At 61.9% G+C, this 57,149-nt stretch carries 48 protein-coding genes and 3 pseudogenes (1 of these 51 only partly in view); 18 read left to right on the top strand and 33 right to left on the bottom strand.

Translation table 11 applies throughout. From position 1 onward, the window contains the following. Positions 1–403, bottom strand: the 5' portion of a protein-coding gene (locus PSH87_RS16940) for a monovalent cation/H+ antiporter subunit A (protein ID WP_124528987.1). It extends 2,519 nt beyond the left edge of the window; the window shows 403 of its 2,922 coding nt (coding positions 1–403); it begins with the start codon at positions 401–403; the stop codon falls past the left edge of the window. Between the two features lie 145 nt (positions 404–548). Beyond that, positions 549–1,480, bottom strand: a pseudogene (locus tag PSH87_RS16935) (DMT family transporter). A 92-nt stretch (positions 1,481–1,572) separates the two neighbouring features. Here PSH87_RS16935 and PSH87_RS16930 point away from each other — a divergent pair. The 11 genes from PSH87_RS16930 (at position 1,573) to PSH87_RS16880 (ending at position 12,529) form a co-directional block, all read left to right on the top strand. Continuing rightward, positions 1,573–2,136 (top strand): helix-turn-helix domain-containing protein, encoded by a 564-nt coding sequence (locus PSH87_RS16930; protein ID WP_017734180.1) that lies wholly within the window; start codon positions 1,573–1,575, stop codon positions 2,134–2,136. Between the two features lie 154 nt (positions 2,137–2,290). Continuing rightward, positions 2,291–3,487 carry an SfnB family sulfur acquisition oxidoreductase gene (locus tag PSH87_RS16925; protein WP_305430324.1) on the top strand — a complete coding sequence of 399 codons (1,197 nt, stop codon included), beginning with the start codon at positions 2,291–2,293 and terminating at the stop codon, positions 3,485–3,487. Between the two features lie 12 nt (positions 3,488–3,499). Beyond that, complete coding sequence (locus PSH87_RS16920) at positions 3,500–3,826, top strand: acyl-CoA dehydrogenase (RefSeq protein WP_305430322.1); 327 nt, start codon at positions 3,500–3,502, stop codon at positions 3,824–3,826. After that, positions 3,826–5,205: an LLM class flavin-dependent oxidoreductase gene (locus PSH87_RS16915; protein WP_017734176.1), complete on the top strand. Its 1,380-nt coding sequence runs from the start codon at positions 3,826–3,828 to the stop codon at positions 5,203–5,205. Before PSH87_RS16920 ends, PSH87_RS16915 begins: the two co-directional genes overlap by 1 nt. Before the next feature lie 184 nt (positions 5,206–5,389). Further along, a complete protein-coding gene (locus PSH87_RS16910; protein WP_305430320.1) occupies positions 5,390–6,289 on the top strand; it encodes an acyl-CoA synthetase in 900 nt (299 codons plus the stop codon). Continuing rightward, entirely contained in the window at positions 6,286–7,056 is a 771-nt protein-coding gene (locus PSH87_RS16905) for an ABC transporter ATP-binding protein (protein WP_305430318.1), read from the top strand. The genes PSH87_RS16910 and PSH87_RS16905 overlap by 4 nt, the downstream gene beginning before the upstream one ends. Next, positions 7,056–7,937 carry a branched-chain amino acid ABC transporter permease gene (locus PSH87_RS16900; protein ID WP_305430316.1) on the top strand — a complete coding sequence of 294 codons (882 nt, stop codon included), beginning with the start codon at positions 7,056–7,058 and terminating at the stop codon, positions 7,935–7,937. Before PSH87_RS16905 ends, PSH87_RS16900 begins: the two co-directional genes overlap by 1 nt. 4 nt (positions 7,938–7,941) lie before the next feature. Beyond that, entirely contained in the window at positions 7,942–8,991 is a 1,050-nt protein-coding gene (locus tag PSH87_RS16895; protein WP_305430314.1) for a branched-chain amino acid ABC transporter permease, read from the top strand. Between the two features lie 19 nt (positions 8,992–9,010). Beyond that, entirely contained in the window at positions 9,011–10,351 is a 1,341-nt protein-coding gene (locus tag PSH87_RS16890; RefSeq protein ID WP_207043547.1) for an ABC transporter substrate-binding protein, read from the top strand. A 3-nt stretch (positions 10,352–10,354) separates the two neighbouring features. Next, positions 10,355–11,122 carry an ABC transporter ATP-binding protein gene (locus PSH87_RS16885; protein WP_305430311.1) on the top strand — a complete coding sequence of 256 codons (768 nt, stop codon included), beginning with the start codon at positions 10,355–10,357 and terminating at the stop codon, positions 11,120–11,122. 12 nt (positions 11,123–11,134) lie between these two features. Beyond that, positions 11,135–12,529, top strand: coding sequence for an FAD/NAD(P)-binding protein (locus tag PSH87_RS16880; protein ID WP_305430310.1), 1,395 nt, complete (start codon positions 11,135–11,137; stop codon positions 12,527–12,529). Positions 12,530–12,632: 103 nt separating this feature from the next. Here PSH87_RS16880 and PSH87_RS16875 read toward each other — a convergent pair whose 3' ends face one another. The 4 genes from PSH87_RS16875 to PSH87_RS16860 are packed head-to-tail and all read right to left on the bottom strand — an operon-like array spanning position 12,633 to position 17,217. Then, the gene (locus PSH87_RS16875; RefSeq protein WP_305430309.1) at positions 12,633–13,868 is read right to left on the bottom strand and encodes an efflux RND transporter periplasmic adaptor subunit; all 1,236 of its coding nucleotides are present in this window, start codon (positions 13,866–13,868) and stop codon (positions 12,633–12,635) included. Beyond that, complete coding sequence (locus PSH87_RS16870) at positions 13,858–15,321, bottom strand: TolC family protein (protein WP_305430307.1); 1,464 nt, start codon at positions 15,319–15,321, stop codon at positions 13,858–13,860. The genes PSH87_RS16875 and PSH87_RS16870 overlap by 11 nt, the downstream gene beginning before the upstream one ends. Beyond that, positions 15,314–16,513: an ABC transporter permease gene (locus PSH87_RS16865; RefSeq protein ID WP_305430306.1), complete on the bottom strand. Its 1,200-nt coding sequence runs from the start codon at positions 16,511–16,513 to the stop codon at positions 15,314–15,316. Before PSH87_RS16865 ends, PSH87_RS16870 begins: the two co-directional genes overlap by 8 nt. Beyond that, positions 16,510–17,217: an ABC transporter ATP-binding protein gene (locus PSH87_RS16860; RefSeq protein ID WP_305430304.1), complete on the bottom strand. Its 708-nt coding sequence runs from the start codon at positions 17,215–17,217 to the stop codon at positions 16,510–16,512. The genes PSH87_RS16865 and PSH87_RS16860 overlap by 4 nt, the downstream gene beginning before the upstream one ends. Before the next feature lie 357 nt (positions 17,218–17,574). On the opposite strand from PSH87_RS16860, the gene PSH87_RS16855 reads away from it, so the two are divergent. Beyond that, positions 17,575–18,333: a TetR/AcrR family transcriptional regulator gene (locus tag PSH87_RS16855; protein WP_305430303.1), complete on the top strand. Its 759-nt coding sequence runs from the start codon at positions 17,575–17,577 to the stop codon at positions 18,331–18,333. A 269-nt stretch (positions 18,334–18,602) separates the two neighbouring features. Further along, positions 18,603–22,352 (top strand): YncE family protein, encoded by a 3,750-nt coding sequence (locus PSH87_RS16850; RefSeq protein ID WP_305430301.1) that lies wholly within the window; start codon positions 18,603–18,605, stop codon positions 22,350–22,352. 104 nt (positions 22,353–22,456) lie between these two features. Here PSH87_RS16850 and PSH87_RS16845 read toward each other — a convergent pair whose 3' ends face one another. Together PSH87_RS16845 and PSH87_RS16840 are read right to left on the bottom strand one after the other, a co-directional pair. After that, positions 22,457–23,518 (bottom strand): FUSC family protein, encoded by a 1,062-nt coding sequence (locus tag PSH87_RS16845; protein WP_305430300.1) that lies wholly within the window; start codon positions 23,516–23,518, stop codon positions 22,457–22,459. A 199-nt stretch (positions 23,519–23,717) separates the two neighbouring features. Next, a complete protein-coding gene (locus PSH87_RS16840; RefSeq protein ID WP_305430299.1) occupies positions 23,718–25,334 on the bottom strand; it encodes an NADP-dependent glyceraldehyde-3-phosphate dehydrogenase in 1,617 nt (538 codons plus the stop codon). Positions 25,335–25,461: 127 nt separating this feature from the next. Between PSH87_RS16840 and PSH87_RS16835 the strand changes: the two are divergent. After that, positions 25,462–26,326: pseudogene (locus PSH87_RS16835) on the top strand (Dyp-type peroxidase). 1 nt (position 26,327) lies between these two features. Here PSH87_RS16835 and PSH87_RS16830 read toward each other — a convergent pair. Further along, the gene (locus PSH87_RS16830; RefSeq protein ID WP_305430298.1) at positions 26,328–27,062 is read right to left on the bottom strand and encodes a carbonic anhydrase; all 735 of its coding nucleotides are present in this window, start codon (positions 27,060–27,062) and stop codon (positions 26,328–26,330) included. A 197-nt stretch (positions 27,063–27,259) separates the two neighbouring features. Between PSH87_RS16830 and PSH87_RS16825 the strand changes: the two genes are divergently transcribed. Both PSH87_RS16825 and PSH87_RS16820 read left to right on the top strand, forming a co-directional pair. Beyond that, complete coding sequence (locus PSH87_RS16825) at positions 27,260–28,636, top strand: MFS transporter (RefSeq protein WP_305430297.1); 1,377 nt, start codon at positions 27,260–27,262, stop codon at positions 28,634–28,636. 57 nt (positions 28,637–28,693) lie between these two features. Beyond that, the gene (locus PSH87_RS16820) at positions 28,694–29,821 is read left to right on the top strand and encodes an MFS transporter (RefSeq protein WP_305430295.1); all 1,128 of its coding nucleotides are present in this window, start codon (positions 28,694–28,696) and stop codon (positions 29,819–29,821) included. On the opposite strand, the gene PSH87_RS16815 is transcribed toward PSH87_RS16820, so the two are convergent. Beyond that, positions 29,818–30,336 (bottom strand): DUF3087 family protein, encoded by a 519-nt coding sequence (locus PSH87_RS16815; RefSeq protein WP_017737139.1) that lies wholly within the window; start codon positions 30,334–30,336, stop codon positions 29,818–29,820. The genes PSH87_RS16820 and PSH87_RS16815 overlap by 4 nt on opposite strands. Before the next feature lie 78 nt (positions 30,337–30,414). After that, positions 30,415–30,651 carry a DUF6555 family protein gene (locus PSH87_RS16810; protein WP_017737140.1) on the bottom strand — a complete coding sequence of 79 codons (237 nt, stop codon included), beginning with the start codon at positions 30,649–30,651 and terminating at the stop codon, positions 30,415–30,417. 133 nt (positions 30,652–30,784) lie between these two features. Between PSH87_RS16810 and PSH87_RS16805 the strand changes: the two genes are divergently transcribed. Together PSH87_RS16805 and PSH87_RS16800 are read left to right on the top strand one after the other, a co-directional pair. Beyond that, the gene (locus PSH87_RS16805; RefSeq protein ID WP_305430292.1) at positions 30,785–31,612 is read left to right on the top strand and encodes an arylamine N-acetyltransferase; all 828 of its coding nucleotides are present in this window, start codon (positions 30,785–30,787) and stop codon (positions 31,610–31,612) included. A gap of 133 nt (positions 31,613–31,745) precedes the next feature. Further along, positions 31,746–32,498, top strand: a complete 753-nt coding sequence (locus PSH87_RS16800; protein WP_305430291.1) for an outer membrane beta-barrel protein — start codon at positions 31,746–31,748, stop codon at positions 32,496–32,498. Positions 32,499–32,674: 176 nt separating this feature from the next. On the opposite strand, the gene PSH87_RS16795 is transcribed toward PSH87_RS16800, so the two are convergent. The 22 genes and pseudogenes from PSH87_RS16795 to PSH87_RS16690 all read right to left on the bottom strand — a co-directional run bounded on the left by PSH87_RS16795 (position 32,675) and on the right by PSH87_RS16690 (position 57,041). Continuing rightward, positions 32,675–32,989, bottom strand: coding sequence for a DNA-binding transcriptional regulator (locus PSH87_RS16795; RefSeq protein ID WP_305430290.1), 315 nt, complete (start codon positions 32,987–32,989; stop codon positions 32,675–32,677). 248 nt (positions 32,990–33,237) lie between these two features. Beyond that, positions 33,238–34,701, bottom strand: coding sequence for an NADH-quinone oxidoreductase subunit NuoN (gene nuoN, locus PSH87_RS16790; RefSeq protein WP_017737144.1), 1,464 nt, complete (start codon positions 34,699–34,701; stop codon positions 33,238–33,240). Positions 34,702–34,708: 7 nt separating this feature from the next. Beyond that, complete coding sequence (gene nuoM / locus PSH87_RS16785; RefSeq protein WP_017737145.1) at positions 34,709–36,241, bottom strand: NADH-quinone oxidoreductase subunit M; 1,533 nt, start codon at positions 36,239–36,241, stop codon at positions 34,709–34,711. Between the two features lie 49 nt (positions 36,242–36,290). Further along, entirely contained in the window at positions 36,291–38,144 is a 1,854-nt protein-coding gene (gene nuoL, locus PSH87_RS16780) for an NADH-quinone oxidoreductase subunit L (RefSeq protein ID WP_017737146.1), read from the bottom strand. Next, positions 38,141–38,449 (bottom strand): NADH-quinone oxidoreductase subunit NuoK, encoded by a 309-nt coding sequence (gene nuoK, locus PSH87_RS16775; protein WP_003174727.1) that lies wholly within the window; start codon positions 38,447–38,449, stop codon positions 38,141–38,143. The genes nuoL and nuoK overlap by 4 nt, the downstream gene beginning before the upstream one ends. 2 nt (positions 38,450–38,451) lie before the next feature. After that, positions 38,452–38,955 carry an NADH-quinone oxidoreductase subunit J gene (nuoJ, locus tag PSH87_RS16770; protein ID WP_003219561.1) on the bottom strand — a complete coding sequence of 168 codons (504 nt, stop codon included), beginning with the start codon at positions 38,953–38,955 and terminating at the stop codon, positions 38,452–38,454. Positions 38,956–38,964: 9 nt separating this feature from the next. Next, positions 38,965–39,513, bottom strand: a complete 549-nt coding sequence (gene nuoI, locus PSH87_RS16765; RefSeq protein ID WP_003174725.1) for an NADH-quinone oxidoreductase subunit NuoI — start codon at positions 39,511–39,513, stop codon at positions 38,965–38,967. A gap of 11 nt (positions 39,514–39,524) precedes the next feature. Next, positions 39,525–40,532, bottom strand: coding sequence for an NADH-quinone oxidoreductase subunit NuoH (nuoH, locus tag PSH87_RS16760; protein WP_017137518.1), 1,008 nt, complete (start codon positions 40,530–40,532; stop codon positions 39,525–39,527). Next, positions 40,529–43,245 (bottom strand): annotated as a pseudogene (gene nuoG, locus PSH87_RS16755) (NADH-quinone oxidoreductase subunit NuoG). The gene nuoH and the pseudogene nuoG overlap by 4 nt, the downstream one beginning before the upstream one ends. A 135-nt stretch (positions 43,246–43,380) precedes the next feature. Next, positions 43,381–44,736 carry an NADH-quinone oxidoreductase subunit NuoF gene (nuoF, locus tag PSH87_RS16750; RefSeq protein WP_003174722.1) on the bottom strand — a complete coding sequence of 452 codons (1,356 nt, stop codon included), beginning with the start codon at positions 44,734–44,736 and terminating at the stop codon, positions 43,381–43,383. Next, entirely contained in the window at positions 44,733–45,230 is a 498-nt protein-coding gene (nuoE, locus tag PSH87_RS16745) for an NADH-quinone oxidoreductase subunit NuoE (protein ID WP_017737149.1), read from the bottom strand. The genes nuoF and nuoE overlap by 4 nt, the downstream gene beginning before the upstream one ends. Before the next feature lie 2 nt (positions 45,231–45,232). Continuing rightward, positions 45,233–47,017 carry an NADH-quinone oxidoreductase subunit C/D gene (nuoC, locus tag PSH87_RS16740; RefSeq protein WP_026136827.1) on the bottom strand — a complete coding sequence of 595 codons (1,785 nt, stop codon included), beginning with the start codon at positions 47,015–47,017 and terminating at the stop codon, positions 45,233–45,235. 73 nt (positions 47,018–47,090) lie between these two features. Beyond that, positions 47,091–47,765 carry an NADH-quinone oxidoreductase subunit B family protein gene (locus PSH87_RS16735; RefSeq protein ID WP_012724951.1) on the bottom strand — a complete coding sequence of 225 codons (675 nt, stop codon included), beginning with the start codon at positions 47,763–47,765 and terminating at the stop codon, positions 47,091–47,093. A 10-nt stretch (positions 47,766–47,775) separates the two neighbouring features. Then, complete coding sequence (locus tag PSH87_RS16730; protein WP_003219575.1) at positions 47,776–48,189, bottom strand: NADH-quinone oxidoreductase subunit A; 414 nt, start codon at positions 48,187–48,189, stop codon at positions 47,776–47,778. Between the two features lie 657 nt (positions 48,190–48,846). After that, positions 48,847–50,172 carry an isocitrate lyase gene (gene aceA, locus PSH87_RS16725; RefSeq protein WP_017737152.1) on the bottom strand — a complete coding sequence of 442 codons (1,326 nt, stop codon included), beginning with the start codon at positions 50,170–50,172 and terminating at the stop codon, positions 48,847–48,849. Between the two features lie 489 nt (positions 50,173–50,661). Beyond that, positions 50,662–51,399 (bottom strand): secretin N-terminal domain-containing protein, encoded by a 738-nt coding sequence (locus PSH87_RS16720; protein WP_305430288.1) that lies wholly within the window; start codon positions 51,397–51,399, stop codon positions 50,662–50,664. Between the two features lie 230 nt (positions 51,400–51,629). Further along, positions 51,630–52,052 carry a GNAT family N-acetyltransferase gene (locus PSH87_RS16715; protein ID WP_305430287.1) on the bottom strand — a complete coding sequence of 141 codons (423 nt, stop codon included), beginning with the start codon at positions 52,050–52,052 and terminating at the stop codon, positions 51,630–51,632. Next, positions 52,045–53,211 (bottom strand): cupin domain-containing protein, encoded by a 1,167-nt coding sequence (locus PSH87_RS16710; protein ID WP_207043784.1) that lies wholly within the window; start codon positions 53,209–53,211, stop codon positions 52,045–52,047. Before PSH87_RS16710 ends, PSH87_RS16715 begins: the two co-directional genes overlap by 8 nt. Positions 53,212–53,295: 84 nt before the next feature. Beyond that, the gene (gene purB / locus PSH87_RS16705) at positions 53,296–54,666 is read right to left on the bottom strand and encodes an adenylosuccinate lyase (protein WP_017737156.1); all 1,371 of its coding nucleotides are present in this window, start codon (positions 54,664–54,666) and stop codon (positions 53,296–53,298) included. Positions 54,667–54,790: 124 nt separating this feature from the next. Then, complete coding sequence (hflD, locus tag PSH87_RS16700) at positions 54,791–55,414, bottom strand: high frequency lysogenization protein HflD (protein WP_305430284.1); 624 nt, start codon at positions 55,412–55,414, stop codon at positions 54,791–54,793. After that, positions 55,411–56,535, bottom strand: a complete 1,125-nt coding sequence (gene mnmA, locus PSH87_RS16695) for a tRNA 2-thiouridine(34) synthase MnmA (protein ID WP_305430283.1) — start codon at positions 56,533–56,535, stop codon at positions 55,411–55,413. The genes hflD and mnmA overlap by 4 nt, the downstream gene beginning before the upstream one ends. Before the next feature lie 59 nt (positions 56,536–56,594). Beyond that, positions 56,595–57,041 (bottom strand): NUDIX hydrolase, encoded by a 447-nt coding sequence (locus tag PSH87_RS16690; protein ID WP_017737159.1) that lies wholly within the window; start codon positions 57,039–57,041, stop codon positions 56,595–56,597. Positions 57,042–57,149: the final 108 nt, after the last annotated feature.

The raw sequence follows: 57,149 nt of genomic DNA, 5'->3' as shown, positions 1-57,149 counted from the left end.
AGAACACGATCTGGATCAGGTTGCCGGAGATCACCAGCCCGAGCATGGCGCCCATAAAGGCCAGGAAAAACGCAAAGAAGCGCGGCACCGGGTCATCCGGCGACATGTAGTAGCGCGCATACAGCGACACCAGCGTGCCGATGCCCAGCACCAGCATCGAGAACAGCCAGGCAAACCCGTCCATGCGCAACACAAAGTTCAAGCCCAGGCTGGGCAACCACATGAATTCTTCGCGGATCACGCCACCGTGGGCGATCTGGGGGTAGAGCAGGGCGACTTGAATGGTGCCGACCAGGGCCACAAGGCCGGCCAACAGGGATTCGGTGTTACGTGCGTTATGCGGCAGCAAAGCCGCCAGACAGCTGCCGATAAAAGGCAGAAGCAGTAGAACTATCAGGGACATAGGCTTCTAATCTGCGGGAGTTTGGGATGCATCATACGTGCCGCTTTCTCGATCACCAAACGGCAAGATGTGGCAGGATCCTACAAGGTAAGCCGAAAACGACCATTTAGCATTGTTTACAGACACCACCTTCAAGTGTGGGAGCTTACCCCTGTCGTTCCTGCTCGAGCTCATCTTCCAACGCCAACGCCTTCTGCCCCTTGGTCTTCATCTCACTGACAATCACCGCCGCCACAATCAACGCTGCCCCCACCATCGCAATCGGCGGGAAACGCTCCCCGGCAATCCGCCCAACCACCCCGGCCCACACCGGCTCACCGGCATAGATCAACGTGGCCCGCGTCGGCGAAACGCTCTGCTGCGCCCAGTTCATCGCGACCTGGATCACCGCACTGGTCAAGCCCAGGCCCACCGCACTGAACAGCAACAGCCAGGAGAACCCCGGCAATGCTTCACCCATCGGCACCACCATCATGAACGACAACACCGACGCCGTAGCCAACTGCACCACGGTGACCCGGCGCACATCCACTTGCCCGGCATAGGCGCCGATCAAGATGATTTCCGCCGCTATGGCAATCGCACCAATCAACGTGGCGATCTCCCCCGGGCTGAAATTCAGCGAAGCCCCCGCCGGCCCCGTCAGCAACATCAGCCCGGTAAACGCGAGCATGATGCCAATGCTTGGCATCAAGCCCGGGGCGGCGACCCAGCACCAGCCATTGCAGCAGCGGCACGAAGGGCACATATAAAGCCGTGATAAACGCCGACTGGCTGCTGAGGATCGTCTGCAGGCCAATGGTCTGCAAACCGTAGCCAAACAGGATCGCCACGCCGATAAACACCCCGGCCTTGAATTCGAACAGCGTCAGGTCGCGCAGGGTGCGCAGGGAAAAGAAGCCGACCACAATCGCCGCGGCGGCAAAACGCAGGCCCACGAAAAACATCGGCCCGCTGACGGTCATGGCGTGTTGCACCAGCAAAAAGGGTGCCGCCCCAGATCATGGTGATCACCACCAGGATGCATTCGGCTTTGCTGAAACGGTTGAAACGCGAGGGGGATTTGGCGGCAGTCATGGCGGCTCGGTCTTGCAAGGGAAAGGCACGGACCGCACAATGCGCCGCACGCTGGGCAGTATACTGCGCACACCCACCCATTGAGCAATATAGTGCACAAAGAAAATCCGCAACGGGCCTCGGTCCTGCAGCACGTCAGCCAGAACGTCCGTCGCCTGCGCCATGCCGCCGACTTGAGCCAGACCGCGCTCGCGGAAAAATCCGGGGTCAGCCGGCGCATGCTGGTGGCCATCGAGGCGGGGGAGAAGAATGTCAGCCTGTCCACCCTCGACCGCGTCGCCGAAGCCTTGGACGTGGCCTTCAGTGACCTGATCCAGGCCCCGGACGTGCGCGACCACAGTCGCATCAACGAGCTGGCCTGGGCGGGTGAGATCGACGGCAGCAAGGCGGTATTGCTGGCCAAGGCCACGGCGCGGCGGGAAGTCGAACTGTGGGAATGGCGCCTTGAGCCCGGTGATCGCTACTGTCCCGACCCAGACCTTGAAGGCTGGAGCGAGCAACTGTTTGTGTTCGAGGGCAGCTTGACGTTGGTCGTGGCCGGTGTGGAAAACAGCATCGGCGCCGGTGAGTTCTTTATGTTTGCCAGCCACCAGCAGCACATCTATCGCAATGACGGTGATGTCGCCGTTCGCTTTGTGCGCAACGTGGTGATCTAACTGTTCGCCACGCAACAGTGGATGCACACTTTGCTGGTTCAGCACGCTGTTGATCAGCCGCTTTAATCGATAACCCGCTGATTTTATTGGCGATTAAATTCAGGCACGACTCCTGCAATCACTCCGTTATCCCATCGGAGCCTGGAGTCGGCCCATGTCTGCCCACCCTGTACACCCTGCCCATATCATCCGCTCGGACGCGGAAGCCATCGACGTCGCCACGCGCCTGGCCGCCCGTTTTGCCGTCGAGGCCAGTGAGCGCGACCGTGAGCGGCGCCTGCCGATTGCCGAACTCGACGAATTTTCCGCGAGCGGCTTGTGGGGCATCACCATTCCCAAGGCCTATGGCGGCGCCGAGGTGTCCTATGTGACCGTGGCCGAGGTGATCAAGTTGATCTCCGCTGCCGACCCGTCCCTGGGGCAGATTCCGCAGAACCACCTGGGCGTGGTGGACATCCTGCTGCAAACCGCCACCGAGGAACAAAAACGTCACTACTTCGGCAAGGTCCTGGCTGGCTACCGTTTCGGCAATGCGTTCTCCGAAGCCAAGAGCAAGAACGCCGGCACCTTCGACACGCAGATCCGTTTCCACGGCGACACCGCGCAAATCAATGGCGAGAAGTTCTACTGCACCGGGGCGTTGTTCGCCCATATCGTGCCCACCGTCGGCAACAACGAAAAGGATCAGGCCTTTATCGCGTTTATCGAGCGCGATGCCCAAGGCTTGAACGTGATCGACAGCTGGGACGGCTTCGGCCAGCGCACCACCGCCAGCGGCGGCGTGACCCTCGATGGCGTCACCCTACCGCGCAGCGCCGTGATCCCGGCCCACTTGGCGTTCGATCAACCCACCGCCAACGGCCCGATTTCGCAGATTATCCAGGCGGCCGTCGATACCGGCATCGCCCTCGGCGCCCTGGAGCACGCGAAAATCTACGCCCGCCAAGCGCGTCCATGGATCGACAGCCAGCAGGAGCACGGCTGGCAAGACCCGTTCACCATCGCCGCGATCGGCGACCTGGAATGGCGCGTGCACGGCACCGAAGCCATCCTTGCCAAAGCCGGCGAAGCCGTGGACCGCGCCCTCGCCGAACCGAGCGAAGACAGCGTCGCCCACGCCTCACTGGTCGTCGCCCAGGCCAAGGTGCTGTCCGCCGAAACCGCCTTGCTCGCCAGCAGCAAACTGTTCGAACTGGCCGGCACCCGTTCGGTCACCGCCAAGCACAACCTCGACCGCTTCTGGCGTAACGCCCGCACCCACACCCTGCACGACCCGGCGCGCTGGAAGTACCACCTGATCGGCAACTTCGTGCTCAACGGCGTGAAGCCCGCGCGCCACGCCTGGAACTGAGGAACTGCAACCATGACCGCATTGAACCTTGCCCGCCAACTGCTGGACAGCACCCGCCGCCATGTCGAAACCAGCGCCGACCCCTACGTGATCAGCCGCTTCGGCGACTTGCAGATCCGCGTCGACGTGGCCGCTGCCCTGCAGGAACGCGCCGTAACCCATCCCAGCCCGGTGGCCGCCACCGAAGCGCAGATCGCTGCCGCCGAAGCACTGATCGCGGCGAGCAACGCCGAATTCGAACTCACCGGCCAACGCACCGCGCTGCCCTCGACCCTGGATGATCCGCTGCGCGCCAAGTACCAGATCGTCGGCAACTACCACCTCAACGGAGTGCTGTGATGGCCCGTGAAATCCGCTTGAATGCCTTCGACATGAACTGCGTCGGCCACCAATCCCCCGGCCTGTGGGCGCACCCGCGCGACCGTTCGTGGCAGTACAAGGACCTGGAATACTGGACCGACCTGGCCAGGATTCTTGAGCGCGGCAAGTTCGACGGCCTGTTCATCGCCGACGTGCTGGGCATCTACGACGTGTACAACGGCAACGGCGACGCCGCCATTCGCCAGGCCACGCAAGTGCCGGTCAACGACCCGCTGTCGCTGATCGCGCCGATGGCCCTGGTCACCGAACACCTGGGGTTTGGCCTGACGGCCTCGCTGTCGTTTGAACACCCTTATCCGTTTGCCCGCCGCCTATCGACCCTGGATCACCTGACCAAGGGCCGCATCGGCTGGAACATTGTCACCTCCTACCTGGAAAGCGGCGCGAAGAACCTTGGCCAGAAAGCCCAGACCGAACACGACGCACGCTACGACTACGCCGAGGAATACCTGGAGGTCTGCTACAAACTCTGGGAAGGCAGCTGGGAAGAGGGCGCCGTGCTGCGCGACCGTGAGCGGCGGATTTTCAGCGACCCGAGCAAGATCCACGAGATCCGCCACGTCGGCAAACACTTCCAGGTGCCCGGCATTCACCTGTGCGAGCCGTCGCCGCAACGTACGCCGGTGCTGTACCAGGCGGGTGCGTCCAGCCGTGGCAAGCAGTTTGCCGCCGAGCAGGCCGAGTGCGTGTTCGTCGCCGCGCCGTCCAAGGTCCTGCTGAAAAAAACCGTCGCCGACATCCGCCGCCGTGCGGCCGAGGCCGGCCGCGATCCGAAGAAGATCCTGATCTTCAACTTGCAGACGGTGATCGTCGGCGAGACCGATGCGAAGGCCAAGGCCAAGTTCGACGAATACAAATCCTACGTCAGCTACGAAGGCGCGATGGCGTTGATCTCCGGCTGGACCGGTATTGATTTCAGCCAGTTCAAGCCGGATGAACCGCTCAAGCATGTGCACACCAATGCGATTCAGTCGGCGGTGGAAGCGTTCTCCACGGCCGATCCGAACAAAGTGTGGACGCCCAATGAGCTGGCGGATTGGGTGGGTATTGGTGGCTTTGGTCCGTTGTTTGTCGGCGGCCCTGAGACCGTGGCCGACCTGTTGCAGGAGTGGGTCGAAGACACCGATGTAGACGGCTTCAACCTGGCGTACGCACTGACCCACGAGACTTTTGTCGACGCCGTGGAGTTGCTGGTGCCGGAGTTGCAGAAGCGCGGGGTGTACAAGACCGAGTACGCCCAGGGCACGTTGCGCGAGAAGTTGTTTGGTGACGGTGCGCGGTTGGGCGCCAACCACCCCGGCGCCAGCTACCGCGATCTCAAGGCCACCACCCTCTAACAGAAACACCTGGATCAAATGTGGGAGCTGGCTTGCCTGCGATAGCGGACGGTCAGTTGAAAAATGATCAGCTGACCCACCGCCATCGCAGGCAAGCCAGCTCCCACATTTGATCTTCATTGTTTGATCTTTCTCGGCCAGCGGACCACCGCACGCACACCCCACCAATAGGAGCATTACCCCTATGAGCGTGCACGAACTAAAACGCCCGCTGGCCGTGGAATGGCCCGCCGAACTGCTCGGCAATCTACCCAAGGCTTTGGAGCAACTGCACCACTGGGCGCAGATCACCCCGCTGCACACCTCCCTGCGCCACAAGCGCCAGGGCCAGTGGTATGCGTGGCGCTGGATCGACGTCTTGCGTGACGTCGAACGCCTGGCCGATGGCTTGCGCCAGCAGGGCTTCAACGAGCAATCGCGGCTGGCCCTCAGCGGTGCGTTTGAGCCGAACCTGTTGCTGCTGGCCCTGGCTGCCGAATCCATCGGCGGGCAGGTGCTGACCCTGGCCGATGACCTGGAACCGGAAGCGGTGCAGCAGCATCTTTGGCGTATCCGCCCCAGCCATTCTTATGTGCAAGGTCGGCAGAACAGGCACTGGGCGTCCGCCAATCGGGTGGACTTCGTGCAACTGCTCGGCCCGACCGATCCCGCGCAACACCTCGCCCGCTGGTGGCAACCCTCTGGCGAAACCGCCTTGTGGAGCGAAGAGGGCACCCACTGGCAGGGCGGCCTGGCGGTGCTGCTGGAGCAATGGCTCAACACCGGCCACGGCCTGGCCTTCCCGGAAAGCCTGGCCTCGGCGCAGCGCGATCGCCGTGAAGTCGCGCCCACCGGCTTGCTGTTGTCCGCAGAACGCTTGCAGCATCTGGCCGACGAAATCGAAAGCCGCCTCGCCCCCCACGGCACCTGGCGCCGACGCCTGTGCGACTGGGCCATCGCCCACCCGCAAAGCGGCCTGCGGCGCCTGCTGAAAAACCGCGTGCGCAAACTGCTCGGCTTCCAACGCCTGGCGTATATCTGGCAACCCCTCAAGGCCACCTCATCACCCGTGTGGCTGGCCGAATTCAAACGGGACATCGCATGAGCCAAGCCATTCTCCAGGTGCGGGATATCTCGCTGTCGTTCAAGGGGGTCAAGGCGATCAATGCCTTGTCCTTCGATGTGGCGCGCGGTGAGATCTGCGCGCTGATCGGGCCCAACGGTGCGGGCAAGAGTTCGTTGCTCAATGTGCTCAACGGCGTGTACCGCTTCGACGCCGGCGAGATCGTCTTCGAAGACCAGCACTTCCACCGCATCGACCCACTGGGCGCAGCGCGCCGGGGCATCGGCCGCACGTTCCAGAACAACGCGCTGTTCAAGAAGATGAGCGTGCTCGACAACATCCTCACCGGTCTGTCGCGGCATCAGCGCAGCAGCTTTCTCGAACACGCCCTCGGCTTGCCCCGCGCGCGCCGCGAGGCCGACGCCTTCCGCGTGCGGGCCCAAGGCATTCTCGAATTTCTGGAGCTGCAAGCGCACCGCGATGTGCTGGTGGGCAACCTGTCCTACGGCCTGCAAAAACGCGTGGAGTTGGGCCGCGCCTTGATCGCCGGGTCCAGCCTGCTGTTGCTCGATGAACCCATGGCCGGGATGAACGCCGAGGAAAAACAGGACATGGCGCGCTTCGTCGCCGACGTCAACCGCGACCTGGGCACCACCGTGGTGTTGATCGAACACGACATCGGCGTGGTCATGGGCCTGTCCCACCACGTGGTGGTGCTCGACTACGGGCGCAAGGTCGGCGACGGCACGCCTGCCGAAGTGCAAGCCAATCCCGACGTGATCGCGGCCTACCTGGGAGTGGCGCACTGATGACCTTTTTCCTGGAAACCCTGCTCGGCGGCCTGCTCGCCGGCACCATGTACTCGCTGGTCGCTATCGGCTTTGTGCTGATCTACAAGGCCAGCGGCGTGTTCAACTTTGCCCAGGGCGCGATGTTGCTGTTCGCCGCGCTGACCTTCGTCAGCCTGCACGATCAGGGCGTGCCGTTTGCCCTGGCGTTGTTGCTGACGGTGCTCGTGATGATCGTCGGCGCACTGCTGATCGAACGCCTGGTGCTGCGGCCCTTGGTCAACCGTTCGCAGATCACCTTGTTCATGGCCACGCTGGGCCTGTCGTTCATCATCGAAGGCCTCGCCCAAGGCCTGATGGGCTCGCAGGTGCGCGCGCTGGATTTGGGCATCGACGACGTGCCGCTGTTTGTCGGCCCGCTGATGCTCAGCCAGTTCGACCTGATCGCTGCTGCGGCGGCAGTGGTGCTGGTGACGGTGCTGGCGCTGCTGTTCAACAAGACCCGCATCGGTGTGTCGCTGCGCGCGGTGGCGGATGACACCACGGCGGCGCTGTCCATCGGGATCAACCTCAACCGCATCTGGCAGATCGTCTGGGCGGTGGCCGGGATAGTCGGGCTGGTCGCCGGGCTGCTGTGGGGCGCGCGCCAGGGCGTGCAGTTCTCGCTGTCGCTGGTGGTGCTCAAGGCCTTGCCGGTGCTGATCATCGGCGGCTTTACCTCGATTGGCGGGGCGATTGTCGGCGGGCTGATTGTCGGCGCGGCCGAGAACCTCGCCGAGGTGTATATCGGCCCGCTGATCGGCGGCGGCATCACGCCGTGGTTCGCCTACGTATTGGCCCTGGCCTTCCTGTATATCCGTCCCGCCGGCCTGTTCGGCGAGCGTGCCATCGAGCGAGTCTGAAACCATGTCGATTCCTGTTGCACAAGAAACCGCGCCCTTGTTGCTGATCCAGCGGCGCATCCCGTGGGGCCTCCTTGGCCTGTTGGCGCTGGGGTTTGTCGTGGTGCCGCTGTGGGGCAATGACTATTGGCTGAACGCGATTTTGATACCGTTCCTGGTGCTGTCCCTGGCCGGGCTGGGTCTGAACCTGTTGACCGGCTACACCGGGCAAACCTCGGTGGGCGCGGCCGGGTTCATGGCCGTCGGCGCGTTTGCCACCTATGGGTTTTTGCTGCGCCTGCCGGAGCTGGGCTTGCCGGTGGCACTGCTCGGCGGCGGGATCATCAGCGCGCTGGTCGGGTTGCTGTTCGGCTTGCCCAGCTCGCGGATCAAGGGCTTTTACCTGATGGTCACCACGTTGGCCGCGCAGTTCTTTTTGGAATGGCTGTTCGTCAAATTCCCCTGGTTCTACAACTACGGCTCGTCCGGGACCATCTCCGCGCCCAAGCTCGCGCTGTTCGGCCATGACCTCAACACCCCGCTGGGCCGCTACCTGCTGACGCTGGTCACGGTGCTGCTGCTGACCTGGACCGCGATCAACCTGGTGCGCAGCCAGGTGGGGCGCAACTGGATGGCGATCCGCGACATGGACACCGCCGCCGCCGTGGTCGGCATTCCGGTGGTGCGCTACAAGCGCCTGGCGTTTGCGGTCAGCTCGTTCTACTTAGGCATCGCCGGCGCGTTGTGGGCCTTTGCCTACTTGGGCACAGCCAGCGCCAGCAGCTTTGATATCAATCGCTCATTCCAGATCCTGTTCATCATCATTATCGGTGGCATGGGCAGCATCGCCGGCAACTTCGTCGGTGCGGCGTTTATCAGTGTGCTGCCGATTTTCCTCAGCCATGCCGGGCAGGCGTTGTTCGGCGGCTCGGTGGATGCGGGGCAGTTGCAGAACCTGCAGAAAATCATCTTTGGCGTGTTGATCATCGTGTTCCTGATCAAGGAACCCGAGGGCTTGATCCGCCTGTTGCACAACCTGCGTGACCGTGTGCGGCAGTGGCCGCTGCGTTTCTAACTTCCCAAGAGAATCTTCCATGCGTGCATCCTTGAAACGTTCCCTGGTCGGCGCTGCGTTTGCGCTGGCCACCCTGGCCGGTGCTGTGCCCCAGGCAATCGCCTCGCCGGACCAGCAATTCATTCCCCTGGCCACCTACCGCGTCGGCGCCTATGCCTCCAGCGGCGTGCAGGTGTGGGCCGGGATGATCGACTACCTGCGTTATATCAACGAGGTCGAAGGCGGTATCAACGGCGTCAAATTGGTCTGGCAGGAATGCGAGACCGAGTGGACGGCGGAGAAGGGCATCGAGTGCTACGAGCGCTTCAAGAATGGCCTGGACGGCGCGCCGGTCGCGGTGTACCAGCCCAACGGCGCACCGGCGGCGTATGCCCTGAGCGAGCGTGCGGAAGTGGACAAGATCCCGCTGATCACCCTCGGTTACGGGCGCACCGAAGCCACCGACGGCACGGTATTCCCGTACAACTTCCCGGTGATGCTGACCTTCTACAGCGAGGCCTCGACCCTGGTGAACTACATCGCCCAGCGTGAGGGCGGGTTCGACAAGCTCAAGGGCAAGAAGATCGCCACGGTCTACCACGACTCGGCCTACGGTCGCGAAACCCTCGGCCCGTTGAAGTTGCTCGCCGAGAAATACGGCTTTGAAAATATCCAGATTCCCGTAGCCGATCCGGGCAACGAGCAATCGGCACAGTGGCGCCAGGTGCGCCAGGCCAACCCGGACTGGGTGTTCCTGCGCACCTGGGGCGTATCGACGCCTGTTGCGGTGAAGACCGCCGCGCGCTTTGGCTTCCCGGTGGACCATATCATCGGCGACATCTGGGCCAGTTCCAGCGAAGACGTATTACCCGCCGGTGCCGCCGCCAAAGGCTACCTGGCCCTTACGCCATACCCGGCCGGCGCCGACTTCGAGATCCACAAACGCCTCAAGCAATACATCCTCGACAAGGGCCACAGCGACCTCAAGGACCTGAAAAACTTCGGCAGCGTCTACTACAACTCCGGCCTGGTAAACGCCGCCGTGGCGGTGGAAGCGATCCGTACCGGCCAGGCCAAGTTCGGCAAGCGCCCGCTGAATGGCGAAGAAGGCCGCTGGGGCCTGGAACACCTGAACATCGACGACGCGCGCCTCAAGGACATGGGCTACCTGGGTCTGATGCAAAACCTCAAGCTGTCGTGCCGCGACCACGAAGGCGGCGGCTCGGCCCGCGTGCAGCAATGGGACGGCGCCAACTGGACGCTGGTCAGCGAGTGGATCGCTGCCGACCGTGCACTACTGCGCCCGCTGATCGATGAAAAATCCGCAGCCTTTGCCAAGGAAAAAGGCCTGACGCCGCGCACCTGCACCGGGGATGAATAAACCATGAGCCAGCCCGCCGCTGAATCCGCCAGCCCGTCGCTGTTGGCGGTCAACGACATCGAAGTGATCTACGACGGCGCCATCCTGGCGGTAGCCGGGGTTTCGCTGCACGTACCCAAGGGCGCCATCGTCGCCTTGCTCGGCGCCAATGGCGCCGGCAAGAGCACCACGCTCAAGGCGATCTCCGGGCTGGTGCGCGCCGAGCGGGCCGAGGTCAGCCGTGGGCGCATCGAGTATGCCGGGCGCGACCTGGCCGGCATCGACCCCAGCCAGCGCGTGCGCCAGGGCATGGTCCACGTGCTGGAAGGCCGCCATGTGTTCGGCCAACTCACGGTGGAAGACAACCTGCGCAGCGGCGGCTTTGTGCGGCGCCTGAGCCGCAAGGCCATGGAGCACGACCTGGAGCGCATCTACAGCTGGTTCCCGCGGCTCAAGACCAAGCGCCACACCCGCGCCGGGCTCACCTCGGGCGGCGAGCAGCAGATGGTCGCCCTCGGCCGCGCGCTGATGACCCGTCCTACTTTGGTACTGCTCGATGAGCCGTCGATGGGTTTGGCGCCTATGATCGTGCAGGAGATCTTTGCGATCATCGCCCAGCTCAATCGCGAACAGCAGGTGAGTTTCCTGATCGCCGAGCAGAATATCAACGTCGCGCTGACCTATGCGTCCCACGGCTACGTGCTGGATACTGGCCGCGTGGCCTTGAGTGGCAGCGCCGCCGAGCTGTTGGCGCGGGGCGATTTGCATGACATTTACCTGGGTAAACAGTAAAGGCGAACAGGCATGACTGAATCCATCCGCAACGCTGATGTGCTGATCGTCGGTGGCGGGCTAAGCGGCACGATGCTCGCGGTGCAATTGCTGCGGTTGCCGGGCACGCGGCAGATCCTGGTGATCGAACCACGCGCCGAGCTGGGCCGGGGCGAGGCCTATAGCGCGGTCGAGCTGGGCCACACGTTGAACGGCAACGCCGCACGCATGAGCGTCGACCCGGACAATGCCGACGACCTGACCGAATGGCTCACCGCCTATATCGGCGCCGGGGGCTGGCCGGAGTCTCGCGAGCAACCTGTGCCCATCAGCGAACTGTTCCCGCCCCGCGGGATTTTCGGCCTGTATGCGCAGCAGCGACTGGCCGAGGCCAAGGCGTTGTCGGCGTCTACTGTCGAGCATGTGCGCGGCGAAGTCGTGGATCTGCAAGTGGAGGACGACGGCGCGTTGCTGACCCTCGCGGATGGCCAGCAACTGCGCGGCGCCTTTGCCGTATTGGCCACCGGCATGTTCCCGGCGGCGCGTACACCACAGACGCAATCCAGTGGCTTGAACGCAGCGGCAGTCGACCCCTGGGACGTGCAGGCCATGACGCAGATTGACCCGCAGGCGAGCGTGCTGATCATCGGTTCCGGGCTGACCATGGTCGATGCCGTGGTCTCGCTGGAACAGGCCGGCCATCGAGGGCCTATCGAGATTTTTTCGCGGCATGGCCTGCTGCCCCATGTGCGTCGGCAGCCGCCGGGCTGGGTGGATTTTCTTGCCGAGGATCACAACGTGCGCAGCCCTCGGCAACTGCTGCGCGAAGTGCGTCGCCAATGCCGCATCGCGCAGGCGCAGGGCATTGACTGGCAGGCGCCGCTGGACACCGTGCGCGCGCATATCGGCCGCCTGTGGAGCCAGGCCAGCGAGAGGGAGAAACGTCAGTTTGTGCGCCACGTACGGCCGTGGTGGGAAAGCCATCACCACCGCTCACCGCCGTTGAGCGCGCAGTTGGTGGCGCGGTTGCATGAAGCGGGGCGGTTGCGGATTCGGGCGGCCTCCTACAAAGGCTTGGAACCGTCGGCGCAAGGCGTGAACATTCGTGTGCGATATCGCGGTGAGCAGTCGATCACGCCTGTTTCGGGAGCGGCGCTGATCAACTCCAGCGGCATCGAATACGACTGGCGCCGCGTAGCCCGGCCCTTGCCGCAGCAACTGCTCAAGCGCGGACTGATCCAGCCCGGGCCGCTGGCGCTGGGGATTGCCGCCGATGCCAGTGGGGCGGTGGTGGATGCGCAGGGGCGGGTCAACCAGCGGTTGTTTGCCATGGGCCCGCCGTTGCGGGGGTTGTGGTGGGAGAGCACGGCGGTGACGGACGTGGCACTGCAAGCCAAAGCGCTGGCCGCCAAGTTGGCAAATATCTAAATGTGGGAGCTGGCTTGCCTGCGATAGCGGTCTGTCAATCAATCCATGCTCAGCTGACCCACCGCTATCGCAGGCAAGCCAGCTCCCACAATTGATCGGTGTTTCAGCTGCCGACCTTCACAAACCCGGGTTTGAGGCCAAACACTTCGACGCCTTGCGCTGTCGCTTGCCCGGTCGTGACCTTGACCCGCTCCACCGGTTTGTCCATCGCCTCGCGATACTCCACCTCGCCCGTGCTGATCGCTTGCGCCGGCACCACCATCGCCTGGGCATTGTTGTAGGTCACGATGGTCAGCCGCGCACTCATCCCCAGCCGCACCCGCTGCAACTGTTGCGGCGTGAGTTGGGGAATCGACAGCGTCACCGGAAATTGCGCACTGCCCTGGCTGTCGCTGGTCATCGCCAGGCCGCTGACCACACTCACCGAGCCGTTGAGCCGTTCGCCGTCAAAGCCGTCCCCCAGCACTTCCACCGCCTGGCCCTGATGCAGTCGGTTGATGTCCAGCTCCGAGACCTTGGTGACGATTTTCAGCCGCTCGATATTGGCCAGGCCAAACAGCACCTGGCCCTGGCTGACCTTGCTGCCCGCCTGTAACGGGGCGTTGCTGGCGCCGGCTTGCGGGGTGTTGGCGCCGGGGGCCGGGACGACGATGCCGGAGAACGGCGCCTTGACCTCGCGGCCTTCCAGCAGTTGGCGCAGGGCGTCGTACTTGACCGTGGCGTTGGTCAGTTCCATCTCGGCGATCTGCCGGTATTCGCCCTTGCCCTGGTCGATGGCCTGTTGCAGTTCGCCGCGCGCGGAGGCGAGGTCCAGTTGCTGCTGTTGGGTTTGCTGCTTGAGTTCGTCCAGTTCGTTGCGCGGGATGATGCCGCGCTGGAACAGGTTTTCGCTTTCGGTGAGTTTGCGCTGGGTGTTGCCGGCGCTCATCTCGGCGGTGCGCAGGCTGCGGCGGGCGCGGCTGACGGCGGGGCCGTTGTCCCAGTCCTGCATCTCTTGCACGGTGCGCCGCGCCTTGAGCTGGGCGGACAGGGCGTCGCGCAGTTGCACTTCAAGGGTGGCCGGGTCCATGCGCAGCAACACCTGGCCGGCTTCGACCCGCTGGCCTTGCTCCACCAGGTTGGCCTGCACATTGCCGTCAAACGGTGCGGTGAGGGTGATCGTGGTGTCGGGCTCGATCTTGCCCACCAGGCCGATCTGGTGCACCAGCGCGTCGGGCTGCACGGCCAGCCATTGTTCGCTGGCGGCGGGGCTTTGGGCCGGGCTGCGCAGGGCGAACCCGGCGGCGGCCACCAGCAGGATCAACAGCGCGCCGATCAGGCGTTTGCGATTAGTAGTCATTGAGGGCGATTTCCCAACTTTCCAGTGTCATGCCCAGGGTCAAGTCGAGCTGGGTCTGGGCGTTCAGATAAGCGATCAGCGCGTTGAGCTGGGCGTTTTCGGCGTTGCGTAAATCGCTCTCGAAACTCAGCACCTGGAAGTTGGTGGAGCGCCCGGCGCTGAGTTTTTCCCGTTCGATGTCGATCTTGCGCCGCGACAGTTCCACAGCGCGCTGGGAGATTTCGTATTGGCGCCAGCGCGTGCCGAGGTCGCGCACCACGTCGTTGACGCTGCGTTCCAGTTCCTGGCGCGCGTCGGTGATGCGGATCTCCTGGTCCTGCACGTTCACCCGTGCGCGCACTTCGGCCTGGCGCGTGCTGATGTCGCCGATGGGGATCTGCACCTGCACGCCGGCGTAGCTGTCCCAGGTGCGGTTGTTGCCGCTGCCGTTGTCATTGTTGTAGGTGTCGCGCAGCTGGTTCGCACCGGCCACCAGGTCCACTTGCCAGCGCCCGGAGTCCTTGGCGATCACCAGGTTGAGGTCGGCCTGCTGGCTGCCGAGCAGGGCGGCGAGGTATTCCGGTTGCTGGTTCTGCGCCAGGTTGAAGGCTTGGCGTTTGTCGATCTGCATGGGCTTGGCCTCCAGGGCTTCGGTGGCGCGAATCGGCGTGGACAGGTCCAGCGCGAGCAGGCGCAGCAGAGCCAGGCGGCTGCTGTCGAGCTGGTTCTGCGCTTCTTCGACGCCCAGTTGTTGGGTGGCGATATCGGCTTCGGTCTGCACGATTTCAAACTCGGCCATGCGCCCGGCGGCGATCAGCGCCTTGTTCACCTCCAGCAAGGTGCCGGAGCGTTTCAGGGCGTCTTGCACGATGCCCAATTGTTCCTGGGCGCGCAGTAGTTCGCGGTAGGTGGCGATGATCTGGCTGATGGTTTGCGCCACGGTGGCCTTGAGGTTGAGGCGGTTGGCCTGTTCCGACAGGCGCGACAGGCGCAGCGGCGCGGTGGTGGCGTCCCAGCCGGCGCCGCGCATCAGTGGCTGGATGATCGCCAGGTCGAGGCCGTCGCTGCGGTAGCGGCCGGCACGGTCGGCGGTGTTCAGTTGTTGGGTCCAGCCCATGCTCAGGCGCGTGCCGTATTCGCCGAGCAGGCTGGTGGCCGGCGCGAGGTTGGCGTTGCGTGCGTTGTCGGCGCTGCCACGGGTACTGCGGTAGTAGCTGTTGAGGGTGAGCTTGGGGTTGAAGGCGTCTTCGGCAACGCGCAGGTCGAACTTCTGCGCCACCCGTTGCAGGTACGCGCTGCGGATCGCCGGGTTGTTGCGCAGGCCCAGGTACACCGCGTCGCCGAGGGTCACGCTGGTGACCTGGGCGTTCAGCGAGACACTGCGGCTGCTGCTGGGTGCCGAAGGGTTGATCACGATGTCAGCGGCTGCGCACGGCAGGCTCAGCAACGCCAGGAACAGCAGGCCTTTATTCATCGCGCAAGGCCTCCACCGGCTGCAACCGGGACGCCGAGACCGCCGGGTAGATGCCGAAGAACAGCCCCACCAGCAGCGTGCTGCCGACCCCGAGGGGCAGGGCGGCAGCGGCGAGGGTGAACGCCCAGCCTGAGAGCCAGGCGTAGAGCCAGGCGGCGGTCATGCCGAGTACCGCGCCGCAGGCTGCGCCCACGGCGGTGAGGGTCACGGCTTCGAGCAGGAACAGGTTGCGGATATCCCGCTGGCGCGCGCCAAGGGCCATGCGGATGCCGATCTCGCGGCGCCGCTCCGAGACGTTCATCAGCATCACGTTCATCACGCCGACGCCGCCGCCCACCAGGGAGATCGCGCCGAGGGCCAGCAGCAGGTAGGCGAAGGTGCGGCTTTGCCGGGTCATGCCATCGATCATTTGCTGGGGCACCTGGATGTCCACGGTGTGGTCGCTGAGCTGGCGTTGCAGGACGGCGCTGGTGCCTTTGGCCATGGCCTCCATGTCCTGGTCGGGGGCGGCGCGGATCACCACGTTGCCGATCTGCGGGTTGGCGTAGATGCGTTGCATGCCGTCGGCGGGGATAAACAACGATTCATCGCCTTGCACCGGCATCAGCAGCGCGCGGGGCTGGCTGTGCAGGATGCCGACGATGAGGAACAGGTAGTCGTTGATGCGCAGCCGCTCGCCTAGTTTCAGCGGGTCGCCGGGCGTGCTCAGGGCCTGGGCGAGCTGGCCGCCGATCACGGCGAAGGTTTCGTTGGCGTCAAAGTCCGACAGGAAGCGACCTTCGCGCAGGCTCAGGCGCATGGCGTCCTGGATGCCCGGCGTGCTGCCGACCAGGTTGGCGTTGGCGGTGCGGCCATGGAACACCACCGGCCCGCTGAACAGGCTGAGCGCGCCGATATGGGCGATGCCCGGCACGGCCTGGCGCACGGTGTCGAGGTCCAGGCGCGCAAGCATGGGGCTGCTGCTGCCGGGCTTGGTGGGGAACTGCGCGACCAGGGTGTCGGTGCCCATGTCCTTGAAGATCAGGGCCGCGTCCACTGCCGCGTTGTGGCCGATATTGATCAGCGCCACCACCGAGGAGCTGCCGATAACGATGCCCAGCAGCGCCAGCATCGAGCGCTTGCCCAAGGTGCGCAGGCTGACGAACGCTTCATGCAGCAATTGGCTCAGGCTCTGCTCGACCCGCAGGCTCATGGGCGCGGGGCCTCTTGCACCGTGCCGTTGCGCACGAGGATCTGGCGGCCCAGGCGCGCGGCGATCTGCGCGTCGTGGGTGACGATGATCAGGGTCACATGCTGGTCGCGGTTGAGGGCCAGGAGCAGGTCCATGATGTCCTGGGCGGTATTGCTGTCGAGGTTGCCGGTGGGTTCGTCGGCCAGGATCACCGAGGGGGTGCCCACCAGCGCCCGGGCGATGGCGACGCGTTGGCGCTGGCCGCCGGAGAGGTCGGCGGGGCGGTGGTGGGCGCGTTCGGCCAGGCCGACCTGTTCGAGCATGCGCAGGGCTTGCTCCACCGATTCGTGGCGCGAGATGCCGCGGTAACTCAGGGGCAGGGCCACGTTGTCCAGCGCACTGAGGCGCGGCAGCAGGTTGAAGCTCTGGAACACAAAGCCGATCTGCTGGTTGCGGATCGCCGCCAGCTCATCGGGGCTGGCGCTGAAGATATCGTGCCCGGCAAAGTGGTACTGGCCGCAGTTGGGCAAGTCCAGCAGGCCGAGGATATTGAGCAGGGTGCTTTTGCCGGAACCGGAGGCACCGAGGATGCCGCAGCTGTCGCCACGGGCGATGGCCAGGCTGACGTCATTGAGAATGGACAGGTGTTGCCCGGCTAGCTGATAGCGCTTGCCGATGCTCTGCAGGGAGATCAAGCCTGGGTGCGCGGGGGTATCTGTCATCATGACTACGCCTTCAGTCTCGCCGCTGCCGCCATGCCCCCGGTAAAGCTTTGTAACAAGTTCGGGAGCTGCCTGGTGCGCGTCACGGACTGGTTTTAGTTCTTGTTTTTAAAATATTGTTTGAATAGTAACTGCGTTCAACCTGCTCCGCCAGCCGTCGATGTAGAGCGTTTTTACCCCTTGAAACGATTCATCTGGAGGGCATTCGGGGCCAGGAAAAACCCTCTGACTAGCCGTCATACGCCTATCCACAAGGGCTTTGGATGATATGGCGGTGTGTCACTACTTGCTTTCGGCCAGCCGCCCCGGTATAAAAAATCAAATTATTTTTTAAAACAATATTTCCGCCGTGGAACTCTTATGGTCGCGAAGAAACTCAGTGCTCCGAACGTTACCAAAACTCGATTGCTGGATGCGACTGAGGCCCTCTTCATCAAGTACGGATACGACGCGGTTTTGTTGCGGCAGATTACCGAGCGCGCCCAGGTCAACCTGGCGGCGGTGAACTACCACTTCGGGGACAAGGATTCCCTGATGAAAACCCTGCTGATGCAGCGCCTGGAACCGCTCAACGAGCAGCGCCTGGAATTGCTGGCACGGTGTGAAGCCGAAGCCGACGGCCCCCTCGACTGTGACACCTTGCTCGGCGTGCTATTTGCCCCGGCCATGGGCCTGGAGCGCAGCGACCCGGCAAGCGCCAGTGGGGAAGGGCGCTCCTTTATCCGTTTCCTCGGCCGCGTCTACAGCGACACCTCGCCGTTCATCCAGGAATACCTCAAGGTGCATTACCAGCCGGTGTTCCAGCGCTTCTTCGAAGCCTTCGCCCTGGCCCTGCCGGACTTGCCGCGCAACGAGCTGGGCGTGCGCCTGCAGTTTGCCCTCAAGGCGATTTCCGGGGTGATGGCCGGCACCGAACTGCGCCTGCTGATGAATTCCATGAGCCTGGGCCGCCCGGCGACGGATGCCGAGGTGATGGCCAAGTTGATCACCCTGGTGTCGGCGGCGATTCGCGTGCCGCAGCAGAGTCCCGAGGCGGAAACCGCGTTGGCGCGGGTGCTGGATACCCAGCGCGCGATTCGTGAACAAGCGGCGGCACCGGTCGCCAAGGCTTCGCGTTAAGGCAAATCCGAGGCAAAAAAAAGCCCGCTGGGGCGGCGGGCTTGATATGCAACATTTGTAACGGATGAGGCTTCACACTACGACTGTTGATGTGAATAAAACGTGAAAAAAATGTAAGAAAAAGTATGGTTGGTCAGTCGGGTCTACGGCCTTTCGTCGGCACTGTCAATTCTGACAGCTAGACACCCCCCCCTCGCCAGTATCTGATTTCCTTGCCACCACGCGCCGCAGTTTTTTGACGCGTTCCCATCTGCGAGGAGCGTATTGCCATGTCCCGTCGACCCCACGATCACAACGTCACACACGAGTCAGACCACGACCACGCGCACGACCGAATGCTGTGCCGCCCTCACTCCAATCACCTGCCAAAACCTGCACCTGGCCCCGTCAACCCGCCGCCGACCCGGGTTGAGGATCTGGAGCCCCCCTACTCGGCGTTTCCACGAATCAACATCCAATTGGCCCCCTACCCTGAAGTGGGGGAGTATGGCCTGGGCATTCGCCATGTACGGCCGTACGCCCAATTTGTATTGGAACAATGGCACGGTTTTAGCCTTAACGACTACTTCGCCGTGTACCTGAATGACTTGATCAACGCGGCTGCCGACGACATCGCCTTGGAAAGTCGCAATGCCTACGACTTATTTGTTCCCGAAGAACGCGTACCGGAAGGCGAAGTTAAAATCTATGCGCGCGTTGAGCGAACAGGCCCTGGAACCCCTAGCACTTCGCCGATTCAGACCATCCTCATCAAAACCACTCGCCCTGGGGGAATAGACACCGACCCAGGGAATCCCTGGCATACCGGCCTGCGCCTAAGCGTCGAAGGTTTTCCTGCGGGCTCGGTGATCAGTCCCCCGGACGTTGTAGGCGGTTTGTGGTGCCTGATCGAGAGGTATGAAAACATCCGGCACAACGACGACATCCAGCTTTCCTGGGATGGGATTTTTGTCCATCACACGGTGAGCCCTAGCGAAGCAGCGGGGCCGGGGCCTGTTCGGGTATTTGTGCCCAAGGCCGTCATCGATGCCGGTGGCCAGGCCGGGGAATTGACTATTCGCTTCAGGGTGCAGGACGTCGTCAAGAATTTTTCGGGGGAGAAGTATCAGTATTCAAAATCCTATTTCCTGAATGCCGAGTTGGATAGCAGCCTGCTTCTTGCTCCGCGCTTTCTAGTGGACGGCGAATTGCTCGACTCCAAGCAGATCGACTTCGACACGCAGAGCGATGCAGCATTTGAGGTGTTGATCAACACGGGCCCTGTATTCCCGACGCCCAACCCTAGACGTCAAATTACCGTGATGCTTGTCGGCACCCTGGAGGATGGAACGAGCAAGACTTACCCGCTTGGGCCCGTAATCGACAATAATTTCGGCGTCACATTCGTTCCGCTAGACAACGGTATTATCAAAGAGCTTATCGGCGGCTCGTTTCGTATCTCGTACACCTGGCATACGCAGGCGGGGGTAGAGTTGGGTCGTTCCGGCAGCCTTACGATCACAGTGGTCGGTACTCCGTCATCAATGCCAGTGGTCGACGTCAGTCCCATTGAACTGGGCTTGATCCCTACCGACACTGCCATCATGGTCACGATACCGCCTTACACGCCGCATAACGCCAGCTGGCTGGAGCGCCTGGTGATCCGGCACATTCCGTCAGGCGGTGGTGGGGGGATTTTTTTCAAGCAGGAGCAATTGGCCGGGGCGCAAGGCGGCGTTCGCTATGTTACTGCGGCTGAAATGGCGCCCTTCAGTGAGGTGGGGCCGATTGAAATCTTCTATGAAGTGGATGATGGCTCGGTTTCCATCCTCGACGGCAGTGTTTTAACCGTGCGCCAATCGGACATATTGGGCGCAAGGGTCGGTGAGCGTACGGCCGATATGCCTCAACCGATTCTGCAGGGCGCTATTGGCAACAATGTGAACCCTGCGGATGTACCGGGCCTCGAAGTGTTGCTCACCTTCCCTTACGAGGACACACTGAACGGCGACACATTGTATTTTTCGTGTATCGGCTCAGGGGTTGGCGGCTCCTTCAGCGGCAGTATTTCAATCAACGGTAGCACTGCCGGAAAAGCGTTGCCCTACCCCGTGCCTCGAAGCATTCTGGACAACAACCTCAATGGCAGCTTGCGTATCAGCTATAGCTTGCATCGTCCCGGCACGCCGCCGCTGATTCTGCGCTCTGAGGTGCTTCACCTTACCGTGGGGGTCGGCGTGTACCTGGGGCGGCCGGTGATTGTCGGCGCCTCGCTGTCACCCGATGAACTCAACCCGCTGGCCGCACTGGCAGGCGCTACCGTCCTCGCGCGATTCAACCCGACGCTTGCGACGGACTACATCAATTTCGACTGGTTTACCGACGATGGCATCGGCAGCACCACACTGGGCGCGCCAGGCAACGCGTCCACGCATGAAACAAGTGTGACATTTTTGCCGCGCACGATCGCCAAGTGCATCCGTGAAGGCGGCAGTACGATTGACGTGCAGTACCGATTCAATCGCGGCTCGATTCCATATGATTCCGATATTGTCTCCTTGCGGCTGTTGCCGTTGACAGGCTTGCCAACGCCGAAGATCGACGGTATCGACGGCACCATACTGGACCTGTCGCGCCTCGACCCGAACGCACGCACCCGTGTTGCGATGTGGCACTTCATCTACCCCAATCAACGGATGTGGATGAGCTATACCGGCACCCAAGGTGGGCTCCCCTGGACCGAAGATACCTACACCGCGAACCTGGTGACGGACGACGGCGTCGCCAACGGCATCCGGCCACCCACCCCCGTCGACAAGCTGAAACTGCTCGACGATGGCTCGGCACTGACCATTAAGTTCTGGGTCAGCCTGGCTGAAAGCGCGGATAAAACCACGGCGATCCTGTTTGGTGTGGCGCACTTCATTGTCCAGGCGCTGCCCAGTGTGCTGCCTCATCCGTTTATTGGCGGTACGGCGGATGTCGATCAAGATGTAACTGTTGCGCCACTGTCCATTGAGCACAACACGACGGTGACCGTCAAATACACCGGAATGAGTGGCAATGACGACATCAGGCTGAGGTGGATATATGCCGATGGCACGCACTATGAGACATCCCTCCGTGGCGTTGCGGGCGGAGAGCTGGTGTTTAACTTGACCAGTGCCAAGGTGTTGCACCGCAGCGTGAACAGTACGGTGCAGTTGCGGTATTGGGTAGATCGCGGGGGCGTTGAGAACCCTATTCCATCGCAGGTTCAGACCGTCAGGGTAGGCACCATTCCGGCCGCCAGCCTGGCAGGGCCACGGATCAACGGGTTGGCCAGTGGGTCGACGCTGGATCTGAGTGCCTTTACCGGCAATGGGGTGGCGTCGTTGGCTAAATGGGCGCTGAGCAACATTAATCAGCGTGCCTGGATTACTTGCAGCAGTGCGGGAGTTACGCCGCTGGAAGTACTGGGTGCCGGTGGTGCGTTGATTAGTGCTCCGGAAGCGGCCAATGGTTTGGTGAACAAGCCTGCATTACGTTCCTGGTTTGAAGCGCTGGTCGACAATACGCAGATCACTGTGACTGCCGAAGTGACCTTCAATGGCAGTACCAACAGGGCAACTGCGGTTGGGTTTTCGCCAGTGAGTTATACCATCCATAAGCCATTGCTGAATGACTTTACGAGTTTTAATAATTATGACTTTAACGGCTGGACGAGTGGCTATCAGCTTTATATTGGGTTGTCCGGCAGTGATTACTATCTGTATGGGCCTCATGGTTTAATGATTGCAAAGACTTTTAGTGGTGTGGGGCCGGGTACTTATGAAGTGTCTGTGACCTATCGAAATGCAGATAATTTAGAGGCAAAATACAATCACATCTTGCTGAGGTGGAACGGTGGGCAACATAACTTTGCCACCACTGAGAGTAGTCAGTGGGTCACTGTGACAACACCGCTGATTCGAGTGTCGGATCGCGATCTATTAGTTCAAATTTCCATTGGTGGCTGGAATGTGAAATATACCAGTATCAGGGTGAGGAGAGTTTACTAAGTTAGGTTTTGCTGTTTTGAGGGGGGGGTAAGCATGCCGCGCCTGGGCGCGCGGCATGACGTTCAAACTGGAACACGTATTTTTATACGTGTTCCTTTTTTTACTTAAATCTTCCATTGCTTAGCGGTTTTCGCCAACCGCTGACGCATCGCATCCACATTGCTCAGCAACTGTAGCGTCAACAACCGATATCCATCCAGTGCGCTGTAAACCGGCGCTTCCAGCGCATGACTACTGCTGGAGATGTTCCCTGGCCGCTCCAACCGCTCTGTCACCCCCGACTTCAACGCCCGCGCCATGCCCACCAACTGCACGCGGATCTGCCGATGCTCGTCCTTCAGCATCAGTTGCATCCGTGCCATTGCCAATGCATCACGCGGGTCTGGCCGCGTGTTACCAAGAATCTCCAACGTGCTGATGCACAGGCGCAAGTGCCGCTGGATCGCGTCCAACTCGGTCATGGAGATCCGCACTTCCTTGGATACCGAAGGCATCAGCGAACGCAATTGCACCATCGCCGCGTTCAGGCGATTCAGCAGTTTGAAGTGCTCATCATCGGTAACCGACCGCCCACTGATAATCCGGCTATAAATCTCGGCACAATCACGCAACGCACTGGCCAGGTTGTAGCGCCACGAATACACCGCATACAGCGGCAGGGCGAACGAAAACGCCAGTGCCAACACGATACCGATCAGGATATCCACGGTGCGCCACAAACCGTCCGACACCGGATTGTCCCCGTGCCCGGCGACGATAAACACGGTGATCGCCGACAGCAGCGCGATGTACCCACCCTTGCCGATGGCGTGATAGGAAAAGAACCCGCACACCACCGACATCAGCAAGTAGGTCAGCAGCGGTTGGCCCAGCCACGCCTGTTGCAGCACCAACAGCAAGCCGACGCTGGCGCCGATCAAGGTGCCGTAGGCGCGCTCCACGGCTTTCTTGCCGATATTGCCGTGGTGTTGCAAGCCGCCGATCACGATAAGCATGGTCACCGACGCCCACTCGCCGTGGGGCAGGTTGATGCCGGTGGTCAGCAGGATCGTCGCCAGCAAGCCGATGGACACGCGCACGGCGTGGATCAGTTTGGCGTGGCGATAGCGGCGGTACGGGTCGAGCAGCGGGCGCAGCAGGCGCCGGGCGAAGAGGGGCAGGTTCATCGGTACTAAAATGGCCTCAATAGTCAGGATGCGTGCAGTCAACTGTGGGAGCTGGCTTGTGTGGGAGCTGGCTTGCCTGCGATGCAGGCACCTCGGTCCTTCAGCCAAACCCGGGTGATGCCATCGCAGGCAAGCCAGCTCCCACAAAATCCAGCTCCTACAAAAGCCAGCCCTCACACAAGACTGGCCAGCGGAGTGTTTAGAAGATGTAGTCGGTCGTCAGGAAGCTGGAGTCACGGTTTTTCAGGATATCGCTGACCAACGCCTTGTTGCTCTCCTGGAACTTGGTCGCCACCAACGTACGGATCGAGAACACGCGCAACGCGTCATGCACCGACAATGTGCCCTCGGCCGAGTTCTTGCGCCCGTTGAACGGAAACGTGTCCGGCCCGCGCTGGCACTGGGCGTTGATATTGATACGGCCGACCTGGTTGGCGAAGGTGTCCACCAGCTTGCCGACGGCTTCGGGGTTGGTGCCGAAGAGGCTCAGTTGCTGGCCGAAATCCGAGTCCAGCACGTAGTCGATCACGGTCTCCAGGTCGCGGTAGGGCACGATCGGTACCACCGGGCCGAACTGTTCTTCGTGGTACACGCGCATCTGCGGGTTCACCGGGTACAGCACCGCCGGGTAGAAGAACGAGCCGCGACTTTCGCCGCCATGGGCGTTCACCACCTGGGCGCCGTGTTGCGCGGCATCGGCCACCAGGCCGTTGAGGTAGTCGACCTTGCCGGCCTCCGGCAGTGGCGTCAGCGACACGCCGTCTTCCCACGGCATGCCGGGTTTGAGGCTGGTCAGCTTCTGGTTGAATTTCTCGATGAAGCGTTCAACCACGTCTTCATGCACAAAGAGGATTTTCAACGCGGTGCAACGCTGGCCGTTGAACGACAGGGAGCCGGTGACGGCCTCGCTGACGGCGTTGTCCAGGTCGACCTCGGGCAACACGATACCGGGGTTTTTTGCATCCAGGCCCAGGGCCGCGCGCAAACGGTGCGGTTTTGGGTGCAGCTTCTTCAAGTCGCTGGCGGCCTTGTTGGTGCCGATAAACGCAAAGATGTCGATCTTGCCGCTGGCCATCAGCGCGCTGACCGTCTCGCGACCGCTGCCGTAGATCACGTTGATCACCCCGGCCGGGAAGCTGTCGCGGAAGGCTTCCAGCAACGGGCGGATCAGCAGCACGCCGAGCTTGGCCGGCTTGAACACCACGGTGTTGCCCATGATCAGCGCCGGGATCAGCGTGGTGAAGGTTTCGTTCAGCGGGTAGTTGTAGGGGCCCATGCACAACGCTACGCCCAGTGGTACGCGGCGGATCTGGCCGAGGGTGTCCTGCTCCAGTTCGAAGCGGCTGGAGCGGCGATCGAGTTCCTTGAGGGCGTTGATGGTGTCGGTGATGTAGTCGCAGGTGCGGTCGAATTCTTTCTGCGAGTCCTTGAGGTTCTTGCCGATCTCCCACATCAGCAGCTTGACCACGGCGTCGCGCTGTTCACGCATGCGGCGTAAAAAGGCTTCGACGTGCTGGATGCGCTCGACCACGCGCATCGTCGGCCACTCGCCCTGGCCGCGGTTGTAGGCGCGCACGGCGGCGTCGAGGGCGGTGAGGGCGGTGTCGGCGTCCAGCAGCGGCGTGCTGCCGATGTGTACGCGCTTGTCACCGAGCTGCACCGGGCTTTGCACTTGGGCCAATGGGCCGTTCCACACCTGCAACTGGCCATCGACCAGGTAATCACGCTGTTCAATGGGCGCCGCCAGGCGGTATTGCTCGGGAATGTCGTTGGCGGTGGCGGGAAACAGCTTGTCGAGCAGGTTGCTGGTGGTCATGTCGCTACCCCTGGAATAGTTGCAAAACATGACTAGAGAGTCACCCAACACAGGGCTCTATGGCAAGGCTTGCGCGCTTTCTTGTACGCCTGCGGGTAAACTGCGTGGCTTTCTTGAAGGAGTTCACATGAGTCAGTACCAGCCGGGCATTCTTGCCGCACCGGTGCCGTTGCAGGCACGCCATCTGTTTTTCGCCGTGGATTCCCTGGCCGCCGTGCCCGCTGCGCTCGATGCGCTGGTGCAGTTGACGGATGCGCAGGTGGTGGTCGGTTTGGGTGAGCCGCTGGTCAATGCGCTGGATGCACAGATTGACGGCTTGCGCAGCTTCCCGACGGTCAGCGGCCCGGGCGCGCACAACCCATCCACCCAGCAGGCGTTGTGGGTGTGGTTGCACGGCGTCGACCGTGGCGAACTGCTGTTGCGCAGCCGCGCCTTTGAAAAAGCCCTGGCCCCCGGCATTCAGCCTGGTGCAGATGACCGAAGGCTTCCGCTACAAGACCGGCTTCGACCTCACCGACTACGAAGACGGCACCGAAAACCCCCACGACGACGCCGCCGTCGAAGCCGCCCTGACCGACAGCGGCGCCAGCTTCGCCGCGATCCAGCAATGGCAGCACGACCTCGACGGTTTTGCCGCGTTGCCGGCGCAGGAGCGCGATCACATCATCGGCCGTCGCCATGGCGACAACGAAGAACTCGACGACGCCCCGGAATCCGCCCACGTCAAACGCACCGCCCAGGAAAGCTTCACCCCGGAAGCCTTCGTGGTGCGCCGCTCCATGCCATGGGCCGAGAACGGTCAGGCGGGGTTGATGTTCCTGGCGTTTGGCCATTCCTTCGATGCGTTTGAAGCGCAACTGCGAAGGATGAGTGGGCTGGAGGATGGGATTGTCGATGGCCTGTATCGCATCAGTACACCGTTGACGGGGGGCTACTACTGGTGCCCGCCGGTCAAGGACGGGCGCTTGGCGCTGAGTGTGTTGGTACGCTGATCTAAGCGAGTAATTCAACCTCGCCACTGTGCAGGCGGTAAATGCCGCCGACGATGTTCAATTGGCCGTTGGCCAGTGCCTCGGTCAGCAGGCTGGACTCGCGCTTGAGCCGCGCCACAGTATCCCGGACATTTTGCGCAATAGCGTTGTCGAGGAGATTGCCGGGTGCTTTCAACACCGTGTTCACGGATGGTTTGAACGCACTCGCCAGGCCCTGGATCTTGCCGGGGAACGTGGCGTTGTCGGTGACGGCCTTGACGCCGGCCGCAACGGCGCCACAGCTGTCATGCCCCAGCACCAGGATCAGTGGGGTGTTCAGCACCGCGACGGCGTATTCGAGGCTGGCGAGCCCGTCATTGGTGACGAAGTTGCCCGCGACGCGCACTGAAAAAAGTTCGCCCAGGCCCGTGTCAAACATGTACTCAGGGGCAATCCTTGAGTCGGCGCAGGCCAGGACCGCTGCGAACGGATGCTGGCCGTTGACCAGAGCCGCACGTTCATCCATCAGGCCGCGTCGCTTTGTGACATCCGCGGCGTATCGACGGTTGCCTTCCTGCAGCCGCGCCAGGGCTTGTTGTGGGTTTGTAACAGCCGGTGGAGCAGCCACTTCATGTGCCAGCGCAGGCGGTAATGCACCCGCCAATAGCAGTGCTCCGGCACCGGCGGTGGCCAGTCGTAGAAAGTTGCGGCGGTCATTCATCAAGGTGGGTGGGACGGGGTGGTGGGCGTTGTCCATCGATGGGCTTCTCGCGGTGGTTGGAACAGAGAAGTTCCAAGGTTGCAAACAACGCTGCGCAAGGCTGTAGGAGGCCTCTGATGATGGTGTAAACGTAGGCACGGGACATGAAGATATTGACAGTTGGCCAATCGGTCGCTGAAAAAAATTGCCGCTGCCCGTACTCTAGACGCCTTTGCCACCCGTACGGATTGTTCATGTCTTCAGTTGCCGATGGGCTGCCCCTCAATAAACGCCTGCCGGCCGTGATCGCGATCTCCCTGGGGATCGGCATGGCGACTCTGGACACGGCCATCGTCAACACGGCGTTGCCGACCTTGGCCGAGGGCATTGGTACCGACTCGGCTTCGGTGATCTGGGTGGTCAATGCCTATCAACTGGCGATCATCGCCACGGTGTTGCCCTTTGCGTCGCTGAGCGAGGTGTTGGGACATCGCCGTGTGTACCTCGGCGGGTTGCTGCTGTTTATCGTCTCGTCGCTGTTTTGCGGGCTGGCCGGTTCCCTGGAAACCCTCACCGCCGCGCGGGTGGTGCAGGGGCTCGGGGCGGCGGCGATCATGAGCGTGAACACCGCGTTGCTGCGGCATATCTATCCGTCGCGCATGCTCGGGCGTGGCCTGGGCTATAACTCGCTGGTGGTGGGGTTGGCGTTTACCCTTGGGCCGACGGCTGCGTCGGCGATCCTGTCGGTCACTACCTGGCACTGGTTGTACCTGATCAATGTGCCGTTGGGGGTGTTGGCCCTGGCCTTGGGTTTGCGCTCGTTGCCGACCCTGCCGATGACCGGGCACGCGTTTGACCGCCTCGCCGCAGTGCTGTGTGCCGGGTTGTTCGCCCTGCTGGTGTTGGGCCTGGGCACGGCGGTGCATGGTGCCCAGGGCGCGTTGACCCTGGGCTTGATCGCGGTGGCGTTGCTGTGCGGCGCCTTGCTGCTGCGCCGCCAGGCCGGGCATCCGGCGCCGATGCTGGCGGTGGACCTGTTCAAACGACCGGTGTTTGCCTTGTCCTCCCTCACCGCGATTTGCGCCTTCAGTGCCCAGGGCCTGGCGTTTGTGTCGTTGCCGTTCCTGTTGCAGGCAGTGCTGGGGCATAGCCAGGTGGAAACCGGTTTTCTGATGACACCGTGGCCGGCCGTGGTGGCGGTGATGGCGCTGGTGGCGGGGCGCCTGGCGGACCGCGTGTCGCTGGGCGCGCTGTGCGGCATAGGCCTGTTGATGCTCAGCCTGGGCATGGCGGCGTTGGCCAGCCTGGGCAATGAAGCGCCGGCCTGGGATATTGGCTGGCGCATGGCCCTGTGCGGGGCCGGTTTTGGGTTCTTCCAGTCGCCCAACCTCAAGGCCATCATGACCAGCGCGCCGCTCTCCCGCAGCGGTGGGGCCAGCGGCATCGTGGCGATTTCGCGGTTGCTGGGGCAGACGCTGGGGGCGTCGCTGGTGGCGCTGTGTTTCCACCTGTTCGTCGACAACGGCCCGCAAACGGCGTTGTGGCTGGGTTGCGTGTTTGCGTTGGTGGGCGCCGTGGCCAGCGTGTTGCGTTTACTGCCCTATGGAAAAAAGCCCGCTGGACCGTTGTAAAACACGCGGGGGGAGGGCTACCGTGGCGACCTGAATATTTCGGGATGTTTCAGATTTATGACCGCCCTGGCCCAACGCACTGCTGACACCCAATCCCGCCGCGCTGCGCTGACCCTGGCGTTATGCCTGCCCAGCGATGTGCTGCTGTACCTGCTGCTGCCGATGGAGTCCCAGGCCTTCGGCATCACGCTGGCCCAGGCCGGGGTATTGCTGGCGGCCAACCGCCTGGTGCGGATTTTCGGCTACCGGCATGTGTTGAATTTCTACGCACACAACGGCGACCGCCTGACCTGCATGATCGCCGCCGGCGCCGCGACACTGTGCGCCTTGGGCAACTCGATGCTGTCGGGCTTTGCCGCGTTGCTGGGCTTGCGGTTGGTCTGGGGCCTGTGTTTTGCCGCGTTGAACCTCTCGACCCAAGTGCTGGCGACGTCGGAACCTGCGGGCGCAGCACGCCGGGCCGGACGCTCACGGGCAGTGATCGCCCTCGGGCCGATGCTCGCGCTGCCGCTGGGTGGTTGGCTGACGTTGTGGGCCGGGCCGCGCCCGATCTTTCTGATCCTCGCCGGTTGCTGCCTGGTGGGCCTGTGGGTGGCGCGCGGCTTGCCCGTCGCCGGCCATGATCTGCACAGTGGCGGGCGACGCTTCAAGTGGCCAGACAGCGTGGCGATGTGGTCGTTTATCGAAGGCGTGGCGTTGGATGGGCTGTTTATCTTTGGCCTGTCGATCCAGGCGCAGAAGATTCTTGGCGGCGACGCGGTACTGATTGCCGGCGGGTTGATGGCGCTGCGTTATGTCTCGGAAATGCTCCTGAGCCCACTGGGCGGGCGCGCGGCCCAGCGTTTCGGCGCGACCTCGATGTTGCTGCTGTTCTCGTTCATGAGTGCGCTGGCCCTGACTGCGTTTGCCAGCTACTGGGTGATTGTCGGCGCGGCCGCGGTGCTGGTGTTGCGCGCGCTGCAACTGCCGCTGGTGACTACCTTGGTGGCCGAGCGCAACCCCGGTGCGATGCGGGTGTCGGCGCTGGCCTCGAATGCGGTCTGGCGGGATATCGGCGCGGGCCTTGGGCCGTTGTTGGCGGGGTTGCTGCTGCCGGTGGCGTCGGCGCCGCTGGTGTTTGGTTTGGCCGGCGCGGCGATTGCGGTGAGTGCGCTGTTTTGTTGGCGCGCCGGGCGGGTTGCCTAGCTGCGCAGGTGTTCCAGCCACGCCGGATCAAGGCGCGTTTGTTCGGTGTCGATGCCCAGCGCCTGCATTTTCGCCTTGTGCGCCTCGACTTCGCTGAGCAGTTGCGCCTGGGCGCTGGAGTTGGCGTCCAGGGCATGCATCTGCGTCAGCCCCAGGTGGTAGAAACGCAGCAGCTTGATCGCCGTCGGGTCATTGGCCTGCACACGTTCGGTAACCTTGTGCATCACATTGGTCACGCTCATCAGGCTGCGCTTGAGCTGCCAGCCATACACCGCGGGCGCCAGCCACGGCTGGGTCCAGAACGGGCCGCGCACCAGGGCCAGGGTGATCAGTACGCCGGCAAAGACGCCGCCGACGTTGAAGCGGAAGTTGTCACCGCCCGGTTCGCCGAACAGCATCACCGCCAGGCTCGACAGCAACATCGCCAGCGCCAGGAACAGCACTGCCACGATCAGCGTGCTGCGGCGGGTTTGGCGGCGGTAGGTGACAGGGTCGCAGGGTTTGAGCTCGAACATCCGGGGCGGTCTCCAGTGGCGTAGGCGCGCATCTTCGCACATCGCACATGAAGAGCCCCGCTTCGGCGGGGCTTTTGGTTACTTGGGCGCGGTCCACGTCACCTCGGTGACGCCGAATTTCTCCGCCCAGGGCCGGGTGGTCTTTTTCACTTGCTCGTGACCGACACGGCCGATGCGGCTCACGTGGGCAATGTCGGCGTCCACTGCCGCCCAATGCCAGGCCTCGGCGTTGTTCATCACGTCGGCGCGTACCACAAAGGACTTCGGTTGACCGTGTAGTTGGTAATTGATCGTGTAGATTTTTGCGCTACTCATGTTGCCTCCCTGTGTTGTTATAAATGGATAGGGCGGCGTTCAAAAAGGTTCATTCAAAATGACAATCTGCACGTCGGCGCGGCATAGTGTCGCCTCTGCACTGTGCCCAACGATTGTGCCCAAGGACTGCGCCATGCCCGACCTGACCCATTCGCAGCTTTACCTGCAGCGCCTTGGCTACAGCAAGCCCCCAGCGCCCACCCTGGACAACCTGCGGGGCCTGCAACTGCGCCATGTGTGCGTCTTTGCCTTTGAAAGCCTGTCCACCTTGCTGCACCAGCCGGTGCCCATCGACCTGGCCAGCGTCGAGCGCAAAGTGCTGCTCGATGGGCGAGGGGGGTATTGCTATGAGTTGAACCAGATGTTCCTGGCCTTGTTGCAGGAGCTCGGTTTTGACGCGCGCGGCATCACCGGCCGTGTGGTCATGGGCGGGCCGCCGGATGCACGCACGGCACGCACCCATCGCTTGACCCTGGTGACCCTGGACGGCGTGCGCTACATCACCGACGTCGGCTTTGGCGGCATGGTGCCCAGCGGCCCTTTGTTGCTGGACAGCGAAGCGGATCAAGCCACGGCTCACGAGTTCTATCGCCTGACGCACAATGCGGACGACAGCTACACGTTATGGGCTGAAGTCGCCGGGGAATGGCGCGGGCTGTACGTGTTCGACCTGCAAGTGCAGGCGGATATCGACTACGAAATCGGCAACTGGTACGTGTCCACCCATCCTGGGTCGCCGTTCCTGGGCCAGTTGAAAGTGGCGCTGTTGGCGCCGGGCAAGCGCTACACGTTGAACAACGCCCACTATGCGGTCCACTACCTTGATCGGCCCAGTAAGAAACGCACGATTAAACAGGCAGATGAACTCTTGGTGCTGCTCAGGGAAACCTTTGGGATTCGCTTGCCGGTAGACGGGTCGCTGGTTGAAAAAATCGATAGCCAGATAGTGGCGTCTAGCTAGAAATATCGAGATAGAGCCATCGCTGAACCGTTTTATCTCTCTGTCTGCGCAAATGAATGCGAACCTTTTTCCTACATTTAGGCTCGAAGCGGTTCCGGAGTAATTTGCTCACCAGACAAGGAGTTGTAAAACGATGTCCAAGCTATTCGGAAAATTCCTCAAGAACACCTCGGTATTTGCGTTAGTCGCAGCGCCTGCCATGGTGTTCGCCGCACCGCCTACGGGGCCGATTTCCACCTTCGGTATCCTGGGCGCCTACAACGACTTCAAGCTCGAAGGCGGCAGCCAGAGTGACAAGGACAACATGCCCGAAGCGGGCCTGTTCTATAACTTCGGCAACAAACTCACCGCTGAGTCCGGCTTTATCTACCAGGCGGGCGTTAGCGCCAAGTACGGCAAAAAGAGCGACAACAAGCTCAAGGACGGCCAGGCCGACCTGGACCTCGGCTGGCGTGCCGCGCTGGATGCGCGCAACTCGGTCGATGTGATTGCCGGCGGCGGCTACAGCTGGACCCGCTACGAGCTGGACTCCAACAACGAAGACCTGGAACTCACCAGCAAATCGCCATTTGCCAAGGCAGCCCTGGGCTACAACCACCAGTTCGATGACATGACCCTGCGCGTCGAAGCCGGCGCCCGTCGCACCCTCGACAGTCGTGCCAAGATCAAGGTGGACGGCCTGGGCAGCGACACCGTGGACCTCAAGGACCGCACCAACCCCTACGCCGAAGTCAGCTTGCTGATGAACCAGAAGGGCGACCTGCCCGTGGTCGCGGGCCTGTACTACACCCGCACCGAGTACAAGCTGGATGAAGACTCGGAAGTGGCGGATAACACCAGGCTCAAGCGGGATGAGTATGGGGTGAAGGTCGGGATCGCGTTCTGACGCCAGCACCGATGCAACTGATCTAGCGCCATCGCAGGCAAGCCAGCTCCCACAGTTGGGTGATGTGAACCCGATCCCCTGTGGGAGCGGGCTTGCCCGCGATGGCGGCGTATCAGTCACCACCTCTGGCACTGAACCACCGCATTCGCGGGCAAGCTCCACACGGGTATGGGGTGTTAACTCAATGCAGCAAGTTGCGCCATGGTTTCCGGAAAACGCTCCACCAGGCGGATCAAGGTCACTGCCTGGGCATTGGGTTTGGCCCGGCCTTGCTCCCAGTTCTCCAGCGTGCGGGTATTGGTGCGCAGATACATGGCAAATACCGAGCGGGAGAGGTTGAGCTGTTGGCGTACGGCGACCACTTCTTCGGCGGTAAGGGGTGAGAGTTTGTTTAGTTGAACCTTGTGGGTCCGTAGGGTGACTTTGCCTTGGCGTTTGTTTGCCAGCGTGTCGAAGCCTTCGACCAATTCGGAAAAGATGTCACGTTTCATGGTTTTTCCTACGTAGTTTGCGTATGCGACGGACACTTTACGTTTAGCTCCGAGGAGCTGGATGCCAGTCAGCAGATATACGTTCAGTCAGAAAAATCCGATCTGCATTCGCGCAACGGCCAAGCACATAGTTGTGGCGAGGGAGCAAGCTCCCTCGCCACAGGAATGCCTTCAGGCATTTACTTATCGCAACAAACGCAAAACGGCGCCCGAAGGCGCCGTTTTGTTTACCGCAGTGACTTAAGCGATCAAACGCCCAACACCGCATGCTGCACCAAAGTGAGCAACGGTTGTGGGTACACACCCAGGAAGAACGCGAGCAGGGCGATGGCCAGCAGCATCACGCCGCCTGCCTTCTGTTCCCAATGCAGCTCGGCATCCACACGGCGCAGGTTTGGCTCGATCAGGTACAGGGTGACCATCACGCGCAAGTAGTAGAACACGCCGATGGCGCTACCCAGCACGAGGGAGGCAACCAACCACCATTCGTGGGCTTCAACGCCGGTGGCGACGATGTAGAACTTGCCGATAAAGCCCGCAGTCAGTGGAATGCCGGCCAGGGACAGCATCATCACGGTGAGTACGGCGGTCAGGTACGGACGGCGCCAGAACAGGCCGCGATACTCGTACAGGGCGTCGGCGTCACGGCCTTTGAACGGCGAGGACATCAGCGTGATCACACCGAATGCACCCAGGCTGGTGATCACGTAGGTGACCAGGTACACGCCCATGGCTTCCACGGCCAAGCCTTTGCTCGCCACCAGGGCGATCAGCAGGTAGCCGAAGTGCGCGATGGAGGAGTAACCCAGCAGACGCTTGAGGTTGTTCTGGGTCAGGGCCAGCAGGTTACCGAACAGGATCGACGCAATGGCGATCACGGTCAGTACGTCGCTCAACACGCCGGTGTTGGCAGCAGGGGAGATCTGGAACAGACGCACCATCACCGCAAACACAGCCACTTTCGACGCGGTGGCCAGGAACGCGGCCACCGGCGCCGGGGCGCCTTCGTACACGTCCGGGGTCCACAAGTGGAACGGCACCAGCGACAGCTTGAACGCCAGGCCGATCAGCATCATCGCCAGGCCCAGTTGGGCAATCGGTGCAGGCATGCCGGTGGCGGCCAGGGCGTGGCCGATACCGGTGAAGCTCAGGCTGCCGGCTTCGGCGTAGAGCAGGGCCATACCGAACAACAGGAACGCGGAACCCGCCGCCGACAGCACCATGTACTTGATGCCGGCTTCCAAAGAGCGCTTGTTGAAGAAGGCATAGGCCACCAGGCCGTAGGTCGGGATCGACAGCAGTTCCAAGCCGATGAACAGGCCCGCCAGGTGCTGCGCGCTGACCAGCACGATGCCACCGGCCGCAGCCAGCAGGATCAGCAGGTACAGCTCTTCGCGGTTGCCTGGGTAGCCGGTGCCGCCTTCGCCGAGGTAGGCGTGGGCGAGGGTGACGCAGGCCAACGTGGCCACCAGGATCAGCGCGATGTACAGCAGGGCGAAGTCATCGACCATCATCAGTGGCGTGACCGCCAGTGGTGCGACCTTGAGGGCCGGAATGATCGACAGCAGGGCCAGGTTCAACCCGGCGCAGGACAGCAGGAACGTTTGCGAGTGATTGCGGCGCCAGGCGATGGCCAGCATCACCGCGACAACGGTGAGGCTGGTAATCAGCAGCGGCGCAAGCGCGATAAAGTGTTGGATCGTGAATTCCATAGCGCTCTTACCGGGCCGAAGCGAGTTGAGAGAAGGCGGTGCCGAACCACTGCTGCACGCCATGCATCGTCGCGGCAGAAGTGTCCAGGAACGGTTGCGGGTACACGCCGATGTAGATCAGCAGCACAGCAAGGCCGAGCACCATGATCAGTTCGCGAGCATCCATCCCTTGCAGGACGGTGTCGGACTTGGCCGGGCCGAAGTAGGCGCGGTGGATCATGATCAACGAGTAGACCGAACCGAACACCAGGCCGGACGTCGCAATGGCACTGATCCACGGCGTCTGCACGAAGGCACCCATCAGGATCAGGAACTCGCCGATGAAGTTGCCGGTACCCGGCAAGCCCAGGGAGGCCGCAGCGAAGAACAGGCTGATCGCCGGCAGGTACGCGATGCGCGACCACACGCCACCCATTTCACGCATGTCACGGGTGTGCAGGCGCTCGTACAACTGGCCACTCAGGATAAACAGCGCAGCGGCGGAAACACCGTGGGCCAACATCTGGATCACGGCGCCTTGTAGCGCGAGCTGGCTACCGGAGTAGATGCCGATCAGTACGAAGCCCATGTGGGAAACGGACGAGAAGGCAATCAGACGCTTGATATCGGTTTGGGCGAAGGCCAGGAACGCACCGTAGAAGATCCCGATCAGACCCAGGGTCATGGCGATCGGCGCGAACTCGGCCGAGGCATTCGGGAACAGCGGCAGGGCGAAACGCAGCAGGCCGTAGGCCGCGGTTTTCAGCAGGATACCGGCCAGGTCCACGGAACCCGCGGTCGGCGCCTGGGCGTGAGCGTCAGGCAACCAGGAGTGGAACGGCACCACCGGCAGCTTCACCGCGAAGGCGATGAAGAAGCCCAGCATCAGGATGTACTCGGTGGTCAGGGACATCTTGGTTTTCAACAGGTCGGCGTAGTTGAACGTGATCACGCCGGTGGTGTTGAAGTTGACCAGTACCAGACCCAGGATCGCCACCAACATGATCAGGCCGGAGGCCTGGGTGAAGATGAAGAACTTGGTCGCCGCGTAGATCCGGGTTTTCTTGCCGTCCGAAGAACTGTGACCCCAGAGCGCGATGAGGAAGTACATCGGCACCAGCATCATTTCCCAGAAGAAGAAGAACATGAACAGGTCGAGGGCGAGGAACACGCCAACCACACCGCCCAGGATCCACATCAGGTTCAGGTGGAAGAAGCCCACGTGACGCTGGATCTCTTTCCACGAGCAGAGTACCGAGAGGATACCCAGCAGGCCGGTCAGCAGGATCATCAACAGCGACAGGCCGTCGAGGGCCAGGTGCACGTTGATGCCGAAGCGCTGGATCCACACGTGCTTGAATTCAAGCGCGAACGTTGGATCGACACCCGGTGCCGGAGCGAATGAATAGTCGCCATGGGCCCACAGCCAGAGGCCGAGTGCGAGTTCCAGGGACATGGTCAGCAACGCAATCCAGCGGGGGAGGGTGGCGCCGAAGCGTTCACCCATCCAGCAGAGCAGGCCGCCGATAAAGGGGATCAGGATTAGCCAGGGCAGAATCATGACAGGCTCGTTTCCTTTCGCAAGTTCGCAAAGTTGGCAAAGTTCATAGTCACACAGCTACCACGACGATGGCGCCGATCACCAGCACGGCACCGGCAGCCATGGACGCTGCATACCAACGCAGTTGGCCTGTCTCGCTGCGGCTCAGGGCGGTGTGACCGGCCTTGGCGGCGCGCGGGATCAAACCGATGGTCTGGTCGAGCGGGTCTTTGCGCAGTACATGGCTGATGGCCAGGTATGGCTTGACGAACAGTTTGTCGTAGATCCAGTCGAAGCCCCAGGCAGCGAACCACCAGGCCGACAGGAAGCGGCCAATGCCACTGTTGGCCACGGCGGTCACGAAGCGACGCTTGCCGAGGAACAGCAGCGCGGCCAGCAGGATACCGGCGATGGCGATGGCGCCCGAGGCGATTTCCAGGCTGTGCTTGGCAGCGCCACCGGCATGGCCGGCGCTTTCTGGCAGCACGCCAGCCAGTGGCGGGGTGATCAGGGCGCCGACAAAGGTCGACAGGATGATCAGCACCGACAAGGGCAGCCAGTGGGAGATGCCGTGGCCTGCGTGCGCTTCGGTCTTGGCTTCACCGTGGAAGGTGATGAAGATCAGGCGGAAGGTGTACAGCGAGGTCATGAACGCACCCACCAGGCCTGCGTACAGCAGGTTCTGGTTACCGCTGGCGAACGCTTCCCAGAGGATTTCATCCTTGGAGTAGAAACCGGCAGTCACCAACGGCAGGGCGGCCAGGGCGGCACCACCGACGATGAAGCTGGCGTAGGCCAGTGGCAGTTTCTTCCACAGGCCGCCCATCTTGAAGATGTTCTGCTCGTGGTGGCAGGCAACGATCACCGCACCGGACGCGAGGAACAGCAGGGCCTTGAAGAAGGCGTGGGTCATCAGGTGGAAGATCGCCGCGTCCCAGGCGCCAACGCCCAGGGCCAGGAACATGTAGCCGATCTGGCTCATGGTCGAGTAGGCGAGGATACGCTTGATGTCGGTCTGTACCAGGGCAGCGAAGCCGGCCAGGACCAGGGTCACGCCACCGACGATGCCGACAAGATGCAGGATCTCCGGCGCCAGGGTGAACAGGCCGTGGGTACGGGCGATCAGGTAGACACCGGCGGTTACCATCGTTGCCGCGTGAATCAGTGCGGAAACCGGGGTAGGACCGGCCATCGCATCCGCCAGCCAGGTTTGCAGCGGCAGTTGCGCGGATTTACCCACGGCGCCGCCCAGCAGCATCAGGGTCGCCAGGGTGATCCAGAAGTCGCCGACCTGGAATTTCTGCGGCGCCAGCACCAGCAGTTCCTGGATGTTCAGCGTACCCACCTGTTGGAACAGGATGAACAGGCCGATGGCCATGAACACGTCGCCGATACGGGTGACGATAAAGGCCTTGAGTGCCGCGTTACCGTTGTTGCGGTTGCTGTAGTAGAAACCGATCAACAGGTACGAGCACAGGCCCACGCCTTCCCAGCCGAAGTACAGGAACAACAGGTTATCGCCCAGCACCAGGAACAGCATGCTGGCGATAAACAGGTTGGTGTACGAGAAGAAGCGCGAGTAACCGGCTTCACCGCGCATGTACCAGGACGCGAACAGGTGGATCAGGAAGCCCACGCCGACGACCACGCCAAGCATGGTGATCGACAGGCCGTCGACGTAGAGGGCGAAGTTGGGCTTGAAGCCCTCCACCGACATCCACTGCCACAGCACCAGGGTGTAGTGACCGCCTTCCGGCGGCGCCACGTTGAATTGCCAGATGACGTAGGCGGTCACGATGGCCGACAGGCCAATGGAGCCCACGCCCACCAGGGCAGACAGGTTTTCCGACCAGCGCCCGCGAGAGAACGACAGCAGCAGGAAACCGATCAGGGGGAATACGAAAGTCAGAAAGATCATGTTCATCCGCGCATCTCACTGGCAGCGTCGATATCAAGCGTGTGGAAGCGACGATACAGTTGCAGCAGGATCGCCAGGCCAATACTGGCCTCGGCGGCTGCCAGGCTGATCACCAGGATGAACATGACTTGTCCATCCGGCTGGCCCCAACGTGCGCCGGCAACGATGAACGCCAGTGCGGCGGCGTTCATCATGATTTCCAGGCTCATCAACACGAACAGAATGTTACGGCGGACCATCAGGCCGACCAGGCCAAGGCAGAACAGGATGCCGGCGACCGCCAGACCATGCTCCAAAGGAATAGCAGGCATCGTCATTGCTCCTTGGCTTCGTTGCGGCCCAAGTGGAAGGCGGTGATGGCTGCGGCGAGCAGCAGCATCGAAGCCAGTTCGACCACCAGCAGGTACGGGCCGAACAGGCTGATGCCCACGGCCTTGGCGTCTACGGTGGTGTGGCCGATGGCCTGGCCGCTCTGGTGAGCGAACAGCACATACAGCAGTTCACCCAGCAGCAGGGCTGCCAGGATCACCGGGCCGAGCCAGATGCCGGGCTTGAGCCAGACGCGCTCCTGGGCGACCGAAGCCGGCCCCAGGTTGAGCATCATCACCACAAACACGAACAGCACCATGATGGCGCCCGCGTAGGCGATCACTTCCAGGACACCGGCGAACGGTGCGCCGAGGCTGAAAAAGGTCATGGCCACGGCGATCAACGAAATGATCAGGTAGAGCAGGGCGTGCACAGGATTGGTGTTGGTGATCACGCGAAGCGTGGACACCACTGCAATACCGGACGCGAAATAGAAAGCGAATTCCATCTTTCTTCCTTAAGGCAGCAAGCTCTTCACGTTGATCGGCTCGGCTTCGTTTTGTGCGGCGCCTTTCGGCTTACCGGCAACGGCCATACCTGCAACACGATAGAAGTTGTAATCAGGGTTTTTACCGGGACCAGAGATCAGCAGATCTTCTTTCTCGTACACCAGGTCCTGACGTTTGAACTCGGCCATCTCGAAATCCGGTGTCAGCTGGATCGCGGTGGTCGGGCAAGCTTCCTCGCAGAGGCCGCAGAAAATGCAGCGCGAGAAGTTGATGCGGAAGAAGTCCGGGTACCAGCGACCGTCTTCGGTTTCAGCTTTCTGCAGGGAGATGCAACCCACCGGGCACGCCACGGCGCACAGGTTGCAGGCTACGCAACGCTCTTCGCCATCGGGGTCGCGGGTCAGCACGATACGGCCGCGATAACGCGGCGGCAGGTACACCGCTTCTTCCGGGTATTGCAGGGTGTCGCGTTTGCGGAAGCCATGGCCGAAAACCATCACCAGGCTTCGCAACTGGGTACCAGTACCCTTAACGATGTCGCCAATATATTTGAACATGGGTCAAATCCTCACTGAACCGCGCCGGCTGGCGTGTTCAACAACACAACGGCAGCCGTCACCAGCAAATTGATCAGGGTCAGCGGCAGGCAGAAGCGCCAGCTGAAATCCATCACCTGGTCGTATCGTGGACGCGGAATGGAAGCGCGCAGCAGGATGAACAACATGATGAAGAACGCGGTCTTGAGGAAGAACCAGAAGAACGCCAACTGCGGCAGGATGCCGAACGGACCGTGCCAGCCGCCGAAGAACAGCGTGACCAGCAGGGCCGAGATCAAGATGATGCCGATGTACTCACCGACGAAGAACATGCCCCATTTCATGCCGGCGTATTCAATGTGGTAACCGTCGGCCAGTTCCTGTTCCGCTTCCGGTTGGTCGAACGGGTGACGGTGAGTCACGGCGACGCCAGCGATGAAGAAGGTACAGAAGCCGAAGAACTGCGGAATGATGAACCACAGGTTCTGCGCCTGGTACTCGACGATGTCGCGCATGTTGAACGAGCCCACCTGCACCACGATGCCCATCAGCGCCAGGCCCATGAACACTTCGTAGGACACGGTCTGGGCCGAAGCCCGCAAGCTGCCCAGCAGGGCGAACTTGTTGTTGCTCGACCAACCGGCGAACAGCACCGCGTAGACCGACAGGCCGGCCATGGCGAAGAAGAACAGCAAGCCGATGTTCAGGTCCGCCACGCCCCAGGTCGGGGTGATCGGGATGATCGCGAAGGCGATCAGCAAGGCGCTCATGGCCACGACCGGTGCCAGGGTGAAGATCACCTTGTCGGCAAACGGCGGGGTCCAGTCTTCCTTGAAGAACATTTTCAGCATGTCGGCCGCGATCTGGAACATGCCGAACGGGCCAACGCGGTTCGGACCGTAACGGTCCTGCCACCAGCCCAGCAGGCGACGTTCGACGAAGCTGAGCAGGGCGCCCGCGACGACCACGGCCAACAGGATCACGATGGCCTTGACCACCGAAATGATCACGTCAATTACTTCCGGCGTGAACCAAGTCATTGCGCTGCCTCCTGCAGACCGTCAACGGTTTTGCCAAAGATCGCCGCAGGAATACCGGCGATGCCTTTAGGCAGTGCGATCAGGCCAGCGCCCAGCTCTTCATTGATACGCAGCGGCAGACGCAGGGTCTGGCCGGCCACGTTGAGGCTGAGCAGGGCACCTTCGTTGACGCCAAGGCGGTCGGCTTCGGACTTGGCCACGGACACGTAGGGCAGCAGGGATGCGCTCTTGCACCGGTGCGGCCTTGGAAGAGTTCTCTTCGCTGCCGAACAGGTGGAAGAACGGCACAACCTGCCAGGTGCCCTGGGCCGGGTTGAACGGACGCGGTACGGCAGCGAACCAGTTCAGGGCGTCACCGGTGCTTTCGATCAGGCGGGTGCCCGGGTCGCCAGCGCGGATATGACCACCGACTTCGTCCTGGAACTTGTTCCAGGCCTGCGGCGAGTTCCAGCCCGGCGACCAGGCGAATGGCACCTGCTGACGGGGTTCGGCCGAACCCGAGTAGCCTTCCATGGAGAAGGCGAACGCGGTATCCGGGTCTTTGCGGCGTACGTGGTTCGTGCACGCTGATATTGGCGCGCATGGCGGTACGACCGGAGTAACGCAGCGGTTCACGGGCCAGTTTCATGCCCTTGATGCGGAACGCGGCGGATGGCGCAGCATCGATGATGCGCGCCAGTTGCGGCGTGCTGGCAGCGGTAGCGGCGGTCACGTGGTCGAGCTGGGTCCAGTCGATCGGCTGGTTCAGCAGGGTGGCGCGCAGGGCATGCAGCCAGCGCCAGCCTTCGTGAACCAGGATGCTGGCGTCCATGTACTTCGGATCGAACACCTGGAAGAAGCGCTGGGCGCGGCCTTCCTGGCTGACCAGGGTACCGTCGCCTTCGGCGAAGGTGGCGGCTGGCAGCACCAGGTCGGCCCGTTCGCTGGTGGCGGTGGTCTGGTGGTCGGCGACGATCAGCACCTTGGCTGCGTCCAGTGCCGCGTCAACCTTGGCGGCATCGGTGCGGGTGTACAGGTCGTTTTCCAGCACCACGATGGCGTCGGCGTTGCCGTCGATCACCGCTTGCAGGCCAGCGTCCAGGGACTCGCCACCGAGCATGGCCAGGCCAAGGCTGTTGGCTTCCGGCACCACCAGGCTGATGGAACCGTTCTTGTCGCGCAGCTTCAAGGCTTTGGCGATGTTGGCTGCGGCTTCGATCAGCGCCTTGGAACCCAACGAGGTGCCGGCAATGATCAGTGGACGCTTGGCAGCCAGCAGGGCGTCGGCGATACGCTGGGCCAGGGCCACGGCTTCGCTGTCCAGGCCTTCGACGGCAGGGGCGCTGGCGTCGAGGGCGTGGGCCACGGCGAAACCGATGCGGGCCAGGTCGTCCGGTGCGGCGTGCACGCATTCTTCGGCGATGTCGTCGAGCTTGGTCTCAGCCAGGCTGGCGATAAACAGCGGGTTCAGCGCGTGCTGGCCGATGTTTTTCACCGCGGCGTCGAGCCATGGCTGGACGCGCATGGCGTCGGCCATGTCTTCGGCCTTGCCTTTCACCGACTGGCGCAGGGACAGGGCCACGCGGGCAGCGGTCTGGGTCAGGTCTTCGCCGAGGACGAAGATGGCGTCGTGGTCTTCGATGTCGCGCATGTTCGGGACTGGCAGCGGGCTGTCGTTCAGCACTTGCAGGACCAGGCGGATGCGCTCCAGCTCGGCGGCTTCGATACCGCTGTAGAAGTGCTCGGCGCCGACCAGTTCGCGCAAGGCGAAGTTGCTTTCGAGGCTGGCGCGCGGCGAACCGATGCCGACGATGTTGCGGCCGCGCAGCAGGTCGGCGGCTTTATCCAGCGCGTCGTCCAGGCTCAGCTTGGCGCCACCGGCCAGCAGAGGCTGGCGTGGGCGGTCTGTGCGGTTGACGTAGCCATAGCCGAAACGGCCACGGTCGCACAGGAAGTACTGGTTGACCGAACCGTTGAAGCGGTTTTCGATGCGACGCAGTTCGCCGTAGCGCTCGCCCGGGGAGATGTTGCAACCGCTGGAGCAGCCATGGCAGATGCTCGGGGCGAACTGCATGTCCCACTTGCGGTTGTAGCGCTCGGAGTGAGTCTTGTCGGTGAACACACCGGTCGGGCAGACCTCGGTGAGGTTGCCGGAGAACTCGCTTTCCAGTACGCCGTCTTCAACGCGACCGAAGTACACGTTGTCGTGGGCGCCGAACACGCCGAGGTCAGTACCGCCGGCGTAGTCTTTATAGAAGCGCACGCAGCGGTAGCAGGCGATGCAGCGGTTCATTTCGTGGGAAATGAACGGGCCCAGTTGCTGGTTCTGGTGGGTACGCTTGGTGAAGCGATAACGGCGCTCGTTGTGGCCGGTCATCACTGTCATGTCTTGCAGGTGGCAGTGACCGCCTTCCTCACAGACCGGGCAGTCGTGGGGGTGATTGGTCATCAGCCATTCGACGACACTGGCGCGGAACGCCTTGGATTCTTCATCTTCGATGGAGATCCAGGTGTTGTCGGTGGCTGGGGTCATGCACGACATGACGATACGACCACGGGTGTCGTTCTCGTCGGTGTATTGCTTGACCGCACACTGGCGACAGGCACCGACGCTACCAAGCGCGGGGTGCCAGCAGAAATACGGGATGTCGAGGCCGAGTGACAGACACGCCTGTAACAGGTTGTCCGCCCCATCGACTTCGAGCGCTTTGCCGTCTACGTGGATAGTGGCCATGGTTCAAAGTTCTTCGTTGGCCCGTTGTCAGCGGGCGTGGCTAATGGAATCTTGTTATTCATGTGCATCTACACAGCCGTTAAGGCGCCGGCACATGAGAAAGCGAAGGGCACGGACCCTTCGCTTCTTTAAGCGTTACGCGCCGACTACGATCGGCCTCGCCAGAGGCGGGACGGCGGCGCTGGTAGGCGCGATGCCGGCTTCGAACTCCGAGCGGAAGTATTTGATAGCGCTGCCCAATGGCTCCACGGCGCCCGGTGCGTGCGCACAGAACGTCTTGCCTGGGCCGAGGAAACCGACCAGACCCAGCAGGGTCTCGATGTCGCCCTCGCGGCCTTCGCCGTTTTCCAGGGCCATCAGCAGTTTCACGCTCCACGGCAGACCGTCGCGGCATGGGGTGCAGAAGCCGCAGGATTCGCGGGCGAAGAACTGTTCCATGTTGCGCAGCAGCGAGACCATGTTCACGGTGTTGTCCACCGCCATCGCCAGGCCGGTACCCATCCGGGTGCCGACCTTGCCGATGCCGCCGGCATACATCTGTGCGTCGAGGTGCTCAGGGAGCAGGAAACCGGTACCGGCGCCGCCTGGCTGCCAGGCTTTCAAGGTGTAGCCGTCGCGCATGCCGCCGGCGTAGTCCTCGAACAGTTCGCGTGCGGTGACGCCGAACGGCAGTTCCCACAGGCCAGGGTTCTTGACCTTGCCGGAGAAGCCCATGAGCTTGGTGCCCATGTCTTCGCTGCCTTCGCGGGCCAACGATTTGTACCAGTCCACGCCGTCGGCGATGATCGCCGGCACGTTGCACAGGGTCTCGACGTTGTTCACGCACGTCGGCTTGCCCCACACGCCCACGGCGGCAGGGAAGGGCGGCTTGGAGCGCGGGTTGGCGCGGCGGCCTTCGAGGGAGTTGATCAGTGCGGTTTCTTCACCGCAGATATAACGCCCGGCGCCGGTGTGCACGAACAGTTCGAAGTCGAAACCCGAACCGAGGATGTTCTTGCCCAGCAGGCCCGCTGCCTTGGCTTCTTCCACGGCACGGTTGAGGTGCTTGGCGGCGGTGGTGTACTCGCCCCGCAGGAAGATATAGCCACGGTAGGTTTTCAGCGCGCGGGCGCTGATGAGCATGCCTTCGATCAGCAGATGGGGCAGTTGCTCCATCAGCATGCGGTCTTTCCAGGTGTTCGGCTCCATTTCATCCGCGTTGCACAGCAGGTAGCGGATGTTGATGGATTCGTCTTTTGGCATCAGGCCCCACTTAACGCCCGTGGGGAAGCCTGCACCGCCGCGACCTTTGAGGCCGGCGTCTTTCACGGTCTGGACGATATCGTCCTGGGCCATGTCGGCGAAGGCCTTGCGCGCCGCTGCGTAACCGTTCTTGGCCTGGTACTCGTCGAGCCAGACAGGCTCGGCATCGTCACGCAGGCGCCAGGTCAGCGGGTGGGTTTCAGGCGAACGCTTGATCAGGTTGGCCGGGCCGAAAGATGTAAGGGTCATGGGTAGCCCTCGAGCAATTGGGTCACGCCAGCTGCCTGCACGTCACCGAATGTGTCGTCGTCGATCATCAACGCCGGCGCCTTGTCGCAGTTGCCCAGGCAGCACACCGGCAGCAGGGTGAAACGCCCGTCTGCGGTGGTCTGGCCGAGGCCGATGCCCAGTTTGGTCTGGATCGCGTCGACCACTTTCTCGTGGCCACCGATGTAGCAGACCATGCTGTCGCACACGCGAATGATGTGGCGGCCTACGGGCTGACGGAAGATCTGGCTGTAGAACGTGGCCACGCCTTCAACGTCGCTGGCCGGGATGCCGAGGATCTCGCCGATGGCGTAGAGGGCGCCGTCCGGCACCCAGCCACGTTCCTTCTGGACGATCTTCAAGGCTTCGATCGACGCCGCGCGCGGGTCTTCGTAGTGATGCAACTCGTGCTCGATGGCCGAGCGCTCGGTTTCACTGAGGGTGAAACGGTCTGTCTGGATAAGCGTGCTGTTCATGCTTAGCGGTCCACGTCGGCCATAACGAAATCGATACTACCCAGGTACGCAATCAAGTCCGCGACCATCTCGCCTTTGATCACCGAAGGGATCTGCTGCAAGTGCGGGAAGCTTGGGGTACGAATCCGGGTGCGGTAGCTCATGGTGCCGCCATCGCTCGTCAGGTAATAACTGTTGATACCCTTGGTCGCTTCAATCATCTGGAAGGATTCGTTGGCCGGCATGACCGGGCCCCACGAAACCTGCAGGAAGTGCGTGATCAGGGTTTCGATGTGTTGCAGCGTGCGCTCTTTCGGCGGCGGCGTGGTCAGCGGGTGATCCGCCTTGTACGGGCCGGCCGGCATGTTGCGCATGCACTGCTCGATGATCTTCAGGCTCTGGCGCATTTCTTCGACGCGCACGATGCAACGGTCGTAGGCATCGCCATTGGCCGCCAGCGGTACTTCAAATTCGAAGTTCTCGTAGCCGGAGTACGGGCGCGCCTTGCGCAGGTCGAAATCGCAACCGGTGGAACGCAGGCCAGCACCGGTGACGCCCCATTCGAGGGCCTCTTTGGTGTTGTAGGCAGCGACGCCGATGGTCCGACCCTTGAGGATGCTGTTGTCCAGCGCGGCCTTCTGGTACTCGTCCAGACGCTTGGGCATCCAGTCGATGAATTCCTTGACCAGGCGCTCCCAGCCGTTCGGCAGGTCGTGGGCCACGCCGCCGATGCGGTACCAGGCCGGGTGCAGGCGGAAACCGGTGATGGCTTCGATGACCTTGTAGGCGCGCTGACGGTCGGTGAAAGTGAAGAACACCGGGGTCATGGCGCCGACGTCCTGGATATAGGTACCCAGGAACAGCAGGTGGCTGGTGATGCGGAAGAACTCGGCCATCATGATGCGGATGGTGTCGACGCGGTCCGGGACCTTGATGCCGGCCAGCTTCTCGACCGAGAGCACGTACGGCAGGTTGTTCATCACGCCGCCGAGGTAGTCGATACGGTCGGTGTACGGGATGAAGCTGTGCCACGACTGGCGCTCAGCCATCTTCTCGGCACCACGGTGGTGGTAGCCGATGTCCGGCACGCAGTCGACGATTTCTTCGCCGTCCAGTTGCAGGATGATACGGAAGGCACCGTGAGCCGAAGGGTGGTTCGGGCCCAGGTTGAGGAACATGTAGTCCTCGTTGGTGCCGGAGCGTTTCATGCCCCAGTCTTCCGGACGGAAGCGCGCGGCTTCTTCTTCAAGCTGCTGCTTGGCGAGGTTGAGGCTGAACGGGTCGAATTCGGTGGCGCGGGCAGGGAAGTCCTTGCGCAGCGGGTGACCTTCCCACGTGGGCGGCATCATGATGCGCGTCAGGTGCGGGTGGCCCGGGAAGTCGATACCGAACATGTCCCAGACTTCACGCTCGTACCAGCTGGCGTTCGGCCAGATACCGGTCACGGTCGGGACGCTCAGGTCGCTTTCGCTCAGCGCGACCTTGATCATCACGTCGCTGTTACGTTCGATCGACATTAGGTGGTAGAACACGGTGAAGTCGGCGCCGCTCGGCAGCCCTTGACGCTTGGTGCGCAGACGCTCGTCCACGCCATGCAGGTCATAGAGCATGACGTACGGCTTGGGCAGGTTACGCAGGAAGGTCAGGACTTCGACGAGCTTGGCGCGCGCCACCCACAGCACCGGCATGCCGGTGCGCGTGGCCTGGGCGGTGAAGGCGTCAGGGCCAAAACGGTTATTGAGTTCGACGACCACATCCTGGTCGTCTGCCTTATAAGGCGGGATGTACAGAGCGCTGCCTGTAGTCATGGTTTTTTTATCGCTTTCGGTCAACGTAAAGAATGAAGCCAGGTTTTCGTTCTATAAAAAGAAGCGGACTGGATCAGACTTCGTCGGGGCTGCGCAGGTTGGTCACTGCGATTCGCTGTTCGCGGCGCTGTTCCTTTTGCGAAGGCATCTCGGCGCGGTAAACGCCTTGATCGCCGACGACCCAGGACAGTGGGCGACGCTCCTTGCCAATCGATTCCTGCAACAGCATCAAGCCTTGCAGGAACGCTTCGGGGCGGGGCGGGCAGCCGGGCACGTAGACATCCACGGGCAGGAACTTGTCCACCCCTTGGACAACGGAGTAGATGTCGTACATGCCACCGGAGTTGGCGCACGAACCCATGGAGATAACCCACTTCGGTTCGAGCATTTGCTCGTAGAGACGCTGGATGATCGGCGCCATCTTGATGAAGCAGGTGCCGGCGATAACCATGAAATCCGCCTGGCGCGGTGATGCCCGGATAACTTCGGCGCCGAAGCGTGCGATGTCGTGGGGCGCCGTGAAGGCAGTGGTCATTTCCACGTAGCAGCACGAAAGGCCGAAGTTGTACGGCCACAGGGAGTTTTTACGCCCCCAGTTGACCGCGCCACTCAGCACGTCTTCCAGCTTGCCCATGTAGATGTTTTTGTGGACTTGATCTTCTAACGGATCGGAGACGGTTTCCCGTTCGCCGATAGGGTACTGATCGTTAGGAGCATCCGGGTCGATCCTGGTGAGATTGTATTGCATCGCCAAAGCCTCATTGTTTCAGCTTCGCTTGCCGCTTACGACGAGCTTCCGGAGCCCAGTCAAGGGCGCCCACTCGGAATAGGTAGACAAGGCCTGCCAACAGAATTGCTATGAAAACGAGAGCTTCGACGAATCCGGTCCAGCCGCTTTCGCGGACGGACACAGACCAGGCAAAGAGAAAGAGGGCTTCGATATCGAAGATCACGAACAGCATCGCGACCAGATAGAATTTGGCTGAGAGCCGCAAGCGGGCGCCACCTGTAGGTAGCATGCCGGACTCGAACGGTTCGTTTTTGCTGCGGCCCCAGGCTTTTGACCCGAGGAGGCTGGAGACACCGAGCATGAAGGCGCAAAGGCCGACAACACCGAGAAGGAAAATGGCAAAGCCCCAGTTGTGGGCCATGAGTCCTGTCGCTTCGGTCATGCTGGAAGTCCTTAACAGAGAGCAAGGGTCTCTGAGCTTAAAAAAGTAACGATGCAGTGACGATATGTCGCACTGCAATCAATCGCGGTGATTTTATGGCTAAACACCGGGCAAGTAAAATTCCTATAGCGAAATTATTCGATGGAATAAGGACATAGTGCACCTCGATGGGGCTGCAACCCTTGTGTGGTGGGCATTAGCGGGCATTTAATCAAATGTGTTTTGTTTAAGCTGTAACGAAGTTTTCATGCGCCAAATGATAATGAATATTGTTTGCGTGGGGTTTAAGCGAATGTTTCGCGTGTGGCGGGGGAAGTTGTCGTTACTTGCTTGATTGCTGCTTAGTTGATGACGGGGATCTTTTAGCCGATCTGGTCAGCGCGAATACCGCTCTGGATCAATGTTTTGCCAAAAATCTTCTGAATGAATGCATTCCCCTTGTGGGAGCGGGCTTGCCCGCGATGGCGGTGCGTCAGAGATGAATCGAGTGTCTCGCCCACCGCCATCGCAGGCAAGCCAGCTCCCACATTTTGATCTGTGTGGTGTCAGTCGGATTTTTATCAGCGCAAAAAAACGCCCCGAACAGGTCGGGGCGTGATTTTTTGCGGCACTGCGGTTAGGTCTTCCTTGGGGCCGCAGTGGCCGTGTACGCGGTGCTTAGTGGAACTGTTCTTCTTCGGTCGAACCGGTCAGCGCGGTCACGGACGAGGAGCCGCCCTGGATCACGGTGGTCATATCGTCGAAGTAGCCGGTGCCCACTTCCTGCTGGTGCGCCACGAAGGTGTAGCCTTTGGCGGCGTCGGCGAATTCCTGCTCTTGCAGCTTCACGTAGGCAGTCATGTCGTTGCGGGCGTAGTCGTGCGCCAGGTTGAACATGCTGTGCCACATGTTGTGAATGCCGGCCAGGGTGATGAACTGGTGCTTGTAGCCCATGGCGGACAGTTCGCGCTGGAACTTGGCGATGGTCGCGTCGTCCAGGTTCTTCTTCCAGTTGAAAGAAGGCGAGCAGTTGTAGGACAGCAGTTGGTCCGGGTATTCCTTCTTGATCGCCTCGGCGAAGCGACGGGCTTCGTCCAGGTCTGGCTTGGCGGTTTCGCACCAGATCAGGTCAGCGTACGGCGCGTAGGCGAGGCCGCGGGCGATGGCCTGGTCGAGACCGGCACGCACCTTGTAGAAACCTTCCTGGGTGCGTTCGCCAGTGACGAACGGCTGGTCGTACGGGTCGCAATCCGATGTCAGCAGGTCCGCGGCGTTGGCGTCGGTACGGGCCAGGATGATGGTCGGTGTACCGGCAACGTCAGCCGCCAAACGTGCGGCGGTGAGCTTCTGTACGGCTTCCTGGGTTGGCACCAATACCTTGCCGCCCATGTGACCGCATTTCTTCACCGACGCCAGTTGGTCTTCGAAGTGCACGCCGGCAGCACCTGCTTCGATCATGCTCTTCATCAGCTCGTAGGCGTTGAGTACGCCGCCGAAACCAGCCTCGGCGTCAGCCACGATTGGCGCGAAGTAGTCGATGTAGCCTGCGTCGCCTGGGTTCTTGCCGGCTTTCCACTGGATCTGGTCGGCACGACGGAACGAGTTGTTGATGCGCTTGACCACGGTTGGAACCGAATCCACCGGGTACAGCGACTGGTCGGGGTACATGGATTCAGCGGAGTTGTTGTCCGCTGCCACTTGCCAGCCGGACAGGTAGATCGCCTGGATGCCGGCTTTTACCTGTTGCACTGCCTGGCCGCCAGTGAGGGCGCCCATGCAGTTGACGAAATCTTTGTCGGGACGGAAGGACGGCTTGGCACCTTGGGTGACCAGGTTCCACAGCTTCTCGGCGCCGAGTTTTGCAAAGGTGTGCTCCGGTTGAACCGAGCCACGCAGGCGGACGACGTCAGCAGCGGAATAAGCGCGGGTCACGCCTTTCCAGCGTGGGTTTTCAGCCCAGTCTTTTTCGAGGGCTGCAATTTGCTGTTCGCGTGTCAGTGCCATGGGAGTAAACCTCGTCGCGTCTTGTTTAGAAGATCCGTTTTCCAGCCGTGCAATCGATGCGTGGGCAGGGCTGCTCGCTGACCAGAAGCTTAGGCGGTCATGTCGGGTCTGGCGGGGAATGCGACGGGATGAACGTGTTGCGAGAGGAGGAGTTGAGCAGGTAGGGGCGAACTGCGGGCAGTCTTCGGGCGTCGTGGGCCTTTGTACGAACCATCAGTGTGTAGCCGGGTTACCTGGTTGGCTTCCGTCCCTCGGGACAACTTCGTTCCAGTCGCAACCTCGTCAAACACACCTTGTGGGCGGTACAGACACGAATCGGCTCGGGTGGGTAGCTTGGAGCGCGATCCGAAGGCCCTTGCCAGGGCCCCTGATTAGCGGGAGCGAGGCCATCATGCCCATGCTTTTTTGGCTCGTCAAATGTTTTGTAGTGCTTATTTTCAAGCACTACATCTTTAGTCTAAGACGACTCATCAGTCAGTTTTTGGTGCTTCAGTTCAGGGTGTCGACCTTGACCCGCAAAGTCAGGTCATCGCGGCCCTGAGTAGAGTAGGTGCGGGTTCCAGAGGATTTGTCGGCCTGGGTCTCGCGGTTGATCCCGGCCAGAGGGATCCATTCACCCAAGCGGCCGCTGACGGTTGTGTCGGTACTTTGCACGTTCACTACATCGGGACGTTCCTGGCTCATGCGGTCACGGTTGGTACTGATGGCCAGGTGAACGGTCTCGCCGGTGACGCTGGCGGTCACGTAGAAGCCCTGGGTCACGTTGCGGTATTGGGTCTGGTTTTGCGGGCGGCCGTAGGCGTCCGGTTGGGTGGTGGTCAGCGGCACGCTCTGGCCGACCTGGATCAGCGCCGGCACGCCTTCGCTGGCCTGGATCTGCTGCACGCCGCCGTCGCGGCTGGCGGTGCCGTAGCTGATGATGCGGGTCTGGCTGTCGCCGCTGTTCTGCTGGTTGTTCTCGTTGGTGTCGACGGTGATCAGCAGGCGCTTGGCCGGGGTGTCGAGTTGCGCGAGCAGGGCGCGCAGGTCCTGGATCTTGCCGGGGTCGGCCTTGACAATAAGCTGGTTGCCGTAGGCGCTGACGGTGCCGTCCTTGCCGATGAAGTTCTGCGCCACGGGCAGCAGGTCGGCGCTGGTGCGGTTGCTCAGGTTGACCACTTCGGTGTCGGCCATGGCCGTGACGCTGGTGGCCAGCAGGAGAGCGGTGAGCAGGGTGCGTAGGGACATATCCGTTATCTCTGCGAGTCATTAGGCTTGATAGTGCCAGTTTGTCGGCCTGGCGGGGCGCAAGTTGAATCGTAGACGGCAAAATGCCCTGGCAGGGCAGGGCATTTTGGGGTGTTGCTGCAAAAGGCATCGCAGGCAAGCCAGCTCCCACATTTGACCGAGTACATCCTTTGGAATGCGATCACCTGTGGGAGCTGGCTTGCCTGCGATGCAGGCGACGCGGTCTCGGATCAGCCCTCGCGCACCATATCGACATGGGGAATCCCGACTTCAAGAAACTCCTCACTGACGATCTTGAACCCCAGTCGCTCATAAAACGGCGCCGCATACACCTGCGCACTGAGGAACTGCTTGGCCTGGCCGCGTTGCTCGGCGACGCCAATCACCGCTTCCATCAGCTTGTCGCCGACTTTAAGCCCGCGCCAATCCTTGAGCACCGACACGCGCCCGATCTCGCCGCTGGGCAGCAAGCGGGCGGTGCCAATCGGAAAGTCGCCTTCGAAGGCGAGGAAATGCACGGCGTCAGCGTCGTCTGCGTCCCATTCCAGCTCTGGGGGTACCGATTGTTCAGCGATAAATACCGCTTCACGAATGCGCCGTATCTCGGCGATATCCTTTTGCCAGTCCGCGACACTTACGTGAATCTTATTCATCGGCAAACCCCAGGCTTCCTTGCTTGACCAGTTCGCACAGCAGGTCGCGGCCGTCTTCGTCCGCCAGCCACGGGCCGAGGTTTTCGGCGTGCAGGGCGTCGGCGGCGCAGATCAGTTTCAGCAGCTCGCGCAGTTTGCCCGGCAGGTAACGGCTCTGGCCGCTGGCGAACAGCAAGACGTCGTCGTCCACTTCCGACCAGGCCATGCGCGCGCTCGGGTTGCGCACCAGGATCGCGCCGTCTTGCAGGGCGCCGATAAAGTCGTCCTCGCCCAGCTCTTCGCCGGCCACCAGTTCCGGGTAGCGCGGCTCGGTCATGAACTGGCCGAACCAGGTCAGCAGCATGCGCTCGTCGCTCATGTGCTCGGCCAGCAGGCTTTTCAGGCGGTCGAGGGCGTCGCTCTGGATCTGGTGCGGGTCGCTGACCGGCTGGGCGTCGGCGTCGGTGTAGCGCTCTTCGTCGGTCAGGTACTGGGCGAGGAAGTCGGTGAAGTGGGTCAGCACTTCGGCCGCGCTCGGTGCACGGAAACCCACGGAGTAGGTCATGCAGTCGTCTTCGGCGATGCCGAAGTGGGCCAGGCGCGGTGGCAGGTAGAGCATGTCGCCCGGCTCCAGCACCCATTCGGCGCTTTCTTCGAATTCGGCGAGGATGCGCAGGTCTGCGTGTTGCAGCAGCGGGCTCTCGGAGTTGCACATCTGGCCGATTTTCCAGTTGCGCTTGCCCTGGGCTTGCAGCAGGAACACATCGTAGTTGTCGAAGTGCGGGCCAACGCTGCCGCCGGGTGCGGCAAAGCTGATCATCACGTCGTCGATGCGCCAGCTTGGCAGGAAGCGGAACTGCTCCAGCAGCTCGGCGACTTCCGGCACGAACTGGTCGACGGCTTGTACCAGCAGGGTCCACTCGCGCTCGGGCAGGGCGCCGAAAGCATCTTCGGCGAACGGGCCGCGACGCAGCTCCCACGGACGTTCGCCGTGTTCGATCACCAGGCGCGACTCGACTTCTTCTTCCAGGGCCAGGCCGGCCAGTTCGTCGGCGTCGATCGGGCTTTCGAAATCGGGGATCGCCTGGCGGATCAGCAGCGGTTTTTTCTGCCAGTAGTCGCGCAGGAATTCCCGTGCCGTGATGCCGCCCAGAAGTTGAAGAGGGATGTCAGGATTCATGTGTAACCTATTGAAAGAAAGCACTTTTCAGACTGGAATAAAAACGCCCGGCGCGGCCGGGCGTCTCAAAGGGTCTTGCGATGATCAGATGCGCTTGGCTTGCTCTACAGCGTTGCCGATGTAGTTGGCCGGGGTGAGCAGTTTCAGCTCGGCCTTGGCCGCGGCTGGCATGTCCAGGCCGTCGATGAAAGTTTGCAGCGCCTCAGGGCTGATGCCCTTGCCGCGCGTCAATTCTTTCAGCTTCTCGTACGGGTTTTCGATGTTGTAGCGGCGCATCACGGTCTGGATCGGCTCGGCCAGGACTTCCCAGCACGCGTCCAGGTCAGCGGCGATCTTCTGCGCGTTAAGCTCCAGCTTGCTGATGCCTTTGAGGCTGGCTTCGTACGCGATCACGCTGTGAGCGAAGCCCACGCCGAGGTTGCGCAGTACGGTGGAGTCGGTCAGGTCGCGCTGCCAGCGGGAGATCGGCAACTTGCTGGCCAGGTGCTGGAACAGGGCGTTGGCGATGCCGAGGTTGCCTTCGGAGTTTTCGAAGTCGATCGGGTTGACCTTGTGTGGCATGGTCGACGAACCGATTTCACCGGCAATGGTGCGCTGCTTGAAGTAGCCCAGGGAGATGTAGCCCCAGATATCGCGATCGAAGTCGATCAGGATGGTGTTGAAGCGCGCAATGGCGTCGAACAGCTCGGCGATGTAGTCGTGCGGCTCGATCTGCGTGGTGTACGGGTTGAAACCCAGGCCCAGCTCGTCTTCGATGAAGGCGCGGGCGTTTTCTTCCCAGTCGATTTCCGGGTAGGCGGAGAGGTGGGCGTTGTAGTTGCCCACGGCGCCGTTGATCTTGCCCAGCAGCGGCACGGCCGCGACCTGAGCGATCTGACGCTCCAGGCGGTACACCACGTTGGCCAGTTCTTTGCCCAGGGTGGTCGGCGAGGCCGGCTGACCGTGGGTGCGCGACAGCATCGGCACGTCGGCGAAACGGATCGCCAGTTCGCGGATGGCGTTGGCGGTCTGGCGCATCAGCGGCAGCATTACGTCATCACGGCCTTCGCGCAGCATCAGGGCGTGGGACAGGTTGTTGATGTCCTCGCTGGTGCAGGCAAAGTGGATGAACTCGCTGACCTGCGCCAGTTCCGGCAGCTTGGCGGCTTGCTCTTTGAGCAGGTACTCGATGGCTTTGACGTCGTGGTTGGTGGTGCGCTCGATCTCTTTCACACGCTCGGCGTGCTCCAGGGAAAAGTTTTCCGCCAGGGTGTTGAGCACAGCGTTGGCCTCGGCGGAAAACGCCGGCACTTCGCTGATGGCGGGGTGAGCGGCCAGGCGCTGGAGCCAGCGCACTTCAACCAGAACACGAGCACGGATCAGACCGTATTCGCTGAAAATAGGGCGCAGGGCCTGGGTTTTGCCGGCGTAGCGGCCGTCAACAGGGGAAACCGCAGTGAGCGAAGAGAGCTGCATGGGGTGTTCTCGGACAGTCGGGCAACGAAATGGGGCGCGTATCATACATGAAAAAATCCGCCGGTCCGTCGCCAACTGACCGGCGTATTACGCGTAACGCTTGAAAAAATGCGGTTGCTGCGACTTATTCGTTGCGCATCAACGGGTAAAGCTCTTTGAGCAATTTGCGCCGGCTGATCACCAACTGCCAACGATGACCGCCCAACTGGCGCCACAACCGCGCCGAACGAATACCGGCCAGGAGCAGGGCGCGGATTTTCGAGGCGTTGTTCGGTTGTTGCAGGTTGCGCATGTCGCCGTGGACCTGGATCCGCTGGCGCAAGGTGCTCAAGGTGTCCTGATACAGCGCACCGCAGGCGGCGATCACGTTTTCGTGGGCCGGGCCGAAGTGTTCCACCTGGGCTTGAATCTGTGGCAGGCGCTTGCCGATGACTTCCAGCATGTCCTCGCGCTTGGCCAGTTGCCGCTCCAGGCCGAGCATCGACAGGGCGTAGCGCAACGGCTCGCGCTGCAGGGTGCTGGGGTCGCGCTCCAGGGCGCCGATCAGCGCGCGGTAGCCTTCTCGCAGGGCGATGTCGTCGCCGCCGTAGACTTCCAGGGTGTCCTTGGGGTCGCGGATCAACAGGCTGCCGAGCATGCAGGTCAGGCCCGCCTCGGTGACCTGGCCGGTCTTGGCGATCTTGTCCACCAGGACGGCGGCGAGGAAGACCCCGCCCAGTGCCGTCAATTGTTCCTGGGTCGGGCTCATGCCTTTTGGCTCCAGGCTTCGGCGATTTCAATCACGCCGCCGCCCAGGCAGATTTCGCCGTCATAGAACACCACGGACTGGCCTGGAGTGACCGCGCGTTGCGGGTCATCAAAGGTGGCGCGGTAGCCGCTGGCGGTCTTTTCCAGGGTGCAGGGCTGGTCGCTTTGGCGATAGCGCACCTTGGCGGTCAGGCGGCGCGGGGTGCTCAGGTCGATCGGGTTGACCCAATAGATTTCCGAAGCCAGCAGGGCGCCGGAGAACAGCAGCGGGTGCTCGTTGCCCTGGCCGACGATCAGCTCGTTGTTTTCCAGGTCCTTGACCAGCACGTACCACGGCTCTTCACCGGCGTCTTTCAAACCGCCGATGCCCAGGCCCTGGCGTTGGCCGATGGTGTGGTACATCAGGCCGTGGTGGCGGCCGATGACGTCACCGTCGGTGGTCTTGATCTCGCCCGGTTGTGCCGGCAGGTATTGCTTGAGGAAGTCGCTGAAGCGGCGCTCGCCGATAAAGCAGATCCCGGTGGAATCCTTCTTCTTGGCCGTGGTCAGGCCGTGCTTTTCGGCGATCTTGCGTACTTCGGGTTTTTCCAGCTCGCCCACCGGGAACAGGGTCTTGGCGATCTGTTCGCCGCCGACGGCGTGCAGGAAGTAGCTCTGGTCCTTGTTCGGGTCCAGGCCTTTAAGCAATTCGGTGCGGCCATCGATGTCGCGGCGGCGCACGTAGTGGCCAGTGGCGATCAGGTCGGCGCCCAGCATCATGGCGTAGTCGAGGAACGCCTTGAACTTGATTTCACGGTTGCACAGGATGTCCGGGTTCGGCGTGCGACCGGCCTTGTACTCGGCCAGGAAGTGCTCGAACACGTTGTCCCAGTACTCGGCGGCGAAGTTGGCGGTGTGCAGCTTGATACCGATCTTGTCGCACACGGCCTGGGCGTCCGCCAGGTCGTCCATGGCGGTGCAATATTCCGTTCCATCGTCTTCTTCCCAGTTCTTCATGAACAGGCCTTCCACCTCATAACCCTGCTCCATGAGCAGAACGGCGGAAACGGAAGAATCCACGCCGCCGGACATGCCGACGATGACGCGCTTCTTTTGTGTGTCAGAAGGGGCTGGATCACGCATAGGGTTTCAACGGGTGTCTTGAAAAAGGACGCGATTCTATCAGGCTCGGGCCTTCAAGGCTAAAGAGAAGGGCGGATCAATTCCAGGCTGTGGCGCTGGCCGGCCAAATAATCATCGATACAGCGGATGATCAGCTCGCTGCGCCAGTCTTCGCGCACGGCCAGCAGCTCGTCACGGGTCAGCCAGCGGGCGCGGATGATGCCTTCGTCGAGTTGATAGTCCGGGTGGTGTTTCAGGGCCTTGGCGATGAAGCAAACCCGTTGATAGGTCACGCCATTGCTCGGGGCGGTGTAGAGGTAGATGCCGACGATGCCGGTGGCTTCCACATCCCAGCCGGTTTCTTCGAGGGTTTCGCGCACGGCGGCTTCGGTGAGGGTTTCATGCGGGTCGAGGTGGCCGGCGGGCTGGTTGAGTACGGCGCGGCCGTTTTTCAGTTCTTCGACCATGAGGAAGCGGCCGTTGTCTTCGACGATGGTGGCGACGGTGATGTGGGGTTGCCAGGTCATAAACGGCCTCAAGGATGATGTGGCTGGAGAAACTCGGTCGATGTGGGAGCTGGCTTGCCTGCGATGGCTGTCTGTCAGTTGATACAGCTGCAACTGACCCACCGCTAT

Origin of the sequence: Pseudomonas sp. FP453 (assembly GCF_030687495.1) — a bacterium.
Lineage (GTDB): Bacteria > Pseudomonadota > Gammaproteobacteria > Pseudomonadales > Pseudomonadaceae > Aquipseudomonas.
Note: the sequence above shows the minus strand (reverse complement) of the source record. Positions and strands in the feature narration are given on the sequence as shown.

What these genes read in the sequence shown, in the direction of transcription:
- PSH87_RS16925 (WP_305430324.1), top strand. Translation starts at nt 2,291, where the DNA reads ATGTCTGCCCACCCTGTACACCCTGCCCATATCATCCGCTCGGACGCG.
- PSH87_RS16920 (WP_305430322.1), top strand. Translation starts at nt 3,500, where the DNA reads ATGACCGCATTGAACCTTGCCCGCCAACTGCTGGACAGCACCCGCCGC.
- PSH87_RS16915 (WP_017734176.1), top strand. Translation starts at nt 3,826, where the DNA reads ATGGCCCGTGAAATCCGCTTGAATGCCTTCGACATGAACTGCGTCGGC.
- PSH87_RS16910 (WP_305430320.1), top strand. Translation starts at nt 5,390, where the DNA reads ATGAGCGTGCACGAACTAAAACGCCCGCTGGCCGTGGAATGGCCCGCC.
- PSH87_RS16905 (WP_305430318.1), top strand. Translation starts at nt 6,286, where the DNA reads ATGAGCCAAGCCATTCTCCAGGTGCGGGATATCTCGCTGTCGTTCAAG.
- PSH87_RS16900 (WP_305430316.1), top strand. Translation starts at nt 7,056, where the DNA reads ATGACCTTTTTCCTGGAAACCCTGCTCGGCGGCCTGCTCGCCGGCACC.
- PSH87_RS16895 (WP_305430314.1), top strand. Translation starts at nt 7,942, where the DNA reads ATGTCGATTCCTGTTGCACAAGAAACCGCGCCCTTGTTGCTGATCCAG.
- PSH87_RS16890 (WP_207043547.1), top strand. Translation starts at nt 9,011, where the DNA reads ATGCGTGCATCCTTGAAACGTTCCCTGGTCGGCGCTGCGTTTGCGCTG.
- PSH87_RS16885 (WP_305430311.1), top strand. Translation starts at nt 10,355, where the DNA reads ATGAGCCAGCCCGCCGCTGAATCCGCCAGCCCGTCGCTGTTGGCGGTC.
- PSH87_RS16880 (WP_305430310.1), top strand. Translation starts at nt 11,135, where the DNA reads ATGACTGAATCCATCCGCAACGCTGATGTGCTGATCGTCGGTGGCGGG.
- PSH87_RS16875 (WP_305430309.1), bottom strand. Translation starts at nt 13,868, where the DNA reads ATGACTACTAATCGCAAACGCCTGATCGGCGCGCTGTTGATCCTGCTG.
- PSH87_RS16870 (WP_305430307.1), bottom strand. Translation starts at nt 15,321, where the DNA reads ATGAATAAAGGCCTGCTGTTCCTGGCGTTGCTGAGCCTGCCGTGCGCA.
- PSH87_RS16865 (WP_305430306.1), bottom strand. Translation starts at nt 16,513, where the DNA reads ATGAGCCTGCGGGTCGAGCAGAGCCTGAGCCAATTGCTGCATGAAGCG.
- PSH87_RS16860 (WP_305430304.1), bottom strand. Translation starts at nt 17,217, where the DNA reads ATGATGACAGATACCCCCGCGCACCCAGGCTTGATCTCCCTGCAGAGC.
- PSH87_RS16855 (WP_305430303.1), top strand. Translation starts at nt 17,575, where the DNA reads ATGGTCGCGAAGAAACTCAGTGCTCCGAACGTTACCAAAACTCGATTG.
- PSH87_RS16850 (WP_305430301.1), top strand. Translation starts at nt 18,603, where the DNA reads ATGTCCCGTCGACCCCACGATCACAACGTCACACACGAGTCAGACCAC.
- PSH87_RS16845 (WP_305430300.1), bottom strand. Translation starts at nt 23,518, where the DNA reads ATGAACCTGCCCCTCTTCGCCCGGCGCCTGCTGCGCCCGCTGCTCGAC.
- PSH87_RS16840 (WP_305430299.1), bottom strand. Translation starts at nt 25,334, where the DNA reads ATGACCACCAGCAACCTGCTCGACAAGCTGTTTCCCGCCACCGCCAAC.
- PSH87_RS16830 (WP_305430298.1), bottom strand. Translation starts at nt 27,062, where the DNA reads ATGGACAACGCCCACCACCCCGTCCCACCCACCTTGATGAATGACCGC.
- PSH87_RS16825 (WP_305430297.1), top strand. Translation starts at nt 27,260, where the DNA reads ATGTCTTCAGTTGCCGATGGGCTGCCCCTCAATAAACGCCTGCCGGCC.
- PSH87_RS16820 (WP_305430295.1), top strand. Translation starts at nt 28,694, where the DNA reads ATGACCGCCCTGGCCCAACGCACTGCTGACACCCAATCCCGCCGCGCT.
- PSH87_RS16815 (WP_017737139.1), bottom strand. Translation starts at nt 30,336, where the DNA reads ATGTTCGAGCTCAAACCCTGCGACCCTGTCACCTACCGCCGCCAAACC.
- PSH87_RS16810 (WP_017737140.1), bottom strand. Translation starts at nt 30,651, where the DNA reads ATGAGTAGCGCAAAAATCTACACGATCAATTACCAACTACACGGTCAA.
- PSH87_RS16805 (WP_305430292.1), top strand. Translation starts at nt 30,785, where the DNA reads ATGCCCGACCTGACCCATTCGCAGCTTTACCTGCAGCGCCTTGGCTAC.
- PSH87_RS16800 (WP_305430291.1), top strand. Translation starts at nt 31,746, where the DNA reads ATGTCCAAGCTATTCGGAAAATTCCTCAAGAACACCTCGGTATTTGCG.
- PSH87_RS16795 (WP_305430290.1), bottom strand. Translation starts at nt 32,989, where the DNA reads ATGAAACGTGACATCTTTTCCGAATTGGTCGAAGGCTTCGACACGCTG.
- nuoN (WP_017737144.1), bottom strand. Translation starts at nt 34,701, where the DNA reads ATGGAATTCACGATCCAACACTTTATCGCGCTTGCGCCGCTGCTGATT.
- nuoM (WP_017737145.1), bottom strand. Translation starts at nt 36,241, where the DNA reads ATGATTCTGCCCTGGCTAATCCTGATCCCCTTTATCGGCGGCCTGCTC.
- nuoL (WP_017737146.1), bottom strand. Translation starts at nt 38,144, where the DNA reads ATGAACATGATCTTTCTGACTTTCGTATTCCCCCTGATCGGTTTCCTG.
- nuoK (WP_003174727.1), bottom strand. Translation starts at nt 38,449, where the DNA reads ATGCCTGCTATTCCTTTGGAGCATGGTCTGGCGGTCGCCGGCATCCTG.
- nuoJ (WP_003219561.1), bottom strand. Translation starts at nt 38,955, where the DNA reads ATGGAATTCGCTTTCTATTTCGCGTCCGGTATTGCAGTGGTGTCCACG.
- nuoI (WP_003174725.1), bottom strand. Translation starts at nt 39,513, where the DNA reads ATGTTCAAATATATTGGCGACATCGTTAAGGGTACTGGTACCCAGTTG.
- nuoH (WP_017137518.1), bottom strand. Translation starts at nt 40,532, where the DNA reads ATGACTTGGTTCACGCCGGAAGTAATTGACGTGATCATTTCGGTGGTC.
- nuoF (WP_003174722.1), bottom strand. Translation starts at nt 44,736, where the DNA reads ATGACCCTTACATCTTTCGGCCCGGCCAACCTGATCAAGCGTTCGCCT.
- nuoE (WP_017737149.1), bottom strand. Translation starts at nt 45,230, where the DNA reads ATGAACAGCACGCTTATCCAGACAGACCGTTTCACCCTCAGTGAAACC.
- nuoC (WP_026136827.1), bottom strand. Translation starts at nt 47,017, where the DNA reads ATGACTACAGGCAGCGCTCTGTACATCCCGCCTTATAAGGCAGACGAC.
- PSH87_RS16735 (WP_012724951.1), bottom strand. Translation starts at nt 47,765, where the DNA reads ATGCAATACAATCTCACCAGGATCGACCCGGATGCTCCTAACGATCAG.
- PSH87_RS16730 (WP_003219575.1), bottom strand. Translation starts at nt 48,189, where the DNA reads ATGACCGAAGCGACAGGACTCATGGCCCACAACTGGGGCTTTGCCATT.
- aceA (WP_017737152.1), bottom strand. Translation starts at nt 50,172, where the DNA reads ATGGCACTGACACGCGAACAGCAAATTGCAGCCCTCGAAAAAGACTGG.
- PSH87_RS16720 (WP_305430288.1), bottom strand. Translation starts at nt 51,399, where the DNA reads ATGTCCCTACGCACCCTGCTCACCGCTCTCCTGCTGGCCACCAGCGTC.
- PSH87_RS16715 (WP_305430287.1), bottom strand. Translation starts at nt 52,052, where the DNA reads ATGAATAAGATTCACGTAAGTGTCGCGGACTGGCAAAAGGATATCGCC.
- PSH87_RS16710 (WP_207043784.1), bottom strand. Translation starts at nt 53,211, where the DNA reads ATGAATCCTGACATCCCTCTTCAACTTCTGGGCGGCATCACGGCACGG.
- purB (WP_017737156.1), bottom strand. Translation starts at nt 54,666, where the DNA reads ATGCAGCTCTCTTCGCTCACTGCGGTTTCCCCTGTTGACGGCCGCTAC.
- hflD (WP_305430284.1), bottom strand. Translation starts at nt 55,414, where the DNA reads ATGAGCCCGACCCAGGAACAATTGACGGCACTGGGCGGGGTCTTCCTC.
- mnmA (WP_305430283.1), bottom strand. Translation starts at nt 56,535, where the DNA reads ATGCGTGATCCAGCCCCTTCTGACACACAAAAGAAGCGCGTCATCGTC.
- PSH87_RS16690 (WP_017737159.1), bottom strand. Translation starts at nt 57,041, where the DNA reads ATGACCTGGCAACCCCACATCACCGTCGCCACCATCGTCGAAGACAAC.